This window comes from [Clostridium] scindens ATCC 35704, assembly GCF_004295125.1.
In the GTDB taxonomy this organism is placed as follows: domain Bacteria; phylum Bacillota; class Clostridia; order Lachnospirales; family Lachnospiraceae; genus Clostridium_AP; species Clostridium_AP scindens.
Map to the genome: position 1 here is coordinate 2,800,093 of NZ_CP036170.1, position 57,671 is coordinate 2,857,763.

At 49.4% G+C, this 57,671-nt stretch carries 53 protein-coding genes, 1 tRNA gene, 1 other RNA gene and 1 pseudogene (2 of these 56 only partly in view); 45 read left to right on the top strand and 11 right to left on the bottom strand.

The genetic code is table 11. From position 1 onward, the window contains the following. Positions 1-444: the final stretch of an NAD(P)H-dependent glycerol-3-phosphate dehydrogenase gene (locus HDCHBGLK_RS14380; RefSeq protein WP_004606248.1), read on the top strand. 570 nt of this gene lie to the left of the window's left edge; the window shows 444 of its 1,014 coding nt (coding positions 571-1,014); the start codon falls outside the window, past its left edge; its stop codon occupies positions 442-444. An 80-nt stretch (positions 445-524) separates the two neighbouring features. Here HDCHBGLK_RS14380 and HDCHBGLK_RS14385 read toward each other — a convergent pair whose 3' ends face one another. Continuing rightward, positions 525-1,412 carry a LysR family transcriptional regulator gene (locus HDCHBGLK_RS14385; protein WP_004606247.1) on the bottom strand — a complete coding sequence of 296 codons (888 nt, stop codon included), beginning with the start codon at positions 1,410-1,412 and terminating at the stop codon, positions 525-527. A 201-nt stretch (positions 1,413-1,613) separates the two neighbouring features. Between HDCHBGLK_RS14385 and HDCHBGLK_RS14390 the strand changes: the two genes are divergently transcribed. The 5 genes from HDCHBGLK_RS14390 to HDCHBGLK_RS14410 all read left to right on the top strand — a co-directional run bounded on the left by HDCHBGLK_RS14390 (position 1,614) and on the right by HDCHBGLK_RS14410 (position 8,214). Next, entirely contained in the window at positions 1,614-2,453 is an 840-nt protein-coding gene (locus HDCHBGLK_RS14390) for a sugar phosphate isomerase/epimerase family protein (protein WP_004606245.1), read from the top strand. Between the two features lie 65 nt (positions 2,454-2,518). Continuing rightward, positions 2,519-4,444, top strand: a complete 1,926-nt coding sequence (locus tag HDCHBGLK_RS14395) for an oxidoreductase (RefSeq protein ID WP_004606244.1) — start codon at positions 2,519-2,521, stop codon at positions 4,442-4,444. 17 nt (positions 4,445-4,461) lie between these two features. Further along, entirely contained in the window at positions 4,462-5,337 is an 876-nt protein-coding gene (locus HDCHBGLK_RS14400; protein ID WP_004606243.1) for a shikimate dehydrogenase, read from the top strand. Positions 5,338-5,389: 52 nt separating this feature from the next. After that, positions 5,390-6,667, top strand: a complete 1,278-nt coding sequence (locus HDCHBGLK_RS14405) for an MFS transporter (protein WP_004606242.1) — start codon at positions 5,390-5,392, stop codon at positions 6,665-6,667. A 98-nt stretch (positions 6,668-6,765) separates the two neighbouring features. Beyond that, positions 6,766-8,214, top strand: a complete 1,449-nt coding sequence (locus HDCHBGLK_RS14410) for a hypothetical protein (protein WP_004606241.1) — start codon at positions 6,766-6,768, stop codon at positions 8,212-8,214. A gap of 10 nt (positions 8,215-8,224) precedes the next feature. Here HDCHBGLK_RS14410 and aroD read toward each other — a convergent pair whose 3' ends face one another. After that, complete coding sequence (gene aroD / locus HDCHBGLK_RS14415) at positions 8,225-8,986, bottom strand: type I 3-dehydroquinate dehydratase (RefSeq protein WP_004606240.1); 762 nt, start codon at positions 8,984-8,986, stop codon at positions 8,225-8,227. 180 nt (positions 8,987-9,166) lie between these two features. On the opposite strand from aroD, the gene spoIVA reads away from it, so the two are divergent. The 7 genes from spoIVA (at position 9,167) to rnpB (ending at position 13,978) form a co-directional block, all read left to right on the top strand. Then, the gene (gene spoIVA, locus HDCHBGLK_RS14420) at positions 9,167-10,639 is read left to right on the top strand and encodes a stage IV sporulation protein A (RefSeq protein ID WP_004606239.1); all 1,473 of its coding nucleotides are present in this window, start codon (positions 9,167-9,169) and stop codon (positions 10,637-10,639) included. 166 nt (positions 10,640-10,805) lie between these two features. Next, positions 10,806-11,192: a CidA/LrgA family protein gene (locus HDCHBGLK_RS14425; protein ID WP_009249336.1), complete on the top strand. Its 387-nt coding sequence runs from the start codon at positions 10,806-10,808 to the stop codon at positions 11,190-11,192. After that, positions 11,185-11,862 (top strand): LrgB family protein, encoded by a 678-nt coding sequence (locus tag HDCHBGLK_RS14430; RefSeq protein ID WP_004606237.1) that lies wholly within the window; start codon positions 11,185-11,187, stop codon positions 11,860-11,862. Before HDCHBGLK_RS14425 ends, HDCHBGLK_RS14430 begins: the two co-directional genes overlap by 8 nt. A 51-nt stretch (positions 11,863-11,913) precedes the next feature. Further along, a complete protein-coding gene (locus tag HDCHBGLK_RS14435; RefSeq protein ID WP_004606236.1) occupies positions 11,914-12,384 on the top strand; it encodes a MogA/MoaB family molybdenum cofactor biosynthesis protein in 471 nt (156 codons plus the stop codon). A gap of 3 nt (positions 12,385-12,387) precedes the next feature. Further along, positions 12,388-13,086 (top strand): MBL fold metallo-hydrolase, encoded by a 699-nt coding sequence (locus tag HDCHBGLK_RS14440; RefSeq protein WP_004606235.1) that lies wholly within the window; start codon positions 12,388-12,390, stop codon positions 13,084-13,086. Positions 13,087-13,090: 4 nt separating this feature from the next. Then, entirely contained in the window at positions 13,091-13,570 is a 480-nt protein-coding gene (rnhA, locus tag HDCHBGLK_RS14445; protein ID WP_004606234.1) for a ribonuclease HI, read from the top strand. 44 nt (positions 13,571-13,614) lie between these two features. After that, positions 13,615-13,978: RNase P RNA component class A (gene rnpB, locus HDCHBGLK_RS14450), an RNA gene on the top strand. Positions 13,979-14,093: 115 nt separating this feature from the next. Here the strand turns inward: rnpB and HDCHBGLK_RS14455 are convergent. Genes HDCHBGLK_RS14455 through HDCHBGLK_RS14470 form a run of 4 tightly spaced genes read right to left on the bottom strand, consistent with a single transcriptional unit; the run spans position 14,094 to position 16,416 of the window. Next, the gene (locus HDCHBGLK_RS14455) at positions 14,094-14,534 is read right to left on the bottom strand and encodes an aspartate carbamoyltransferase regulatory subunit (RefSeq protein ID WP_004606233.1); all 441 of its coding nucleotides are present in this window, start codon (positions 14,532-14,534) and stop codon (positions 14,094-14,096) included. 14 nt (positions 14,535-14,548) lie between these two features. Continuing rightward, the gene (gene pyrB / locus HDCHBGLK_RS14460; protein ID WP_009249331.1) at positions 14,549-15,466 is read right to left on the bottom strand and encodes an aspartate carbamoyltransferase; all 918 of its coding nucleotides are present in this window, start codon (positions 15,464-15,466) and stop codon (positions 14,549-14,551) included. A 12-nt stretch (positions 15,467-15,478) separates the two neighbouring features. Further along, positions 15,479-16,015, bottom strand: coding sequence for a nitroreductase family protein (locus HDCHBGLK_RS14465; protein ID WP_009249330.1), 537 nt, complete (start codon positions 16,013-16,015; stop codon positions 15,479-15,481). Between the two features lie 59 nt (positions 16,016-16,074). Continuing rightward, positions 16,075-16,416: a putative ABC transporter permease gene (locus HDCHBGLK_RS14470; RefSeq protein ID WP_004606230.1), complete on the bottom strand. Its 342-nt coding sequence runs from the start codon at positions 16,414-16,416 to the stop codon at positions 16,075-16,077. Positions 16,417-16,543: 127 nt separating this feature from the next. Between HDCHBGLK_RS14470 and pheA the strand changes: the two genes are divergently transcribed. Further along, complete coding sequence (pheA, locus tag HDCHBGLK_RS14475) at positions 16,544-17,674, top strand: prephenate dehydratase (protein ID WP_009249329.1); 1,131 nt, start codon at positions 16,544-16,546, stop codon at positions 17,672-17,674. Positions 17,675-17,686: 12 nt separating this feature from the next. Continuing rightward, a complete protein-coding gene (locus tag HDCHBGLK_RS14480) occupies positions 17,687-18,976 on the top strand; it encodes an ATP-binding protein (RefSeq protein WP_004606227.1) in 1,290 nt (429 codons plus the stop codon). A 187-nt stretch (positions 18,977-19,163) separates the two neighbouring features. Here the strand turns inward: HDCHBGLK_RS14480 and HDCHBGLK_RS14485 are convergent, their stop codons facing one another. Continuing rightward, complete coding sequence (locus tag HDCHBGLK_RS14485; protein WP_009249328.1) at positions 19,164-19,538, bottom strand: PH domain-containing protein; 375 nt, start codon at positions 19,536-19,538, stop codon at positions 19,164-19,166. Between the two features lie 237 nt (positions 19,539-19,775). Then, positions 19,776-21,515, bottom strand: a complete 1,740-nt coding sequence (locus HDCHBGLK_RS14490) for an Rqc2 family fibronectin-binding protein (protein WP_004606224.1) — start codon at positions 21,513-21,515, stop codon at positions 19,776-19,778. 131 nt (positions 21,516-21,646) lie between these two features. Between HDCHBGLK_RS14490 and HDCHBGLK_RS14495 the strand changes: the two genes are divergently transcribed. The 18 genes from HDCHBGLK_RS14495 (at position 21,647) to HDCHBGLK_RS14580 (ending at position 38,217) form a co-directional block, all read left to right on the top strand. Further along, a complete protein-coding gene (locus tag HDCHBGLK_RS14495) occupies positions 21,647-22,528 on the top strand; it encodes a YicC/YloC family endoribonuclease (RefSeq protein WP_004606223.1) in 882 nt (293 codons plus the stop codon). 19 nt (positions 22,529-22,547) lie between these two features. Next, entirely contained in the window at positions 22,548-23,168 is a 621-nt protein-coding gene (gmk, locus tag HDCHBGLK_RS14500) for a guanylate kinase (RefSeq protein ID WP_004606222.1), read from the top strand. A 5-nt stretch (positions 23,169-23,173) separates the two neighbouring features. Next, positions 23,174-23,413, top strand: a complete 240-nt coding sequence (gene rpoZ, locus HDCHBGLK_RS14505; RefSeq protein WP_009249326.1) for a DNA-directed RNA polymerase subunit omega — start codon at positions 23,174-23,176, stop codon at positions 23,411-23,413. 107 nt (positions 23,414-23,520) lie between these two features. After that, positions 23,521-24,846: a 30S ribosomal protein S12 methylthiotransferase RimO gene (rimO, locus tag HDCHBGLK_RS14510; protein WP_009249325.1), complete on the top strand. Its 1,326-nt coding sequence runs from the start codon at positions 23,521-23,523 to the stop codon at positions 24,844-24,846. Further along, positions 24,843-25,385, top strand: coding sequence for a CDP-diacylglycerol--glycerol-3-phosphate 3-phosphatidyltransferase (pgsA, locus tag HDCHBGLK_RS14515; RefSeq protein WP_004606219.1), 543 nt, complete (start codon positions 24,843-24,845; stop codon positions 25,383-25,385). The genes rimO and pgsA overlap by 4 nt, the downstream gene beginning before the upstream one ends. 3 nt (positions 25,386-25,388) lie before the next feature. Beyond that, complete coding sequence (locus HDCHBGLK_RS14520; protein ID WP_004606218.1) at positions 25,389-26,633, top strand: competence/damage-inducible protein A; 1,245 nt, start codon at positions 25,389-25,391, stop codon at positions 26,631-26,633. A gap of 3 nt (positions 26,634-26,636) precedes the next feature. Then, positions 26,637-28,094 carry a GNAT family N-acetyltransferase gene (locus HDCHBGLK_RS14525; protein ID WP_004606217.1) on the top strand — a complete coding sequence of 486 codons (1,458 nt, stop codon included), beginning with the start codon at positions 26,637-26,639 and terminating at the stop codon, positions 28,092-28,094. A 305-nt stretch (positions 28,095-28,399) separates the two neighbouring features. Continuing rightward, entirely contained in the window at positions 28,400-29,092 is a 693-nt protein-coding gene (locus tag HDCHBGLK_RS14530) for an iron-sulfur cluster assembly scaffold protein (protein WP_004606215.1), read from the top strand. Between the two features lie 20 nt (positions 29,093-29,112). Beyond that, complete coding sequence (locus HDCHBGLK_RS14535) at positions 29,113-30,123, top strand: GGGtGRT protein (RefSeq protein WP_004606214.1); 1,011 nt, start codon at positions 29,113-29,115, stop codon at positions 30,121-30,123. A gap of 458 nt (positions 30,124-30,581) precedes the next feature. Next, entirely contained in the window at positions 30,582-31,478 is an 897-nt protein-coding gene (locus tag HDCHBGLK_RS14540; RefSeq protein ID WP_039909540.1) for a ComEC/Rec2 family competence protein, read from the top strand. Positions 31,479-31,598: 120 nt separating this feature from the next. Next, the gene (locus HDCHBGLK_RS14545) at positions 31,599-32,390 is read left to right on the top strand and encodes a transporter substrate-binding domain-containing protein (protein ID WP_004606211.1); all 792 of its coding nucleotides are present in this window, start codon (positions 31,599-31,601) and stop codon (positions 32,388-32,390) included. A gap of 14 nt (positions 32,391-32,404) precedes the next feature. After that, entirely contained in the window at positions 32,405-33,085 is a 681-nt protein-coding gene (locus HDCHBGLK_RS14550) for an amino acid ABC transporter permease (RefSeq protein WP_004606210.1), read from the top strand. Next, on the top strand, positions 33,075-33,809 hold the full coding sequence (locus HDCHBGLK_RS14555) for an amino acid ABC transporter ATP-binding protein (protein WP_004606209.1): 735 nt from the start codon (positions 33,075-33,077) through the stop codon (positions 33,807-33,809). The genes HDCHBGLK_RS14550 and HDCHBGLK_RS14555 overlap by 11 nt, the downstream gene beginning before the upstream one ends. A 156-nt stretch (positions 33,810-33,965) precedes the next feature. Continuing rightward, a complete protein-coding gene (locus tag HDCHBGLK_RS14560; RefSeq protein ID WP_004606208.1) occupies positions 33,966-34,679 on the top strand; it encodes a lantibiotic protection ABC transporter ATP-binding protein in 714 nt (237 codons plus the stop codon). Beyond that, positions 34,672-35,436 (top strand): lantibiotic immunity ABC transporter MutE/EpiE family permease subunit, encoded by a 765-nt coding sequence (locus HDCHBGLK_RS14565; protein WP_004606207.1) that lies wholly within the window; start codon positions 34,672-34,674, stop codon positions 35,434-35,436. The genes HDCHBGLK_RS14560 and HDCHBGLK_RS14565 overlap by 8 nt, the downstream gene beginning before the upstream one ends. After that, positions 35,437-36,192, top strand: coding sequence for a lantibiotic immunity ABC transporter MutG family permease subunit (locus tag HDCHBGLK_RS14570; protein WP_004606206.1), 756 nt, complete (start codon positions 35,437-35,439; stop codon positions 36,190-36,192). Further along, positions 36,185-36,844, top strand: coding sequence for a response regulator transcription factor (locus tag HDCHBGLK_RS14575; RefSeq protein WP_009249316.1), 660 nt, complete (start codon positions 36,185-36,187; stop codon positions 36,842-36,844). The genes HDCHBGLK_RS14570 and HDCHBGLK_RS14575 overlap by 8 nt, the downstream gene beginning before the upstream one ends. Continuing rightward, positions 36,835-38,217, top strand: a complete 1,383-nt coding sequence (locus tag HDCHBGLK_RS14580) for a sensor histidine kinase (protein ID WP_004606204.1) — start codon at positions 36,835-36,837, stop codon at positions 38,215-38,217. Before HDCHBGLK_RS14575 ends, HDCHBGLK_RS14580 begins: the two co-directional genes overlap by 10 nt. Positions 38,218-38,283: 66 nt before the next feature. Here the strand turns inward: HDCHBGLK_RS14580 and HDCHBGLK_RS14585 are convergent, their stop codons facing one another. Then, on the bottom strand, positions 38,284-42,540 hold the full coding sequence (locus tag HDCHBGLK_RS14585) for a 2-hydroxyacyl-CoA dehydratase (RefSeq protein ID WP_004606203.1): 4,257 nt from the start codon (positions 42,538-42,540) through the stop codon (positions 38,284-38,286). Between the two features lie 281 nt (positions 42,541-42,821). Between HDCHBGLK_RS14585 and HDCHBGLK_RS14590 the strand changes: the two genes are divergently transcribed. The 5 genes from HDCHBGLK_RS14590 to HDCHBGLK_RS14610 all read left to right on the top strand — a co-directional run bounded on the left by HDCHBGLK_RS14590 (position 42,822) and on the right by HDCHBGLK_RS14610 (position 48,318). After that, positions 42,822-43,679 (top strand): hypothetical protein, encoded by an 858-nt coding sequence (locus HDCHBGLK_RS14590; protein WP_004606201.1) that lies wholly within the window; start codon positions 42,822-42,824, stop codon positions 43,677-43,679. A gap of 25 nt (positions 43,680-43,704) precedes the next feature. Then, the gene (gene pyk, locus HDCHBGLK_RS14595; RefSeq protein WP_004606200.1) at positions 43,705-45,141 is read left to right on the top strand and encodes a pyruvate kinase; all 1,437 of its coding nucleotides are present in this window, start codon (positions 43,705-43,707) and stop codon (positions 45,139-45,141) included. 547 nt (positions 45,142-45,688) lie between these two features. After that, positions 45,689-46,375, top strand: a complete 687-nt coding sequence (locus HDCHBGLK_RS14600) for a TrmB family transcriptional regulator (protein ID WP_004606199.1) — start codon at positions 45,689-45,691, stop codon at positions 46,373-46,375. Continuing rightward, positions 46,372-47,646 carry a diaminopimelate decarboxylase gene (locus tag HDCHBGLK_RS14605; protein ID WP_004606198.1) on the top strand — a complete coding sequence of 425 codons (1,275 nt, stop codon included), beginning with the start codon at positions 46,372-46,374 and terminating at the stop codon, positions 47,644-47,646. Before HDCHBGLK_RS14600 ends, HDCHBGLK_RS14605 begins: the two co-directional genes overlap by 4 nt. Positions 47,647-47,679: 33 nt before the next feature. Further along, a complete protein-coding gene (locus HDCHBGLK_RS14610) occupies positions 47,680-48,318 on the top strand; it encodes a hypothetical protein (protein WP_004606197.1) in 639 nt (212 codons plus the stop codon). 210 nt (positions 48,319-48,528) lie between these two features. On the opposite strand, the gene HDCHBGLK_RS14615 is transcribed toward HDCHBGLK_RS14610, so the two are convergent. Continuing rightward, positions 48,529-48,611 (bottom strand) — tRNA-Leu (locus tag HDCHBGLK_RS14615). A gap of 186 nt (positions 48,612-48,797) precedes the next feature. Between HDCHBGLK_RS14615 and HDCHBGLK_RS14620 the strand changes: the two genes are divergently transcribed. From HDCHBGLK_RS14620 to HDCHBGLK_RS14645, 6 genes and pseudogenes are all read left to right on the top strand, one after another. Then, the gene (locus tag HDCHBGLK_RS14620; protein WP_039909538.1) at positions 48,798-49,907 is read left to right on the top strand and encodes an aldo/keto reductase; all 1,110 of its coding nucleotides are present in this window, start codon (positions 48,798-48,800) and stop codon (positions 49,905-49,907) included. 75 nt (positions 49,908-49,982) lie between these two features. Next, the gene (gene polA, locus HDCHBGLK_RS14625) at positions 49,983-52,598 is read left to right on the top strand and encodes a DNA polymerase I (RefSeq protein ID WP_004606195.1); all 2,616 of its coding nucleotides are present in this window, start codon (positions 49,983-49,985) and stop codon (positions 52,596-52,598) included. Positions 52,599-52,610: 12 nt separating this feature from the next. Continuing rightward, entirely contained in the window at positions 52,611-53,201 is a 591-nt protein-coding gene (gene coaE, locus HDCHBGLK_RS14630; protein WP_004606194.1) for a dephospho-CoA kinase, read from the top strand. 21 nt (positions 53,202-53,222) lie between these two features. After that, positions 53,223-54,020 carry an MBL fold metallo-hydrolase gene (locus HDCHBGLK_RS14635; RefSeq protein ID WP_004606193.1) on the top strand — a complete coding sequence of 266 codons (798 nt, stop codon included), beginning with the start codon at positions 53,223-53,225 and terminating at the stop codon, positions 54,018-54,020. A gap of 35 nt (positions 54,021-54,055) precedes the next feature. After that, positions 54,056-54,472: pseudogene (locus tag HDCHBGLK_RS14640) on the top strand (DUF711 family protein); the annotation flags it as partial. A 13-nt stretch (positions 54,473-54,485) separates the two neighbouring features. Further along, entirely contained in the window at positions 54,486-55,340 is an 855-nt protein-coding gene (locus HDCHBGLK_RS14645; protein WP_004606191.1) for a DegV family protein, read from the top strand. Positions 55,341-55,416: 76 nt separating this feature from the next. Here the strand turns inward: HDCHBGLK_RS14645 and HDCHBGLK_RS14650 are convergent, their stop codons facing one another. Next, positions 55,417-56,700 carry a nucleotidyltransferase gene (locus HDCHBGLK_RS14650; protein ID WP_004606190.1) on the bottom strand — a complete coding sequence of 428 codons (1,284 nt, stop codon included), beginning with the start codon at positions 56,698-56,700 and terminating at the stop codon, positions 55,417-55,419. Positions 56,701-56,897: 197 nt separating this feature from the next. On the opposite strand from HDCHBGLK_RS14650, the gene mgtE reads away from it, so the two are divergent. Beyond that, a protein-coding gene (gene mgtE, locus HDCHBGLK_RS14655) for a magnesium transporter (protein WP_173695774.1) crosses the window boundary here: on the top strand, positions 56,898-57,671 show its 5' portion. It continues 564 nt past the right edge of the window; only the first 774 of its 1,338 coding nucleotides appear in the window; its start codon is at positions 56,898-56,900; its stop codon lies beyond the right edge, outside the window.

Consider the following 57,671-nt stretch of genomic DNA (forward strand, 5'->3'; position numbering starts at 1 on the left):
GTCATTGCCCTTGCGGCAGGCATCGCAGACGGCCTGGGCTATGGAGATAACACGAAGGCGGCGCTTATTACCAGAGGCATTGCGGAGATTGCAAGGCTGGGTGTCAAGATGGGCGGAGCAATTGAGAGTTTTACAGGCCTGACCGGGATTGGCGATCTGATCGTAACCTGCGCCAGCGTGCACAGCCGTAACCGGAAGGCAGGCTATCTGATTGGACAGGGAATGTCTATGCAGGAAGCCATGGACGAGGTCAAGATGGTGGTAGAAGGGGTATATTCTACAAAAGCGGCAGTCAAGCTGGGCAAGGAATATGGAGTTTCCCTGCCAATCATCGACAAGGTCAATGAAGTCCTCTTCGAAGGAAAGGATCCGAGAGAAGCGGTCAATGAACTGATGCTAAGAGACAGCAAGGCCGAACATACGGCGCTGCCATGGAAAGAATAGGATAAGGCATAGTAAGGCACCCGGTACAGATTCGATGTACCGGGTGCTTTACTATGCCCAAAAGTGTATTCCAATAGGGATCAGAGATCCGCATGCTCCATTACGTATTTCTTGAATTCATTTATGACCGGCGCCTGGTAGACATTCTTGAGAGTAGCCATGTAGAAGACCCTCTCCCAGGTAGGCTTTTCAATCTGTATAATCTTCACCGGCATATAGTTAAGCACCGGCATATTGGGGACCACGGCGATGCCAAATCCTGCTCCCGCAAGCCCGGCCACGGCTTGGTCTTCTTCCACCGAATATACATATTCCGGACGGCCGCCGCATTTGTCGAACAGCTTGTCTATCACAGGCCGCAGGCCGCTGCGCCTTGAGAAGGCGATCTGAGGATATTCAAGGGTTTCCTTAAGGTCTATGCGATCCCTGGACTCAAGCGGATGTCCATTCGGTACGACCAAGACCAGTTCCTGGCGGGCGATCGGCACGAACTCAATAAGCGGCTCATGATCCAGCATGGAACAAAAGGCAACGTCGTATTTCCGGTCTTTCAGGCCCTGGATCATGTCTGTAGACATGCCTGTGGAGCCATGAAAATGGAAGTCGATATTCTTGTCCGGCTTGGAATCCAGGAATCCTTTTACGAAGCCGGGGACGATGATGCTGCTAAGCACTCTGAGCTGGACGATGTCAATACGTCCTTCGCCGCTTCCGGTCATCTGCAGTTTGTTGACGCTGGAATCCAGCATATCAAGCGCACGTTCCACATCAGTCAGAAAAGCCTGGCCACATTTGGTCAGGACAACGTTGCGTCCTTCTTTTTCAAATAACTTTACGCCCAGTTCCTTTTCCAAGGATGCGATGGCATGGCTAAGGCTTGGCTGGGTAATGGCTAATATTTCTGCGGCCTTGGTATAATGCTCCAGATGTGCCAGCGTCACAAAATATCTGAGGTGGTAAAGATTCATTATGATGATTTCTCCCTTGTTTTCTGATTTTGACTATATTCTAACATGAACTATAAACAAAATCTATGGATTCGGTCAATATTAACAATTTGTTTTTAATTTAACAATGGAATATAATCAAAGCATAGTAAAAATCACAAGCTTGAACCAGAAAAATAGAAGAATCATGTTCAATTTTAACAATGGAAGGAGAAACGTATTATGTCAAGAAAAAATCCAATCACAGTAAGTTCATGGACATTGGGAGACCAGTGCAAATTTGAGGACCGGGTCATCGCAGCGAAAGAAGCTGGTTATGAAGGAATCGGCCTGAGGGCAGAGACCTATGTGGACGCGTTGAATGAGGGGCTTCATGATGAAGACATTTTAGCAATCCTTGATAAGCACGGAATCAAGGTTACCGAGGTAGAGTACATCGTACAGTGGGCAGAGGAGAACCGTTCCTACGAGCAGAAGTACAAAGAGCAGATGTGTTTCCATATGTGCGAACTCTTTGGAGTAGGCCATATCAACTGCGGACTTATGGAAAACTATTCTGTGGAGTATACGGCTCAGAAGTTAAAAGAATTATGCCAGAGGGCCGGAAAGTACATGATCGGAGTTGAGCCAATGCCATACAGCGGTATCCCGGATCTCAAAAAAGGATTTGATGTAGTTCAGGCATCCGGATGCGACAATGCGATGCTGATCCTGGATACATGGCACTGGGTAAGAGCAGACCAGTCCTACGACATCCTGACAGAAGAGCAGGCTAAGAAAGTCATCTCCATCCAGATCAACGATGCTTACGAGAGGCCATATGCAAAGACGATCTTAAGAGACGAATCCATGCATGACCGTCTCGCGCCAGGAACCGGAGCAAAGGATACGGCAGGGTTTGTAAAGATGATCAAGGAAGCTGGAATCGATCCTAAGGTGGTAGGCGTTGAGGTCATCTCTGACGAGATCCTGTCAAGAGGCCTGAAAGAAGCTGCAGCCCATACCTATGACAATACCGTAAAAGTATTGAAGGAAGCATGGCCGGAGATTCTGGAAGACTAAGAGATACCTGATACATAAAGAGATAATTCTTGTGACAAGCAATAAATCGAGAGCGAGGAAATGATATGAAATTTGAAAATATGTTCAAGCCAATCCAGATTGGACCAATGACTGTAAAGAACCGTTTCGTAGTCCCGCCGATGGGCAATAACTTCGCAAATGCGGATGGATGCTGGAGCGATCAGTCTGTCGCATATTATGCAGAACGTGCGAAAGGCCAGTTTGGCCTGGTTACCATCGAGGCGACCGTTGTACATAAAGGAGCCAAGGGCGGCCCGAGAAAGCCTTGCCTGTACGATGAAAGCAGCATCGCAAGCCTGAAGAAGATTACGGATGCCTGTCATGCAAAAGGCGCCAAAGTTTCCATCCAGCTGCAGAATGCAGGGCCGGAAGGAAATGCAAAGAATGCAGGCGCGCCAATCCAGGCGGCAACAGCCATCCCATCTACGGTAGGAAGAGACACGCCGGAAGAAGTGCCTACCGCGCAGGTATATGAACTGGTAGAAGGCTATGCAGAGGCAGCAAGACGCGCTATGGAAGGCGGTGCGGATGCCGTAGAGATTCATATGGCACACGGCTATCTGGTAAGTTCCTTCATGTCTCCAAGAACCAACAAGCGCGTGGATGAGTTTGGCGGAAACTTCGAGAACAGGATGCGCTTCCCACGCCTGATCGTGGAAGCGGTGAAGAAGGCGGTTGGAGACAAGGTGGCGATCATCGCCCGCATCAACAGTGCCGATGAAGTCCTGGGAGGACTGGATGTACATGACAGCGCGGCCATCGCGGCATATCTGGAAGAATGCGGCGTTCAGGCGCTTCATGTATCCCGCGCGGTACATATCAAAGACGAATATATGTGGGCGCCGACAACGATCCATGGCGGATTCTCAGCAGATCTGGTATCCGAGATCAAGAAGGCAGTCAGCATTCCGGTGATCACGGTCGGAAGATTCACAGAGCCTCAGTATGCAGAACTTCTGGTTAAGGAAGGCCGTGCCGACCTGGTGGCATTCGGACGTCAGTCACTGGCAGATCCGCATATGCCGGAGAAGGCAATGGAAGAAAGGCTTGAGGATCTGACTCCATGCATCGCCTGCCTGCAGGGATGCGTGGCCAATATGTACAAAGGAGAGCCTATCTGCTGTCTGACCAACCCATTCCTGGGCCATGAGGCAGAAGGGTATCCGAAGGCAGAGAAGTCTAAGAAGGTCATGGTCATTGGCGGCGGCGTAGCCGGCATGTGCGCGGCATTCATCTGTGCGGAAAGATGCCACGACGTAACCTTATATGAGAGTACGGATAAACTGGGCGGCAACATGCGCCTGGCTGCGTACCCTCCGGGAAAAGGCGACATCTCCAACATGATCCGAAGCTACATCGTAAGATGCCAGAAGGCAGGCGTTAAGATCGTGATGAATCAGGAAGCAGACCTGGATCTTGTAAAAGCAGAAAAACCGGATGCAGTCGTAGTATCCACCGGCTCTAAGACTTTGATCCTTCCAATCGAGGGAATCGACAATCCGGCAATCATCCACGGCTCCGACCTTCTGGATGGCAAAAAAGCGGCAGGAGAAAAGGTTCTGGTAGTCGGCGGCGGAATGGTGGGATGCGAGATCGCAGCCTTCTTAGGAGAGCAGCAGCATCAGGTATCCATCATTGAATTCCGCGACAAGATGGGCGCAGACATGATCACCGAGCACCGCAAATATGTGATGAAGGATTTCGATGAGTATAAAGTAGAGCAGATTGTAAATGCAAAAGTATGCCGTTTCTATGATGACGGCGTGGAATATGAGTCTCCGGACGGAGAACGGCATGAGGTAAGAGGATTCGACTCTGTCGTATTATCCATGGGATTCAGAAACTACAATCCATTTGCAGAACAGCTGGAAGAGTTAGGACAGGAAGTATATGTCGTGGGAGATGCCACAAGAGCGCGCCGGGCACTGGACGCTACTAAGGAAGCATACGCAGCGGCAATGCAGATATAAGGAGGAAATATAAGACGATGGAAAAGAGAATATCCGGACACACAGGATTAATGGGACTATTTGGAACGCCGGTTGGACATTCAGGATCTCCTGCAATGTACAACTTCAGCTTCCAGCATGACGGGCTGGACTATGCATATCTGGCATTTGACGTGACAGAAGAGCAGATGCCAAAGGTATTTGAAACCATCCGCCTGCTGAATATGCGCGGAGGAAACTTTACGATGCCTTGCAAGAACATTGCGGCAGAGCTGGTAGACAAATTATCACCGGCAGCCGAGATCATCGGAGCCTGCAACGTATTCGTCAATGACAATGGCGTGATTACGGGCCATGTGACAGACGGCGTAGGATTCGTAAAAAATCTGGAAGTCAACGGGGTTGACGTAAAAGGTAAAAAGACGGTAGTATTAGGCGCAGGCGGGGCTGCAACGGCAATCCAGGTACAGTTGGCCTTAGATGGCGCAAAAGAAGTAGCCATCTTCAATGTCAAGGACAAATTCTTTGACAGGGCCCAGGGTACTAAAGAAAAACTTGCTGAGAAATGCCCGGAATGCATTGTTACGGTAAATGACATGGAAGACAAGGAAAAACTTGCAGAAGCAGTGAACCACTGCGATATCGTCATCAATGCGACGACGATGGGAATGAAGCCTCACGATGACGTCTCCCTCATTGACAAATCCTTATACCGCAAGGATCTGGTCGTGGCTGATACCGTATACAGCCCGGAGAAGACTAAGATGATCCTGGAGGCGGAAGAGGCAGGATGCAAGGCGATTGGCGGAAAAGGAATGCTCCAGCAGCAGGGAGCGGTGAACTACGAACTGTTCGTAGGCAAGAAGATGCCGCTTGAGGAATACAACAAATTCCAGGCAGAGCAGGCCAAATAGCAGTATTCAGCAGTATTCAAAAGAGAATGATAGAGAAAAGGAGAATGAGAGGATGAGAGCAAAGAAGTATATTCTTTCTATGGCCATGGTATACATGGCATATTTTACCCATGGCATCCAGGCGATTATTCTGTCACAGAATAAAGTAAACTTCTTCACCCAATGGGGATATACAGACGAAGTGGCAGGAGCAGCAGCGGTGTCTCTGGCCATCACGGCGACAGGTTTCGGAAAATTCCTGACCGTGTGGCTTGGCGGAGAGATATCTGATAAAATAGGACGTAAGAAAATGGCGGTTGCCGGAGGCATACTCTATATCGTGTGCTTTGCAGGCCTGCTGTTCTCTACAAACTTTACGGTAGCATGTGTATGCGCCTTCCTGGCAGGCGTGGCGACTTCCGGATTCTGGGATGCATCCTTGTATCCGGCGGTACAGGAAGCCGTTGAGCCAAGATATGCCGGTTCTGCGTTAATCGGAATCAAGGCATTCGTATCCGTATCCGGCATTATCTACCCATTGATGGCCGTACATTTTTCCAATTCCGGAAACTGGCACATTAATGTATGGATTCCGCTTGTGATGTCCGTTGTATGCGTCGTACTGGCAGTCATTGCTCCATTTGCCTATGACGATGATATGAAAGAGACGGTAAAGACCGCGGATGGCGAGACGAAGAACGCCGCCCAGGCCGAGATCGACGCGGCAAAAGCCAGCATGCTGGTTAAGCCGAATGGATTGGTAAACTTTATTACCATGTTCTATGGATTCCTGTGCATGTTCATCATGTATGGCGCGCAGCAGTATACTAAGGCCTTTGGCATGACAAACTGCGGACTGACGGAAATGCAGGCGGCAGGCATGACATCCATCTATACGGTTGGCTCCATCATTGCCGTAGTATTCTGGGCAATCATGATGGGCAAGTTGAAATGGAATCCGCTAAAGGTAGTTCTGATTGATTCGATATTTACAGCGGTTGCGCTGGCAATCGTGCTTCTTGTAAAGAACGTAGGAGTCATCTATGTAGCGATTGCCCTGCTTGGATTCTTTGCGGCCGGCGGAGCACTTCAGACAGGACTTGGCGTACGCCAGTTGATGTGTCCGGGACCAAAGGGCAGGAATACCGGAATCTACTACACATGGATGGGGCTTGCAAGCTGCTTCCTTCCATACATCGTATCCGCAATGACCAAGTCTATCGGCGAGACATCAGCCATTTACACGATGATGGGCCTGCTGCTTGCAGCATCCGTTATCGCGACGGTGATGATGTTCTATCTGATAGGACAGCATAAGAAAATATTTGGAAAGAGCGCATTGTTGAAATAATCCGTGCGTCACTCTGCCTTTGGAACCAAAGGCAGAGTTCCTTATTGACTTGGTTTGTTAAAAAATAGACGAAAGAAGATTAAGGAGGGTACTCAATCATGAGTGCAAGAAGAGCGAGAAAACCAAATGAACTCCCTTATATTCCTCTTGGGCCTTTCCAATGGAGAATACCCGGCGTACATTACCGCGTTGAATATGTGGAGTTCTTTCAAGGACTGATCCTGGGAGCGACAGCCCTTAGTTCAATCCCATACTTGACGGACTATCTGGGGCTGCCCTATGAACTGGCATGGAGTTGCGTTATTCTGGAAGTGGCCTTATACATGCTTCACGGCTGGCTGGGAGATCCCGTGGTGCCTGGCTGGATCACGCCGACGCTGCCATTTACCTTAGCGTTCATCAGCGGGTTCGAAAAAGGGCCGCAGCGCATCCAGGCGATGATCGCCGTACAATTATTGGTGGCATTCATATTCTTGTTTATGGGTGTCACGAAATTGGCAGACAAGTTTGTAAGAAGCGTTCCGACCTCGGTCAAGGGGGGAATCCTTCTCGCTGCGCCGATTACCGTTATTCAGGGACAGTTGGCAGAAGACAGCCAACTGCTGACGGCTCCGGTAGCGACGCTGGCAGGAACTCTGCTTTTGGCATTCTTAAGTTTCTCACCCTTCTGCGAGAAGAAGAGAGGAAAATATAAGATTCTGGATGTGATGGCTAAGTATGGAAACCTGTTCCCATACCTGATCGCCATGCTTCTTGGCGTGGCCTTGGGAGAACTGGCGAAGCCCGTTCTGGAGATGGGGGCAGTCATTAGAATTCCGGATTTTTCGAATATGTTCCATACGGTTAGCATATTCGCCGTAGGATTCCCGCCGTTATCCATGTTTATTAAGGCATTGCCGCTTGCACTGATCTGCTATGTCCTGGCGTTCGGAGACTTTGTAACAAGCGAGACGCTGGTAAAAGAAGCACAGGAGAGCAGGGATGATGAGTATATCGACTTTAATTCCAGCCGCTCCAACCTGATTAGCGGCCTTCGGAACCTGATCCTTGCCATATTTGCGCCATTTCCGCCATTGTCCGGCCCATTGTGGGTTGGCATGACGGTTTCGGTTGCAATGCGTTACAGGGAAGGAAAGAAAGCCATGAAGTCCTTGATCGGAGGCATGAGTTCCTTCCGTATGGCTACCTTCTTAAGCGTGATCCTGGTGCCGATCGTATCCTTCATGAAGCCGATCATGGGCGTAGGATCCGCCATCACGCTGCTGTTCCAGGCTTATGTCTGCGCAAGGATCGGCATGGAGTACTGCAAGTCCAACACAGACAAGAGCATTGCCGGGATCATGGCCGCGGTGCTGGCATTTAAGGGTTCAGGCTGGGCGCTCCTGGTGGGCTTTGCCCTTAACTTCATTCTGTCCAACATGGAATTCCAGAAGAAGAAACTGGGCGTACCTACAACGGAAGAACTGGAAGCCATTGACCGCAAGAGAGATGAGGAAATACGCCGCATGGCCATCGAAAGAACGGCAGAAGCGTGGAAAGAGGAGTAAAGCACTCCTCTTATAACGCCTGATGCACGGTGTTGAGAACCTGGTACAGTTCCTCTGCGCCAATCTGGCCGGGAGCGGATGCCTTAGAGCCGGAGCCGAAGGTCAGACAGGAGCCGAATACCTCGCAGGAGATGCGGCTGATGCTGCCAAGCCCAGACATAGACATGGTGATGATGGGCCTGTCAGCGTAACAGGAAGCCATCTCTTCCGTGGCGGCAAGCAAAGTGAGGACATCCTTGCGGCTCTTTGGCATAACGGCAATCTTTGGAATGTCAGCCTCCATATCCTGCATTTTGCGCAGCCGAAAGACGATGTCTGATTTGGCCGGTGTTTTGTCAAAGTCGTGGTTAGAGCCAATGACTTTGACGCCACAGGCATGAATGGACGCGATCATGTCCCGGACATCCTTGTCGCCTGCGAATATCTCCACATCAATAAGATCTGCATGACCCGAGGCAGCCACTGCCTTGTTGAGTGCAATGTATTTTTCCCTGGACATGCCGTGGACTCCGCCTTCCTTAACCGTACGGAAGGTGGCAAGAAGCGGCATGTCCTTTAATAGACTTCTAAGATTCGATAGCACGTCCAGCACCTTGTCCGTATCTTCCACATCTTCGTACCAGTCCATGCGCCATTCCATCAGATCCATGTGCATATCCTTATATTGCCCGGCCAGAGACAGGATCTCCTCCCGGGTCTTTCCCACATTGGGAATGCAGATGGCGGGGATCCCCGAGCCTAATTCCAGATTTCTAACTTTTACTGTATTCATAGAGTCTCTCCTTTTCGTTGCTGAATCTATTGCTTGTGCTGCTGTTATTGTAATATCAATAGGAAGGGAAAGTCAAATTACAGTTATTCAGAGAAATGATAGCCTGCGCCTATAAAAAACTTAGTCTAAAACCAGAAATTGCAGCATACATTGTTATCAGCATAACAAGGGGGTATTAGAATGAATACGTTTCAGTTGTACAAAGATATACAAGCCAGAACAAATGGAGAGATATACATAGGAGTGGTGGGACCGGTAAGGACAGGGAAGTCCACATTTATCAAACGTTTCATGGATATGCTGGTACTCCCTCATATGGAGGATGAGAACGGCAAGGCGCGGACCAAGGATGAATTGCCACAGTCTGCCTCCGGGCGTACGATCATGACCACAGAGCCCAAATTCGTGCCAAAAGAAGCGGCGCAGATCAAGCTTTCTGATGATGTGACAGTCAATGTACGTCTGATCGACTGTGTCGGCTATATGGTAGACGGCGCTTCCGGACACGTGGAAGGCAATGAAGAACGCATGGTGAAGACGCCCTGGTTCGACTATGAGATCCCATTTACAAAAGCGGCAACCATCGGAACCCGCAAGGTCATCCACGACCATGCGACCATAGGCATCGTGGTGACCACGGACGGCAGCATTACCGATATCCCGCGGGAGGGATATAAGGAGGCGGAAGAAAAGACCATCCGGGAACTGCAGAACATCGGAAAGCCTTTCGTGGTACTGGTAAATTCAAAGAAGCCTTTTAATGACGAGGCAAGGCAGGCGGCAGAGGAACTGGAAGCAAACTTTGGCGTAAAAGCCATGCCGGTAAACTGCGAACAGTTAAAAGAAGAGGATATCTATCAGATCATGGAAGCGGTGCTGTATGAATTTCCGGTATCGGAAGTGCAGTTCTTTATTCCCAAGTGGGTGGAGATGCTTCCAAGGGATCATAAAATTAAGCAGGATATGCTGGTACATATTAAAGAAGTTATGGATCGGTTCAGCGAGATCAAGGACGCGGCCGCGGGAATCCAGACGCCGGAGAGTCCTTATATTGACGAGATGAAGGTAGACCAGATCGAAATGGATACCGGATGCGTGAAGGTCCGGATCAGCGTGGCAGACCGGTTCTACTACGAGATGCTCAGCGAACTGACGGGTACCCATATTGCGGGCCAGTATGAGTTGATTGCGGCCATGCGGGATCTGTCCCGGTTAAAGGAAGAGTATGAAGGCGTGCGGGATGCATTTACAGCGGTACGCATGAAGGGCTACGGCGTAGTCAGCCCCAAGAAGGAAGAGATCGTGCTGGAAGAGCCTGCCATCATCAAGCAGGGCAACAAGTTCGGCGTAAAGATCCATTCCGAAGCTCCGTCCATCCATCTGATCCGCGCCAACATCGAGACGGAGATAGCGCCTATCGTAGGAAGCGAGCAGCAGGCAGAAGACCTGATCCGCTATATCAAGGATGCCAAGGAGAGCGAAGGCGGCATCTGGAGTACGAATATTTTCGGCAAATCCATCGAAGAACTGGTGATGGACGGCATGCAGAATAAGATGGCAATGATCAATGACGAGAGCCAGGAAAAACTGCAGGATACTATGCAGAAGATCGTCAATGACAGCAACGGCGGGCTGGTATGCATCATCATCTAGGCCCGGATGCAGGTTCATTTGACTCTGGACGTCAAGCTGTATATAGTATACTTATACAGGAGTGTCCGGGAAGTAAAGGTAAAAATGGCGTCAGGGGTAGAACCTGACGCTTTTTTTTGCTATAATAACCGGGATAGTCTTTACACAAATGAGAGAAGGAAAAGTTATGAGTGCAAAAATATTAAAGCAGCTGGGGATCATCCTAGCAATCTGCCTTGCGGCGGAATTCATCGTGTCGCTGCTGCCAATCGCATTTCCAAGCAGCGTCATGGCAATCCTGGTTCTGGCGCTTCTGCTGTTTACGAAGATACTGAAAGAAGAGCATATCCGGGAGACCGGGGACTTCCTGCTGTCGAATATGGCGCTGGTGTTCGTGCCGATTTCGATCGGCATGGTGGAAGATGTAGGGTTGCTGAAAGGCCAGCTGGCGGGATTCTTGATCGTGGTGTGCATCTCGCTGGTGATGACATTTCTGGGAACTTACGCCAGCGTGCGTATCGTGCAGATATGCATGAAGAGGCTGGCGGGAAAGGGAGGACAGGCAGATGAGTAATCTATGGTCCAATCCCTTGTTCGGCATTCTGCTGTCGGTGATGGCATTCTATATCGGAGGCGTGGCTGCTAGGAAGGCCAGGACGCCGATCGCCAACCCGCTGCTGATCGCCATGGTGATCTGCGTGCTGGTGCTCAAGATCCTGCATATATCCTATGATGACTACATGGAAGGCGCCCAGTTTGTCTCCATGTTCCTGGTGCCCGTGACAGCCATGCTGGGACTGTCCATCTACCGCCAGAGAAAAGTGCTCAAAGAGCAGTTTTTTCCCATCGTGATCGGCTGCCTGATGGGAAGCCTCCTATCTATGGGAAGCACGGTGGCATTATGCAGGCTGCTGGCCCTGCACGCAGATATAATGCATTCCCTGCTTCCAAAGTCGGTGACCACGGCGATCGCGCTGGATGTGTCATCCCAGCTTGGAGGGATAGAGTCCATTACCATGATGGCGGTCATTATCTGCGGGACCGGAGGCGCCATCCTCCATCCATTTATCATCAAGATGCTGAAGTTAAAGGATCCGGTAGCCATCGGCGTGGCATTTGGAACGGCCAGCCATGCGATCGGGACGTCCAAGGCGCTTGAGATGGGGGAAGTAGAAGGGGCCGTAAGCGGAGTGGCAATGGGAGTTGCAGGAATCTGCACCGTAATCATTGCATTATTATTGTAAAAGGGTTAATATTCTAATAGAAAACAACAGAGAAAAGTATGGAGGTACAGTATGAGGGTCGCAATTATTACAGCAAACACAGACATATACAGAGACAGGGAAGAAAATGAAAGTGGAGAAGTAATTAAGAAGATTGTAGAGGAGGCAGGACTTGAGATCGTATTCATGAGGGCATTGCCTACAGACCGGAAGGTACTGTCAACAGTGATGCAGAGGATGGCCGACAATCATCTGACAGACTTGATCCTGACCACGGGGGGCGCAGGATGCGGTCCTATGGACTGCACGCCGGAGGCAACCATGGACGTTGTTGAAAGACCTCTTTTAGGAATACCGGAGGCAATGCGGGCGCACACCATGAAACTGACCAAGCGTTCCATGCTCAACCGGGCCGTAGCGGGAATCCGCCAGGATGTGCTGATCGTGAATCTCCCGGGCAAGGCCGGGGCGGTAAAGGAAAGCCTCAGATATCTGCTTCCCGAACTGGTACATGCTGTGAACGTGATCAAGGGAGAGGCATAAGAAATGAAAATTACGTATCTGGAACACAGTGGTTTTACAATCGAGCATGAAGACGTGGTCATGATATTTGATTACTATAAGGGACGGCTTCCAGATATGCCTACAGAGAAAAAAGTGTATGTATTCGCAAGCCATGGGCATTATGATCATTTTAAGAGAAAGATATTCCAGTGGTCGGATGCATATGAGAATATCAAATATATTCTGTCCAGTGATATTACGGACCGGGGGCCGAAAGGCAGAACGATTTATCTGGAGCCCCGTAAGGAGATACAACTGGATGGGATGAAGATCCGGACTCTTCGCTCTACGGATGAGGGCGTGGCGTTTTTTGTGCGCCTGAAGGAGATGACCATATTTCACGCGGGGGATCTGAACTGGTGGCACTGGGAAGATGAAAGCGAGACCTACAATGAGATGATGCGCCGCAATTACCAGTATGAGATAGGCAAGATCGAGGGTGAAAAGATTGACGTGGCGTTCCTTCCTCTGGATCTGCGCCAGGAGGAGCAATTCTTTTGGGGGATGGATTATTTCATGCGCCATACGGATACAAGGCATGTATTCCCGATGCATATGTGGGGGAGATACGAGGCTTATGAGCGCCTGATGGAACGGCCGGAATCAGAAGGATACCGGCAGAAGGTCATGCATATCACCAGGACGCAGCAGGTGTTTGAACTGGAAGAGAGGAAGGAGTAGGAAGATGCAGGTAAAGATATATACGGACGGGGCGGCGAGGGGCAACCCGGATGGGCCTGGAGGCTACGGCACGGTTCTGGAGTATGTGGATTCCAAGGGGGAATTACATACCCGGGAACTGTCCCAAGGCTATAAGCGGACCACCAACAACCGTATGGAACTGATGGCAGTGATCGCCGGGCTGGAGGCGCTTAACCGGCCCTGCCAGGTGGAACTGTACTCCGATTCGAAATATGTGGTGGACGCATTCAACCAGCACTGGATTGACGGATGGATCAAGAAGGGCTGGAAGAGGGGAAAGAATGAGCCGGTGAAGAATATTGACCTGTGGCAGAGGCTTCTGAAGGCGAAAGCCCCCCACCAGGTTCAGTTCATCTGGGTCAAAGGCCATGACGGGCATCCCCAGAATGAGCGGTGCGATACATTGGCAACCACGGCTGCCGACGGGGATGCGCTGATCGAGGATGAAGGGACTCCCGTGTAAATAATATTTGTTTTTTGGAAAAAATTATGATATAGTAACCAAGGCAAGTAAGACAAGTAATCGCAGCTGCAAGCGCCGAAAGGCCGCAGGTGAGGAAAGTCCGGGCTTCACAGGGCAGGATGCCGGATAACGTCCGGTGGAGGCGACTCCAAGGCCAGTGCAACAGAAATATACCGCCTGCAGGGGACATTTTGTTCCCGGCAGGTAAGGGTGGAAGGGCAGTGTAAGAGACTACCGCCTTGCTGGTAACAGCAGGGGCACATGTAAACCCCATCCGAAGCAAGACCGGATAAAGACGATGTGGCGGCCCGTCACGTCTTAGGTAGGTCGCTGGAACCTTCCGGCAACGAAAGGTCTAGATAGATGATTACTCAACGACATAACCCGGCTTATCGTCTTGCTTGCCTTTAGAATAAAAAATGAAAATAGGACTTAAAAACAGGCCATGGTCTGGCAGGATGAATAACATCTGCCGGTTCATGGCCTGTAAAGTTATCTGCCTACTTGTGAAAAGATGCGGCGCCTACCGGCCATCATACTTCTCTTCGCAGTATTTGCAGCGATAGATCTCATTTTCCTTATCCGTAAGCACGAAGATGTGATCCAGCTCCTGTTCGATGGAAGTGATGCATCTCGGGTTCTTGCATCGTATCACATTGACAATCTCCTTTGGAAGATGGAGACGTTTCTTGTCAACGATCTGGGAATCCTGGATAATGTTGATGGTGATGTTATGATCAATGAATCCGAGGATGTCCAGGTCAATGAAGTCTATAGGGCATTCAATCTTCATGATATCCTTCTTGCCCATCTTGTTGCTCTTGGCATTCTTGATGATCGCGACACAGCAGTCTAATTTATCCAGATGCAGGTATTTATAGATGTCCATGCAACGGCCTGCCTGGATATGATCCAATACAAAGCCTTCATCAATCCGGCCTACATTCAAAGTGTTTTTTACCATAATTGATTTCCTCCCTATACTTCGATTCCTAATAGCGTTAAGATCAATGCCATTCGTATGTATACGCCATACTGCATCTGCTTAAAATACGCCGCTCTGGGGTCTTTGTCAACCTCGACGGAGATCTCATTGACCCTCGGAAGGGGATGCAGCACATACATGTCTTTTGGCGCAAGTTCCATCTTCTTGGCATCCAGGATGTAGAAATCCTTCATGCGGACGTAATCTTCCTCATTAAAGAAACGTTCCTTCTGAACGCGGGTCATATACAGAAGATCCAGTTTCGGAAGCGCATCCTCCAGGCGGACGACCTCCTCGTATTCCACCTGCTTCTGATCCAGCACGTCCGAGCGGATGTAGCCTGGAAGCCTTAACTCTTCCGGGGAAATGAGCACGAACTTGATTCCCGGATATCTGACCAGGGCATGGATTAACGAGTGGACGGTACGCCCAAACTTCAAGTCTCCGCACAGGCCAATGGTCATGTGATCCAGATGCCCTTTTAAAGATCGGATGGTCAGAAGATCGGTGAGAGTCTGGGTCGGGTGCTGATGCCCGCCGTCTCCTGCGTTGATCACCGGAATCGAAGAGTGGCGGCATGCCACCATAGGCGCGCCTTCCTTTGGATGGCGCATGGCACAGATGTCCGCGTAGCAGGATATGGTGCGGATCGTATCGGAAACGCTCTCGCCCTTGGCGGCAGAACTGGAGTCGGCAGAAGAAAATCCGAGGATGCTTCCGCCCAGGTTCAGCATGGCTGCCTCATGGCTGAGCCTTGTCCTGGTGCTTGGCTCGTAGAAGAGCGTTGCCAGTTTCTTCCCTTCGCACGCATGGGCGTATTTTTCAGGATTTGCCTCAATGTCCCCCGCAAGATCCATAAGTTTGTCTAATTCTTCCACGGAAAAATCCAGTGGACTCATCAAATGTCTCATATAAACCTCCTCTTATCGATATGTTAATAATTCATCAACAGATTTGCGCCCGGGCGCATCCGGATGGATGTCCGGGTAACCGATGGCGATCAGCGCGGCAAGTTCCTGATCCTTTGGAAAATCAAGAAGCTTCGTGATGCCATCCTCATCCCAGATTCCCATGATAACGGTCCCAAGCCCGGCCTCATGGGCGGCAAGGCAGAACGTCTGCGCCGCGATGCCTGCATCGAACATCTGCCAGCGGTCACCCTTTTTCGTGGTAAATGATCCATCGCGCTCAAAGCCGCAGCGGCCCTTTACGAAGGTCATAGCAATCAGCATTGGTGCCTGACGGATAATATTAGAATTAAAATCTGGGGTGTAATTGTTCATGATTGAATTAAGAATAGAAGAATCTTCAATTGCGATATAACGGACGATCTGACTGTTCTTCCAAGAAGGAGAATAGGATGCAGTAGATATAATGGATTCTAATAGAAAATGGTCTATCGGGTCCGGCTTAAACTTCCGGATGCTTCTTCTGGTTCTGATACATTCAGTGGTGTTCATCTCGTTTTCCTCCCATATTGAAAATCTTTCATACATCATATAATAAATATGAAAGATTTTCAACGTCTGCAGAGAATTTTTTCAAACAACAACCCTGCGCAGAACCAGAGAGGCGCATAGTCGAGGCGGATCAGCCCGTTAACATTCAGCCGGGCTTCGCTGTAATCCCAGGGGCAGGCTTCAAATTTCCTCAGGAAAGAGCCGGTAATATATTCTCCGATAAAAATGCAGCAAGTATATACACCTCCCCGTAACACCAGACTCTTGCCTTTTAAACGTCTGCAGATGGGAGAAAGGAAACTGGCCATGCCATAGATGGGGAACATCCAGATGGAAGTATTCCCGGTAAGTTTGTGATTTTCGTTCTGCAGGGAGTGCAGGCCGGTGAATAGAATCTCCATGCACCACCCACAGGTTCCGCAGGTTAAGAAATTGTGCTTCATGTGTCTTAGTATGGCAACGGAAGGTAGATTTTATACCAAAAATGTATTATAATACAACTTGATTTGCAAAGAAGGAGAAAAAGACATGCCAACGTTAGAGGAATTGAGAATAAGGCTAGACGATGTTGATGAACAGATGGTCAGACTCTTTGAGGAAAGAATGAGCATCTGTGAAGAGGTCGGAGAATATAAGGTAAAAAATGGAAGGAAAGTTCTGGACCGCCAGAGAGAGCGGGACAAGCTTCAGGAGGTGGCCGGTAAAGTATCCACGGACTTTAATAAGAAAGCGGTACAGGAACTCTATGACCAACTGATGTCCATGAGCAGGAAACTGCAGTATCAGCAGTTGGTCAAGGCAGGGGCCCTGGGCAGGCTTCCATTTATCGGGGTGTCCTCCCTGGATGACAAGAACGCGAGGATCGTATTCCCGGGAACGGAGGGCGCATACAGCCAGGCGGCCACTAAGAATTACTTTGGGGAGGACTGCAACAACTTTTACGTGCGGACCTTCCGGGACGCCATGGAAGCCATCGAAGAAGGAGCGGCGGACTTTGCCGTGCTTCCCATCGAGAACTCTACGGCGGGCTCTGTGGATGAGATGTATGACCTGCTGGTGGAATTTGAAAACTATATCGTAGGAGAGACAATCATCCCGATCGTCAATACGCTTGCCGGTCTTCCGGGAACAGAGTTGTCGGATATCCAGCGAGTTTACTCAAAAGGCGTGGCTCTGATGCAGGCATCCCGCTTCCTGGACGAGCACGGCGACTGGCAGCAGATCAGCGTGGCCAATACGGCGATCGCGGCAAAGAAGGTGCTGGATGAGCAGGATAAGACCCAGGCGGCCGTGTGCAGCGCATATGCGGCCAAAGTGCATGGCCTGGCGGTGCTGGCGGACAATATCAATGATGATCAGGGAAACTCCACCCGATTCATCGTAGCCACCAACCAGAAGATATTCCTGAAAGACGCGAAGAAGATTAGCATCTGCTTCGAACTGCCGCATGAGAGCGGCTCATTGTACCACCTGCTGTCTCATTTCATATATAATGACCTGAACATGACCAGGATCGAATCCAGGCCGGTAGAAGGAAAGAACTGGGAATACCGCTTCTTTATAGACTTCGAAGGAAATCTGGCGGATCCGGCGGTAAAAAACGCGATCCGCGGCCTGCGGGAAGAAAGCATTAATTTGAAGATACTGGGAAATTATTAAGAGGTGAGGCAAATGAGAACGAATGAACTGATGCTGTACAAACATATGGAAGAAGGCCAGATATTAAATGATATGACCTTCCTGATGGAGAACTACGCCAACGATTATTATAATATGGAAGACATGAAAGGCCTCCTCTTTGACTTGGTCAATGAGATTCTGGAATTGGCGGTCAGCCATGGATTCGAAGGAAACCTGTGGCACAATTACCTGACCTACCTTCTTGCCAGCCACGAGAATGCATACAGCACCTCCTGCGAGATCGTAGGGCCGGTGGAGGGAAGCATCAACGAAGTGGCCCTCCATGACTTCGCTATCTTTAAGGAACTCTTTGACTATGGTTTTCAGGCGCTGGAAGAGACCATGGGCGTGGATTGCCTGTCAATGATCCGGGACTATGCAGGTACCAGCGGACACGGCAAGATATTTAACCAGAGAATCCGGGACCGCATCTGCGACCTGAGCAGAAGCCTTGCCAAGGCCGAAACGCCGGGAAAGTTCAAGGATATCCTGACCCAGTTTTATAAAGAATTCGGCGTGGGCAAATTCGGGCTTCACAAAGCCTTCCGAATCGAGCATAGGGAAGAGGGTACCGAGATCGTGCCGATCACCAAGATTGCCCATGTGCATCTGGATGACTTGGTAGGATACGAGATTGCCAAGAAGAAGTTGATCGACAATACGAAAGCCTTTGTGGAAGGAAGAAAAGCCAACAACTGCCTGCTTTTCGGTGACGCGGGCACGGGAAAGTCATCCTCCATCAAGGCGATTCTGAACCAGTATTATGACCAGGGCCTTCGGATGATAGAAGTCTATAAGCACCAGTTCCAGGATCTGAACGATATCATTGCTCAGATTAAGAACCGCAATTATAAATTTATCATCTATATGGATGACCTGTCCTTTGAAGAATTTGAGATCGAATACAAATACTTGAAAGCCGTGATTGAAGGCGGACTGGAGCGAAAGCCGGAGAACGTGCTGATCTACGCCACCTCCAACAGGCGCCACCTGATCAGGGAGACCTTCAAGGACAAGGCAGACCGGGACGAAGAACTGCATACCAATGACACGGTGCAGGAAAAACTCTCCCTGGTCGCCAGATTCGGCGTGACCATCTATTTCGGAAAACCAGATAAGAAAGAATTCCAGGAGATCGTGCGAAAACTGGCACAGAAAAGCGGCATAGACATGCCGGAAGAAGAACTCCTTCTGGAAGCCAACAAGTGGGAATTAAGCCACGGCGGCCTGTCCGGCCGGACAGCGCAGCAGTTCGTGGATTATCTGGCCGGAATGCGGTAAGAAGGACGAATAGAGGAACAGATAAATAAGTATAGGAAAGGAGCGTGGAACAGATATCCGCGCTCCTTTCTTAAATTTGTTGTAGCAGAGGATGGGAATAGAAATTGTAGAATGTGGTAGAGAAATTGAAAGGAATTATGACTGGCCCGGCTTTTCATGCAGGGCCAGTCGAAACTTAGAAAGGATATTATAATGCAAAGGTTCCAATAATCTGGCCGATCTGTACGATATTGCTTCTACCTGTAAATTCAAACTTGACTTTGCCAAGACCGCTGAAATACATTTCCAGTTCGCTGTCCATATCAAATACGCCTGCAGTCTCTACGGAGAAAGCCGTTATTTTAGAATAGGGAAGAGAAGAAAAGTCTTTTTTCTTGCCGGTCATTCCTTGTATATTAACTGCGATTACTCGCTTGTTCGTGAATACACAGTAGTCTCTCATGGCTTTATAAGCACCGATGACCTCCTCGCCATTGATTAACAGTGGCTGGACTTCTGCAAATATTGATCCGGGGTCTATCTCTTTCATTTTTACATATTCGCTGTTCTTAAAATCAATCATTCCTGTTACCTCTCTTTCGCTTTTGTTTTTCATAAATTATTTTGTTAGAAATTTTCTGACTGGAACTAGGTATATTATATATTATTTTGTAGAATTTGCATATACTAATAAAGTGAATTATGAAGAATATTGTTGAGAAATATAATTTCAGATGAAAACGCTCCATATATAAAGTTGTATAATAGATTCACATATTTGAAACGATAGACAATGACATTATAACCAAACGCCGCGCAGTTAGTCCTGCACGGCCTTTATATTGGAAATATCGGAATCAATCATCAGGGAATAGTTGGTATAGTATACCACGAACCCCGGCTTTGCCCCATTAGGCTTTTTCACATGTTTTTTCTCTACATAATCAATCTCTACTTTGTCGCTGCCTCTGTTCTTGGAGTAGTAGGCAGCCAGCCGCCCGGCTTCTTCGAAGGTGCGATCCGGCAATTCATCTCCATTACTTTTGACGATGACATGGGAGCCCGGCGCGCCTTTAGCGTGGAACCACCAGTCATTTCCCGCGGCAAAGGAGAAGGTCAGTTCATCATTCTGCAGATTGTTCTTGCCAACATACATATGGTAGCCGTCACTGGAGAGGTAGTGCAGAGGCTTGCTGGTCAGCTTCACCTTTTTCTTGGTGAACTTTCTTCGCACATACCCGCTCTGGATCAGTTCTTCCTTGATCTGGGCCAGATCTGCCTCGCTCAGCGCGATGTCCAAGGCATTGCTGATGGATTCCAGGTACTGGATATCATCGGCTGTCTCTTGGATGAGGTCTGAGAGTGCCTCAAAGGTACGTTTCTGCTTATTATACTTGGCGAAATATTTCTGGGAATTCTCCTGGGGTGTCATAGTCGGGTCCAGGGGAATGGTAACTTCCTGGCCGGTGTAATAATTAAGGGCAGTCAGGTTCTTGGAGCCTGGAGCCAGATCGTAGCCGTAAGCGTTGATCAATTCGCCGTAGACCTTGTATTTTTCCCGGTTCTGCGTATCCTTTAACTGCTTGGCCTGAAGATCGTACTTTTTACGGTTCCGTTCCAGGGCTGTCTGTACCACATGGCGTAAGTCCGCGCTTTTTTGGCGGATGCGGGTCAGGGTATTCTTAGTCGCATAGTAGGTACTGAGCACCTGGGAGATGGAGGAAAATTCCTTCCTTGCAAGGCTGTTGTAGTGCGTCAGCGGCAGGGCGCCAAACTCCTTGGGGGCGCTCCCTTCATAGTAGATGACCGGATGGAAAGCGCCTTGGCGGACATCTTCCATATAGTAGGCAAACTGCCGGAACAGGTGGGCCATCATATCGCCGCTTAAGTCTCCGGCAGTTATGCCGGATTCCAGGCCGGCCAGATAGCAGATCTCTTCGGCCACTGCAGGGCTGATTCCCGTGAAACTGGTATAGATCGCCTTGCCAAGAGGCATGGGCTTCTCCTTAAGAGCCTGGCCAAAGGAAGACTCGTCAATGGCAAGCGGATTGTGCTTTGCCATGGTATCCGGTATAAAATATTCCCGTCCGGGCAATACCTCCCGCACGGAACTCATCTGCGCGGAGACATGCTTGATGCTGTCGATGATCCTGCCTTGATCATCGCAGAATATGATATTGCTGTGCTTGCCCATAATCTCGATTACCAGCTGCTTCTTGCACAGATCTCCCAACTCATCCAGATGCTCGATATCAAGGATGATGATGCGCTCCAGTTTGGGCTGGGAGATGCCGGTAATCCGTCCATTTCCGACATACTTTCGAAGAAGCATGCAGAAGTTGGGGGCCGTCATTGGGCTTGGCTTGTTCTCGTCTGTCAGATATATCAAAGGGAGGGATGCGCTGGCCGAGATATAGAGTCTTTTTTGTCCCTTCGGAGTCTTGATGGTGAGCAGCAGCTCGTCTGGCTCCGGCTGGGCAATCTTGGCGATACGTCCGTCTGCCAGCGCATTTTTTAGTTCCTGGACCATTGCAGCAACCGTGATTCCGTCAAATGCCATAGATATGTCCGTCCTTTCTTACTGAAATAAGAAGATTATAACATAGTTGACGGGATATGCCAAATGACTTATAATTATCAGTGGCAATTAAGAGACATATAGCAAATATATTATAAGAAGAGGTTCATATCATGATAAAAAGTATGACAGGGTTCGGACGCTGCGAAGTGATGGAAGGGGAGCGCAAGTTCACGGTTGAGATGAAGGGGGTAAATCACCGCTACCTGGATGTAAATATCCGTATGCCAAAGAAACTGAATTTTTTCGAGACAGCAATCCGCAGTTTGTTAAAGCAGAGCATCCAGAGGGGAAAGGTAGATATCTTCATCTCCTATGAGGACTTTACCGAGAACCAGATGTCCCTGAAGTATAATGAGTCTCTGGCGCAGGAATACATGGACTGCTTCGGCCGGATGAAGGAGCAGTTCTCCTTGGAAAATGACATCCGGGTATCTACGCTGTCCCGCTGTCCGGAAGTGCTGACTATGGAAGAGCAGGTCATTGACGAGGAAGAACTCTGGAATGGCCTTAAAAAGGCGCTGGAAGGCGCGATCGGCCAGTTTGTGGAGACCAGGACGCTGGAAGGAAGCAACCTCAAGAAGGACATTATAGAAAAGTTAGACGGGCTTCTGGATCTGGTGGGCTACATTGAGGAACGTACGCCGAAGATCGTGGCAGAATACAGAGAGAAGCTGGAAGCCAAGGTTCGGGAACTGCTGGAGGATACACAGATCGAGGAGAGCCGGATTGCCGCCGAGGTGGTCATATTTGCAGATAAGATCTGCACGGATGAAGAAGTGGTAAGGTTGCGCAGCCATATCATACATATGAAGGAGACCCTGCAGTCTGAAGAGGCCGGGATTGGCCGCAAGCTTGACTTCATCGCCCAGGAGATGAACCGGGAGGCCAATACGATCCTTTCCAAGGCCAACGACCTGGAAGTATCAAACGTTGGGATCGACTTGAAGACGGAGATTGAGAAAGTAAGAGAGCAGATTCAGAATATCGAGTAGTGGGAGAGAGGAAAAGACCATGACTAAAAAAGGAATTCTTATTGTCGTATCCGGTTTCTCGGGAGCCGGCAAAGGCACGATCATGAAAGAACTGCTGAAGCAGTATGACAATTATGCGCTGTCCATCTCTGCAACCACCAGAAAGCCCCGCCCGGGAGAGGAAGAGGGCAGGGAATATTTTTTCAAAACGGTGAAAGAATTTGAAAAAATGATTGCGAAAGATGAACTGATAGAGTATGCTAGATACGTGGACAATTACTATGGGACTCCGCGCGCCTATGTGGAGGAGCAGTTGGAAACTGGCAAGGACGTGATCCTGGAGATAGAGATCCAGGGCGCCCTCAAGGTTAAGGAGAAGTTTCCGGAGACGCTGCTTCTGTTCGTGACTCCGCCGACGGCGAAGGAACTGAAGCACCGCCTGGTAGGCCGTGGCACAGAGACGATGGATGTGATTGAGTTCCGCATGAACCGTGCCAAGGAAGAGGCCGAGGGCATGGATAAGTATGATTACCTGATTGTCAATGATGTACTTGCAGAATGCGTAGAAGAAGTGCATCAGATCATTCAGGGAGAGCACAGAAGAAGTTTTCGTAATCAGGCATTTATAGAGCATATGAAGGAAGAGCTGAAAGGAGAATAACAAGCATGTTACACCCATCTTACACAGATTTAATGAAGGTCGTTAACAAAGACGTAGAAGAGGGCGCTACCAAGGTAGTGAACAGCCGCTACTCTATTGTGATGGCTACCGCCAAGAGGGCGAGGGAACTGATAGACGGCGCTATGCCGCTGGTTGCGGCAAAGAGTGGCGAGAAGCCGTTGTCCATCGCAATCAACGAATTGAACCAGGCGAAGATCAAAGTAGTCGGCGAGGAAGAGGATTAATACGTAATACGTATGTGAGAATACAAGGCAGATGCCGGGGCGGTATCTGCCTTTCTTCTAAATACCTTTACTTTATAGAGAGCATGGTTTTTCAAAAGGAGGAACGAATGAATATATTGTTTATATCCCTTGGCTGTGACAAGAATCTGGTGGATTCAGAAGTTATGCTGGGACTTCTGGCTGCCAAAGGATACCGGATGGTGGATGATGAGATGCAGGCGGATATCATTATCGTCAATACCTGCTGTTTCATCCATGACGCCAAGGAAGAGAGCATCCAGACGATTCTGGAGATGGCACAGTACAAGACGGATGGAAGGCTTAAGGTGCTGGTTGTGACCGGCTGCCTTGCGCAGAGATACCAGCAGGAGATTCTGGATGAGATTCCGGAAGTGGATGCGGTGCTGGGAACCACATCCTATGACAAGATTGTAGAAGCGGTGGAGGAAGCGCTGGCTGGCAAAGGCCACGTGGAAGTGGAAGACATCGACGCGCTGCCGCTGGTGGATACGAGGCGCCTGGTGACGACGGGCGGGCATTTTGCCTATCTGAAGATTGCAGAAGGATGCGATAAGCATTGTACTTACTGCATTATTCCCAAAATCCGGGGGGATTTCCGAAGCGTTCCGATGGAGCGCCTTGTAAAAGAAGCCGGGGAGCTGGCTGAGCAGGGCGTTAAGGAACTGATTCTGGTGGCTCAGGAGACCACTTTATATGGAAAGGATCTCTATGGAGAAAAGTCCCTGCACAGGCTTCTTCGGGAACTGTGCAGGATCAGCGGTATCCGATGGATACGGCTTCTCTACTGCTATCCGGAAGAGATTGATGAGAACCTGATCCAGATCATGAAGGAAGAGAAGAAGATCTGCCATTATCTGGATCTGCCAATCCAGCATGCCAATGATGATATATTGAAGCGGATGGGAAGAAGGACGTCCAAGAATCAGTTGGAAGAGATCATCGGAAGGCTCAGAAGAGAGATTCCGGACATTGCCCTGCGTACCACGCTGATCACCGGATTTCCGGGAGAGACGAAGGAACAGCATGAAGAACTGATGGAATTCGTAGATGAGATGGAATTCGACCGTCTGGGCGTATTTACCTATTCTCCGGAAGAGGATACGCCTGCGGCAGGCATGCCGGATCAGGTGCCGGAAGAAGTGAAGGAAGAGCGTCAGGCGGAGATTATGGAACTGCAGCAGGAGATTGTATTTGACCAGGCAGAGGCTATGATCGGCCGGGAAGTGCTGGTCATGATCGAAGGGAAAGTGGCCGATGAAAATGCCTATGTCGGAAGGACTTATAAGGATGCACCCAATGTGGACGGCCTCATTTTCATAAATACAGAGGCAGAACTGATGTCGGGAGATTTTGCCAGAGTGAAGGTGACCGGCGCCTTAGAATACGATTTGATAGGAGAGTTGATGGAATGAATTTACCAAATAAGTTGACAGTATTAAGAGTGATTATGGTACCGTTTTTCGTGTTTTTCATGCTGACGGATGTAGGAGGAGCAGTCAATAAGTGGATTGCCCTGGTGATATTCTGCGTGGCCAGCCTTACGGACATGCTGGACGGGAAGATTGCCCGCGCTAGGAATCTGGTGACCAATTTCGGAAAGTTCATGGATCCGCTGGCAGACAAACTGCTGGTATGCTCTGCCATGATCTGCCTGATTCCATCCGGGAAACTGGCTGCGTGGATCGTGATCGTGATTATTGCCAGAGAGTTTATTATCAGCGGATTCCGCCTGGTGGCATCTGACGCTGGAATCGTGATCGCCGCAAGTTATTGGGGCAAGTTCAAGACGGTTTCCCAGATGTTCATGATCATCGTGCTGATTGCGGATCTGGGCGGTGTATTTGACATGATTGGAACGATACTGATCTGGGTATCCTTAATACTGACGATCGTATCTTTGTTTGACTATATTGCAAAGAACGTACAAGTATTGACACAGGGAGGCATGTAAGAGATGACTGTAGAAATGATATCCGTTGGCACAGAGATATTATTAGGAAATATCGTGAATACCAACGCTGCATATCTGGCGGAAAAATGCGCGCTGCTTGGATTATCCTGCTATTACCAGAGCGTGGTAGGAGACAATGAGGAGCGGCTGGAGGATGCAATCCGGCTGGGGCTGTCAAGGTCCGATATCCTGATCTTAAGCGGCGGCCTTGGACCTACCAAGGATGATCTGACAAAAGAGGTGACGGCCAAGGTATTTGGCAGGGAACTCTATGAGGATGCCCATACCAAGGAGCGCATCCAGCAATATTTTCGGCAGGTCCACAGCAGCCAGGTGACGCCGAACAACTGGAAGCAGGCATTGGTACCGGAAGGCGCAAAGGTAGTGGATAACCATAACGGAACGGCCCCGGGACTGATTCTGGAGGAAAATGGAAAGATCGCCATTCTCCTTCCCGGACCGCCGAATGAGATTAAGCCTATGTTCGAGCAGGATATTGCGCCGTATCTGAATAAACTGCAGCCGGAAGGCATCTATTCGAAGATGGCAAAGATCTGCTCCATCGGGGAAAGCAAGGCAGAGACCATGATCTCTGACCTGATGGATGCCCAGACGAATCCGACGATCGCGCCTTATGCCAAGACAGGAGAGGTGCATCTTCGGGTGACGGCCAAAGCAGACAGCGAGGAAAAAGCGCAGGAACTGATGGCGCCTATGATGGAGGAACTCTTCCAGCGCTTTGGCGATAAGATCTATACGACGGAGGAAGATGTGACTCTGGAGGAAGCCATTGTACGGATGTTAGAAGCAGATGGCATGACGGTGACGACGGCGGAGTCTTGCACCGGCGGACTTCTGGCCGGCAGGATCACGAATGTGCCGGGGGCCTCCAATGTCTATAAGGAAGGCTATATCACTTATTCCAATGATGCCAAGGAACGTCTGCTTCATGTGAAGAGGGAGACGCTGATGCAGCATGGGGCGGTAAGCCCTCAGACGGCATACGAGATGGCAGAAGGCGTGGCGTTCGCCGCTGGGGCGGATGCTTCCTTAAGCATAACGGGAATTGCGGGACCAGGCGGAGGAACCGAGGAAAAGCCGGTCGGCCTTGTCTATATCGGCTGCTATGTAAAAGGCCATGTAAGGGTAGAGGAATTCTATTTTACAGGCAATAGGGACAAGAACCGGGAATATGCGGTGGCAAGGGCATTGACGCTGCTCCGGGAGGAGTTGCTTGAAAGGAGGTAGAAGATGGACGTAAGAATATTAAAGCAGCATGAGATTCTTCCGGCTCTCCATCTGATATGGGAAGTCTTCGCAGAAGATGTGGCGCCTGCGTATACGCCGGAAGGCGTAGCCCATTTTCAGGAATTTATTAAGTATGACAATATCAGCGACATGTACCAGAAGGGAGAGATTACCTTCTTCGGAGCCTTTGAAGGAACTAAATTATGTGGCACCATGGCGGTGAAGTCCGTGGGCCACATCTGCCTGTTCTATGTCAGAAAGGATTGCCAGAGCAAAGGTGTAGGACGGAGGCTGTTCCAGGCCGTCTATAACTATTGCGCGCAGAAACTGGGTGTCAGCAAGATCACTGTGAATGCCGCTCCGGGAGCAGTTCCCAAGTATGCCCACATGGGTATGCAGGCGATGGGGGAAGAGCGGCAGGTAAATGGCATACGCTATGTTCCTATGGAGATGCAAGTGATACCGGGACTCGTGCAGCCGGTGAAAGAAAAATCGAAGGCGCCTGTGATCATCGTGACCGCGGTGTGCATCGCGATGGTACTGGTTCTGATCATCGCAGGAGTGGCCATTGGCAGGAAGGTAAGGCATATGCTCCGGGAGCAGAGCATATATACGCAGCCATATAATCATAATGACAGAGACCATGATTATGATGACCATCATGACTATGATTACTTCGGGGATGAGGGAGCCGGACAGAACAGCACGGATGCCGGGGATTTGACAGGGATTGACGCAATCCCCCAGAAGATCGCGGACGGTCTGTCCTATGATCTGAAAGAAGATGCATATACATATCAGGATGATAAGAAACAGACTACGATGATTGACTTTAACGTCAATTATCCGGTCATCAGCGGGCTTAAGGATGCCAAAGCGGAAGAAAAGGTTAATGAGGCGTTGAAGAACTGCGCGTTGCAGACGGTGGATAAGATCTATGACAATCCCTCTGACGAGATGAAGGAGCGAGTGTTGTCTTCTTCCCAGCCGGCGCTGGTTAGTTACGTAAAGTATAAGGTGGCCTATGCATCGGAAGACTTGTTAAGCGTAGCATTCGAGGATTACAGTTATCAGGGCGGAGCCGAGTATTCCGATCAGGACTTGCGGACCTGCAATATCAGCCTCAAAGACGGAAAGGTCTATGAAGTCAAGGACATTGTCAGGCTGGATGATGCCTTTCTGGCTGAATGGGCTGACACTATGAGGGACGAGGCGGACAATGACGCTTTTCTGTCTGAGCTGGATAAAGATGCCATGAAAAAGACGCTGGAAGGAGATTCCATGGATGGCGTGTACGAGGCGAATTTCTTCCTGGACGCAGATGGAATTGAGATTGGCTATAACCTGAATTACAAAGAAGGAGACGCCAACAATCTGGGCTACATCTGGGTGACGGCGCCGTTTGATTATGACGAGATCGCAGAATTCAGGACAGACAGCGATTTCTGGACAGGGTTATAATATGGAAATACGTATTATTGAAAGCACGGATATAGCCACGGTGCTTCACATGGCCGGGGTCTTGCAATCGGATTCACCTTTGCATTCCGAAGCGAGGATGGCGGCAGGCTTTCCCGGGGATGGATACCTTCCGAATACTCCTGGGCTGAAATTCGACCATATATGACGGGGAATGAACTGTGGAATTTGATAGAAAGTGACAATTGACGAATATTGAATAATATGAGAAAATAAAGTAAGTTTGGTGTTAAAGATATAACGAACCTTACGACAGAAAATCATGCAAATTTGAAAGGAGTTTTAAAATGATTTATTCACATGAAGTAGAAATGATGTGTCCTGTAGCTCAGGGTGCAAATCACGGGCCAGCTCCGATTCCGGAAGAGGCAAAGTGGGTACAGGCTAAGGAAGTTAAAGATATTTCAGGTTTTACGCATGGTGTCGGCTGGTGTGCTCCGCAGCAGGGCGCCTGTAAACTTTCATTAAATGTTAAAGACGGTATTATCCAGGAAGCGTTGGTAGAGACCATCGGATGCTCTGGAATGACGCACTCTGCAGCCATGGCATCAGAGATTCTTCCGGGCAAGACGATTTTAGAAGCATTGAATACAGACCTTGTCTGCGATGCCATCAATACAGCAATGAGGGAATTATTCCTCCAGATCGTATACGGAAGGACACAGAGCGCGTTCTCCGAAGACGGACTTGCGATCGGAGCAGGCCTGGAAGACCTTGGAAAGGGACTTCGCTCTCAGGTAGGAACCATGTATGGCACATTGGCAAAAGGTCCTCGTTATCTTGAAATGGCTGAGGGATATGTAACAGGAATCGCATTGGATGAGAATGATGAGATTATCGGTTACCAGTTCGTAAGCCTTGGAAAATTTACTGACTTCATCAAGGCAGGCGATACTCCGAACGATGCTTGGGAGAAAGCAAAGGGACAGTATGGACGTGTTGCAGACGCAGTGAAAATCATTGACCCGAGAAAAGAGTAGAAAATCAGGAGGACAAGCAAATGGCTTTATTTGAATCATATGAAAGAAGAATTGATAAAATCAATGAAGTATTAAATAGTTATGGCATTGCTTCTATCGAAGAGGCTCAGCAGATTACGAAGGATGCCGGACTTGACGTATACAACCAGGTAAAAGGGATTCAGCCGATCTGCTTCGAGAATGCCTGCTGGGCATACATCGTAGGCGCGGCTATCGCAATCAAGAAGGGCTGCAAGAACGCCGCAGACGCAGCGGCAGCAATCGGAGAGGGACTTCAGGCTTTCTGTATTCCGGGTTCCGTAGCAGACCAGCGTAAAGTAGGCCTTGGACACGGTAATTTAGGCAAGATGCTTCTGGAAGAAGACACAGACTGCTTCGCATTCCTTGCCGGACATGAGTCTTTCGCAGCTGCAGAAGGCGCTATCGGTATTGCGGAGAAGGCCAACAAGGTTCGTAAGAAACCTCTGAGAGTAATCCTGAACGGTCTTGGAAAAGACGCGGCAAAGATTATCTCCAGAATTAACGGATTTACATATGTGCAGACCGAATATGACTATCATACAGGAGAACTGAAGGAAGTAAAGAGAATTGCTTATTCTGACGGGCTCCGCTCTAAAGTAAACTGCTATGGAGCCAATGATGTGCGCGAAGGCGTTGCCATCATGCACAAGGAAGGCGTAGACGTATCCATCACAGGAAACTCTACCAACCCGACACGTTTCCAGCACCCGGTTGCAGGTACCTACAAGAAAGAATGCATCGAGCAGGGCAAGAAGTACTTCTCCGTAGCATCCGGCGGCGGTACAGGACGTACCCTTCACCCGGACAACATGGCTGCAGGACCGGCTTCCTACGGCATGACAGATACATTGGGACGTATGCACTCTGACGCTCAGTTTGCAGGATCCTCTTCCGTACCGGCTCACGTTGAGATGATGGGCCTGATCGGGGCAGGCAACAACCCTATGGTAGGTATGACGGTTGCAGTAGCGGTTTCTGTAGAAGAAGCGGCAAAGGCTGGAAAGTTCTAAGAAAAGCCCATTTTATAATGATTCCAGAAATTGTGAGTTGTACTGAGAAGTGTTGAAAATGAGTGTGTAGAACACAAGTAGCGCACAAGCAGCACACAAATATGTTTGAAGTTAACTTCCGGTTCAGGGGGGAACAGACTATTCTTGAAGCACTCTAAGGAGAGTTAACTAGGAGGGAAAGAACTATTACCTGATTGACACAGAATCAATTATATAGTGCTAAACTGCAGAAATTGACATAGAACAATAACGATGGGATCGGAACTGTATAAATCACGAGCGGAAAGCAAAATGCTTTCCGCTTTTGCAGTTGGTAGGCGTAAAGATGACTGTGACGTGCTTACCGTGATTTCCATTATCTTTGCCTTCATCGAGTTCCTAAGACGCTCAGACGATAAAGACGACAAGAAGGATTGATACATATTAGGGGAGACAAGACAGAAAAGGGGAGTAAAAATATGAAGAACGTTAAAAAAATCGTGGCATTCGTGATTGCAGCCGCGCTGGTTGCCACGGGATATGCAAGCTTGGACGATGTGGCTGGCATGCTGGGCGAGCCGGAGGCGAAGATTGCAGATACGACCGCCGAAGGCGAGATGAAAGTCACGTTTCTGGATGTAGGGCAGGGAGACTGCACGCTGATCCAGGCAGGCGGACAGAACATGGTGATGGATGTAGGCAATAATGACCAGGGAGAGCGGGTGGTTTCCTATCTTAAGGAGCAAGGGATCGGGAAACTGGATTACCTTCTTCTCAGCCATCCGGACGCAGACCACATCGGAGGAGGGGATAATGTCCTGGAGAACTTTGAAGTACAGACGGTGATCATGCCGGAGGTAGCCAATGATACCATGACCTACCAGGAGGTAATGGAAGAGATCAGCCGCTACGATGTGGATGTAAAGTACCCGGAAGTTGGGGATATCTTTACGCTGGGGGACGCGGAATTCACCGTCCTGTGTCCTGAACCGGAACTTGTAAGCCAGGATGACATGAACAATTCTTCCGTTGGCATCAAACTGGTTCATGGAGAGAATTCCTTCGTTATGTGCGGGGACGCCGAAGCGAAGTCGGAGCAGGAGATGGTAAAGCGTTTTGGAAGCAGTCTGGAATGCGATGTGCTAAAGTGTGGCCATCATGGAAGCAATACGGCTACAAGCGATGAATTTCTTGCAGCTGTCAATCCCACGTGGGCAGTCATCAGCTGTGGAAAAGAGAACCGGTATGGCCACCCGCATTCAGAGGTTCTGGACAAATTGGAAAATGATGATGTCCAGATTTACCGAACAGATCTAAGAGGAACCATCACGGCGGTAAGCGATGGAAGCCAGATCTCGTGGAAATGTGAGAAATAGTGGGAATATTCGAAAAATTATGCTGGTGCTTTAGCACGGAACAGTGTATAATAGGAGTATTAAATACAAAATCCATAGACATACAATTATGAGATTTATGAAGCAGAAGGAGAGAAGAGTATGAAGAAGAAGTTATTGGCAGCATTTTTATGTCTTACGATGGCATTCTCACTTGCGGCATGCGGAGACAGCGAAGATGCAGGAAAGACTGACAAAAAGAAGGACAGCAAAGATGACGGCAAGAAAGTGTACCAGGTTGCCACGGACACGACATTTGCCCCATTTGAATTTGAAAATGATGAAGGCGATATGGTAGGCATCGATCTGGATATCCTGGCCGCGATCGCCGAGGACCAGGGATTTGAATACGAACTGCAGATCGTCGGATTCCAGGCCGCAGTCAACGCTCTTGAGGCAGGACAGGCCGATGCGGTGATCGCTGGCATGTCTATTACGGATGAAAGAAAAGAGAAGTATGATTTCTCAGATGAATACTATCAGTCCGGCGTAGGAATGGCAGTAAAGAAGGATTCTGACATTGATTCTTATGAAGACTTAAAGGGCAAGACAGTAGCAGCCAAACTCGGTACGGAAGGCTGCACATTTGCGGAGTCTATCGCAGACCAGTATGGATTTACGGTGACACAGTTTGAAGATTCTTCTACTATGTACCAGGATGTTATATCCGGAAATACGGTTGCATGTTTTGAAGATTATCCGGTAATGGGATATGAGATTTCCCGCGGGCTGGAACTGAAGCTTCCTTTAGATATGGAAAAAGGCGCGCCTTATGGCTTCGCTGTTATGAAGGGCGAGAACGCGGAACTTCTTAAGATGTTCAATGCAGGACTTGCGAACCTGAAGGAAAGCGGCAAATATGATGAAATATTAGATACATACATTAAGAAGTAGATAGGAGTCTTACCATGGATATCATTCGAGTACTACAGGAATATTGGCCATCTTTTTGCAAAGCGCTGATGATCACGCTGGAGATGACGGTGTTTTCCCTGATCTTTGCGACGATCATCGGAACCATTGTGGGATTATTCAACGTTTCCAAGATCAAGCCGCTGCAATTCATTGCCAATATTTACATAGACATTGTCAGAGGAACCCCTCTGCTGGTCCAGGTATTTATCATGTACTATGGACTGACGCAGTTCCTGCAGTTCCAGTGGCCGGCGATCGGAGGATTTACATCAGCCTTCGTTGCAGGCGTGGTAACGCTCAGTTTTAATGCCGGAGCCTATATGGCGGAGATCATCCGAGGCGGTATTGAGGCAGTGGATAAGGGGCAGATGGAAGCGGCAAGGAGCCTGGGCCTTCCTTATAGGAAGGCAATGTGGAAGATTATCCTTCCGCAGGCATTCCGCACTATGCTTCCGTCCATCATCAACCAGTTTATCATTTCCTTGAAGGATACTTCTTTGATATCTGTAATCGGACCAAGAGAACTAACTCAGAACGGCAAGATCATTGCTGCCAATTCATCCACAAGGGTTATGGCAATCTGGATTGTTGTAGCGTTATTCTATCTGGTGGTATGCACGATCCTTTCCAGAGTAGCAAAACTGGTAGAGAGGAAGGTGTCATATGGAAAGTAAGATTAGCGTAAAAGGACTAAAGAAGAATTTTGGCAAGCTTCAGGTATTGAAAGGAATGGATGTGGAGATAAGAGAAGGCGAGGTCGTATGCCTCATCGGCCCTTCCGGCTCAGGAAAGAGCACATTCCTCAGATGCCTGAACAGACTGGAGGATATCACGGACGGGACTGTTGTAGTGGACGGCTACCAGATATCGGATAAAAGCATTGATATCAATAAGGTAAGAGAGAATATCGGTATGGTATTCCAGCATTTTAATCTCTTCCCGCATCTGTCCGTATTGGAGAACATCACCATGGCTCCGGTAGAATTAAAGAAGATGTCAAAGGATGAAGCCGATAAGAAGGCAAAGGAACTTCTCAAGACTGTAGGGCTTGAGGAAAAGGCGGATGTCTATCCGGCGCAGCTTTCCGGAGGACAGAAGCAGCGTGTGGCAATTGCCCGGGCACTGGCCATGAATCCGGACATCATGCTTTTTGACGAGCCGACCTCCGCGCTTGACCCCGAGATGGTAGGAGAAGTGCTGGAAGTTATGAAACGCCTGGCCGCAGAGGGCATGACCATGGTCGTGGTTACTCACGAGATGGGATTTGCCAAGGAAGTGGCGCACAGGGTTATCTTCATGGACGATGGCGTGATTGTGGAAGAAGGGAAGCCCAAAGAAGTCTTTGGCAATCCGCAGAACTCAAGAACCATTGATTTTCTGAATAAAGTTTTGATCTAGCATCGCTGTATGGCAAAGCGCATAGGGGGCTGGAGATGGAAGCATAATCTGCTTGCATATCCGGCTCTTTATTTGTATCATAGGAAACTTCGTTCCATTTCCTTATAAATTCTTTAGAAATTCCTTCTATACTGTCTTCATAAGGAGGAATCAGATATGAATCATACAATACTAGAAACCCAGACATTGACCAAAACATTCCGCAGCCAGGAGGCAGTAAAAAATATTTCTTTGTGCGTCCCTGAAAACTGCGTATACGGGCTGCTTGGCCCAAACGGGGCAGGCAAGTCCACGCTTCTTAAAATGATCACAGGTATCTTAAGGCCCACATCGGGGCAGATACGCTTCCAGGGACACCCATGGTCCAGAAGGGATCTGGCAGAAATCGGGGCGCTCATTGAGACGCCGCCCGTATACGAGAACCTGACAGCATGGGAAAATCTGAAGGTACGCGCCATCATCCTGGGCGTGCCGGATGAAAGAATCGAAGAGGTGCTGGATCAAGTGGACTTAAAAGATACCGGCAAAAAGAAGGCGGGAGAATTCTCTTTGGGAATGAAGCAGAGGCTTGGAATTGCCATTGCCCTGCTGAATCGTCCCAAACTGCTGGTTCTGGATGAACCGGTGAACGGGCTGGATCCTATCGGCATCCAGGATCTGCGCCAGATGATACGAAGATTTCCCGAACAGGGGATTACCGTTATTGTCTCCAGCCATATCCTAAGCGAGATCGAGCAGACGGCAGACTATATCGGGATTATTGCCGGCGGGACGCTGGGATATCAGGGCGGGATGCCAAAGAAGAACCATCTGGAAGAATTATTTATGAAGATTGCTATGGAGCAGGCAGGGAGGGAGAGACATGCATAGATTTTATAAGGCGGAAAAGTTAAAAAACTGTCATTCAGCCATCGGTAAACTGACGATTCTGATGCCGCTTATCAGCGTGATCCTGTCAGCCGTACTGACCAACAGATTCTTCACCATTGACAGTTACAACTGGTGGTATATGATGCTGTTTCCAGGGTTCGTAAGCCTGATATGCGGGCTTGCGGGACAGAGGGATAAGAAGATGGGGAACCGTCCCATCCTTACACTGCCGGAAGAGCCAAAGCATGTCTGGGACGGCAAGGTGCTATACGTCATACGGGAAGCCGCTGTGGCTCTGATTATCATATTTGCCGCGTCTGTCGTAATTGCCGCGATCCTTCAAAAAGGCATGCAGATGTCTTTTGCAGTGTATCCGTCCCTTGGGAGCCAGGTGGCGGCGACGGCGCTGCTGCTGGTCTCGTTTGTCTGGCAGGTGCCATTCTGCCTGATGCTTCAGCAGATTATGGGAATCTTCCCGATGCTGCTTCTAAATATGGGCACATACTCCGTCATAGCCGCCTCGGCTTCCTTGAAGTCCTATTTCTTCCTGATCCCGCAGGCCATTGCCTCCAGGCTGATGTGCAGCGTGATCGGGGTGCTTCCCAACGGGCTTCCGGCAAGACCCGGAGAGATGACATTCTCGCAGGAACTACTGGATACAAGCGCTATATTGCCTGGGATCGCCGCGTCCGTAATATGGCTAGCTGTCTTCTGGTTCGCTGGAAGGAAATTATATGAAAGGGCGGTGAGAGGTTAAATGAGAGAAGTGTTTCGTACGCTAAAGGCGGAATTCTGGAAGATGAAGCACACCTTGCTGCCGCTTCTTCATCTGCTGATTCCCGCCGCAGGGGCAGCTATCTTCCTGGGCTACTATCGTTTCGCCGCATTTAGCGATATGGGGCAGGTCAGCGGCTATATACAGGTGCTGGCCATCGCGCTGCCTGTGGTGGCAAGCGTGCTGTGCTCCATGTCGGTGGAATTAGAGGCGCAGAATCATTTTCAGACGTTCCTGAGCACGACGACCCGCAAGCACAGCCCGCTGCTGGGGAAATGGATCGTCCTTACCTTGTGGGGATTTGGCGCTATCTGCCTGGCGGTGGAGGGCTTTGCGCTGGGATACCGGTACCTGTTGGGAAAGGCATTCGTCAGCCAGGAGGCGTATATGGCCATCATTGTGGCTATGACAGTAAGCCTGGCAAACCTGTATCTGATCCATCTGTTCTTAAACTTGAAGGCATCCAAAGGTATCTCTATGTGCATAGGAATCAGCGAGTCCCTGGTGGCGGCATTGTTCCTTACGGGCCTGGGGGAAGGAATCTGGCAGTATGTCCCATGCGCTTACACTGGAAGATGGACTTCATATCTGCTATTATATTACTCAGGGAGAAAAGAGATCGCAGCCGCAGGCCTTAAGGGAGAAACTATGCTGGTCTGCCTGCTGGTATCGGCATGCATCTGGATCCTGGTATTCCTGTGGTTTGGACTCTATGAAGGAAGGCAATGCAATGACTAGGATATTGGCGATTGACGATGAAAAAGATATACTGATGCTGATCAAGAACGCGCTGGCAAAGGAGGGCTATGACGTGACGCTTCTAAGCGATCCTCTGAAGATCGGAGAAGTGAATCTGAATGCGTACCAGCTGATCCTGCTGGACGTGATGATGCCGGGGCAGGATGGATTTTCCCTGTGCCGGGACATCCGGGACCAGGTAGACTGCCCCATCCTGTTTTTGACGGCCAAGGTTCAGGAGGCGGATATTATGGAAGGCCTTGGCATCGGCGGGGATGACTACATTACCAAGCCCTTTGGAATCGGAGAACTGCGGGCAAGGGTTGCGGCCCATCTAAGAAGAGAGGGACGAGAGAAGAAGAATGCGGTCTCGGTGGGAGACGTACAGTTCCTGCTTCAGGCAAAACAAGCGGTGTATGAAGGAAAGGCGCTGGAACTGACCAAAAGCGAGTACGCGATCTGCGAGTACCTGGCATTGAACCACGGACAGGTGTTTTCCAAAGACAGAATCTATGAGCATGTTTTTGGATATGACGGGGAAGGCGACAGTTCCGCGATTACAGAACATATCAAGAACATAAGGGGTAAGTGCCAGAAGGCGGGATTCGCGCCGATAGAGACCGTATGGGGGATTGGATACCGATGGAAGTAAAAAGAAAGCCAAAGGCGATAGCAGCCATATTCATTCGATATATCAGCCTGTTCTGCGTCAATACGCTTTTGATCCTAGGCATCCTTTTCCTTGCCTTCAGTGTGCTGATCAATACAGGAGGAATCCGCAGGGCAGATGATATGCAGACCCGGCTGAACGAAAACGTTTCCGCCATCAAGCAAGCTGACAAGGTTACAAAAGAGATTCTTCCGGAAGGGTGCGGCTACGGCGTTTACGACAAGGACGGCACCTATCTTTATGGGACTTATGGGGAGATAGAAGCCAAGGAAGCGTGGACGGACTATATGGAAGATAATATCTATGCAAGGGGCAAGGGATACTATCGGTTCATTGCAAAGGAAGATGGGGAACTCTGTATCGTTAACTATTTCATTGAGGCCAGATATACGAACGCAGCATGGAACCGTTACCTGCCAAGTCCGGTGATCATGACGGTGATCCTCTTTGTCCTGCTGTTCCTTTTTCAGACAGTTATACTGGCGCGCAGTTTTGGGAAACATCTGTCACGGAGGCTTGAGGCCATGAATGAGATGACGCAGAAGATTCAGAGGAGAGATCTGGAATTCGATGAGGAACATTCCGATATCAAGGAGATCGATGAGGTGATGGATTCCCTATACAAGATGAAATGCGCGTTAAAGGAATCCCTGGAAGAGCAGTGGAATCAGGAGAAGGAGAAGCAGGAGCAGATCGCGGCTCTGGCGCATGATATCAAGACGCCCCTTACGATTATCAAGGGAAACGCGCAGCTTCTGGAGGAAGGAAGCCTTGCAGAAGAGGAGCAGGAGTATAATCAGTATATTCTGAGGAATATAGCGGAAATCGAGCATTATCTTGCCATGCTTCGAGAAATGCTGCTGTCCCCAAAAGAATCCGCCGGAGAAGAGAAGATCAGTTGTCAGGAACTGGGAGAGCGGCTGGAAGAGCAGGCAAGGATTCTTGCGGCTGCCTCCAGGCAGGAAGTCCTTTCCATAAAGGGGGAACTGGCAGGAGAGGCCAGGTGCGATTACAGCCAGATTGAACGGGCATGGAACAATCTGATCGGCAATGCCTTGGAGTATAATCCCGAAGGCAAAGAACTACGAATAGACCTCCGGATTGTCCTGGAAGAAGGGCAGGCATATCTTGCTGCAAAGGTGACGGACTGGGGCAGGGGATTTGATGCCAGAGACTTGGCCCATGCTACAGAGCAGTTCTATCAAGGTGATGAAAGCCGCCATGACAGGAGCCATCACGGTATTGGCCTTTATACGGCGGCCAGGTTTGCCGCGGCCCAAGGAGGAAGGATCCGGCTTTCCAACTCCAAAGAGACAGGCGGCGGGGAAGTAACGCTATATCTTAGATTAGAATAGAAAAAGGCCATCAGATATATACGGCATATGTCTGATGGCCTTTGTTCGCATTGGCTAGGAATCAGATTATGAATTCTGGCTTGCTTCCATATTCTTATTGGCAGTGGACAGCATCAGCTTGATCCTGTTCAGCTGATTTACTTCGCTTGCTCCTGGATCGAAGTCGATGGCCACCACGTTGGAGTTTGGATAACGCCTCCGGAGTTCTTTGATCACGCCCTTTCCTACCACATGGTTGGGCAGGCAGGCGAACGGCTGGGTACATACGATGTTTGCGGCTCCGCTGTGGATCAGTTCCAGCATCTCTCCGGTTAAGAACCAGCCCTCGCCGGTCTGGTTGCCAAGAGATACGATCTCGGAAGCCATCTTGCCAAGTTCTTCAATCTTTGCCGGCGGATAAAAATGCCGGCTCTTCTTAAACGCTTCTGTGGCAGGCTCCCGGAACCATTCCAGAGCCTTGATGCCAAGATTCCCCATGGTTGCCTTGGACTTCTTCATACCCAGGTGCGACACTTTAAAGTTCTGGTTATAGAAGCAGTAGAGCAGGAAGTCCAGAAGATCAGGCACCACGGCCTCAGCCCCCTCGCTCTCCAGCAGATCTACCAGATGATTGTTGGCGGCGGGAAGGAACTTCACCAGAATCTCGCCTACCACGCCTACCCGCGGCTTCTTCACATCCAGCAGTTCCAGATTATTGTCGAAGTCCTCGATAATCTCCCTGCATAATTGCTTGAACCGCCTCCTGGAAGGATAGCCCTGAGATAGGAACTCCTTGCAGACGCTCTTCCACTTTTCGTGCATAGCATTGGCAGAGCCAGGCACTGCCTCGTAAGGCCGCATCCGGTAGACGCATTTCATGAAGATGTCTCCGAAGATTGCCGCATAGATTCCACGCAGGGCCAGGGAAGGCGTAATCTTGAATCCAGGGTTGCCTTCCAGGCCGCTTAGGTTGATGGAGATCACCGGAATGTGCCCGAATCCGGCTTTCTTAAGCGCCCGGCGGATAAAGCCGATATAGTTGGAAGCACGGCATCCGCCTCCCGTCTGGCTGATAATGACGGCAAGCTTATCGGTGTCATATTTGCCGGACAGGATGGCCTCCATGATCTGGCCGACTACCATCAGAGATGGATAGCAGGCATCATTATTCACATATTTAAGCCCCATATCTACCGCCTGCTTATTGTCGTTGGGCAGCACCTCCACATGATAGCCGGACGCCTGGAAGGCGACTTCCAGCAGATCGAAGTGAATGGGCGACATCTGCGGGCAGAGAATGGTGTAGTCTTTTCGCATCTCCTTGGTAAACGGAACCTTGGTGATGGCGGCAGGCTGTATCTTACGCTTATCGTTTCTCTGTTCTCTTACCCGGATGGCGGCGAGAAGAGAACGGACACGGATTCTGGCAGCGCCCAGGTTATTTACCTCGTCAATTTTCAGCGATGTGTAGATCTTATCCGAGTCGTTCAGGATGGAGGCTACCTGGTCAGTGGTTACTGCATCCAGGCCGCATCCGAAGGAATTCAGCTGGATCAGATCCAGATTATCGGTGGTCTTCACATAGTTCGCCGCAGCGTAAAGACGGGAATGGTACATCCACTGATCCATGACGTTAAGCGGCCGCTCTACCGGATTCAAGTGGGAGACGGAATCTTCTGTAAGCACTGCGATGTCATAAGAGTTGATTAGTTCCGGAATCCCGTGATTTACTTCCGGGTCAATATGGTAAGGGCGTCCGGCCAGGACGATGCCCCGGTTGCCGGTCTCATTCAGATACCGGATGGTTTCCTCGCCCTTGCTGCGCATATCCTGGCGGCAGGCTGCCAGTTCTTCCCAAGCCGCATGCACGGCAGACTTGATCTCTCCTTCGGGAATAGAGAACTTGGAAGATAATTCTTCCACCAGCCGGTAGGAGATGGTCTCTTCGCTTTGGAGAGAGAGGAACGGATGGATGAAATCCACGTCCCCATTTACAATGGCGTCAATATTATTCTTGATATTCTCCGGGTAGGAGGTAACGATCGGGCAGTTGTAATGGTTGTTGGCATCCTCGAACTCGTTGCGCTCATAAGGAACGCTGGGGTAGAAGATGTGCCGGATGCCCTGATCGATCAGCCACTGCACATGGCCGTGAGCCAGTTTGGCAGGGTAGCACTCGGACTCGCTGGGGATGGATTCGATTCCCAACTCATATACCTTCTTGGTAGAAGAAGGAGAAAGAATCACGCGAAAGCCCAGGCTCGTAAAGAAGGTAAACCAGAACGGGTAGTTCTCATACATATTCAGGACCCGTGGGATTCCAATCTCGCCGAGTTTTGCTTCCTCTTTGCCGAGAGGCTGGTAATCAAAGTAACGTTTCAGCTTATATTCAAACAGGTTGGGAAGCCTGTTCTGTGCCTTCTCCTTGCCAAGTCCCCGCTCGCAGCGATTGCCGGTGATGAACTTGCGACCGCCGCTGAAATGGTTGATAGTCAGACGGCAGTTGTTGGTGCAGCCCCTGCACTTGGTCATGGTGGTGGAGTACTCTAGCGCCTCAATGTCCTCGATGGACAGCATGGTCGTGCCTTCGCAGTCTATGTATCGTTCCCTGGCTATGAGGGCAGCACCGAAAGCGCCCATGATGCCTGCGATATCCGGACGGATGGCGTGGCAATTTGCAATCTTTTCAAAACTTCGCAGCACGGCATTGTTATAGAATGTGCCTCCCTGTACGACGATATGATTTCCAAGTTCGCTGGCGTCGGATACTTTGATTACCTTGAACAGCGCGTTCTTGATGACCGAGTACGCAAGCCCGGCGGAAATATCGGATACTTCCGCTCCTTCTTTCTGGGCCTGCTTTACCTTGGAATTCATGAAAACAGTACAGCGGGTGCCTAGGTCGATCGGATTCTTGGCAAATAACGCCTCGTGGGCAAAGTCCCCCACCGTATAGTTGAGGGATTTGGCAAAGGTCTCTATAAATGAGCCGCAGCCCGATGAGCATGCCTCGTTTAACAGGACATTGTCTACGGTTTGGTTCTTAATCTTGATACATTTCATATCCTGACCGCCAATGTCCAGGATGCAGTCCACATCCGGCTCGAAAAAGGAGGCGGCATAGTAATGGGATACCGTCTCTACCTCCCCTTCATCCAGCAGGAGGGCGGCCTTGATCAGAGCCTCGCCGTATCCGGTAGAGCAGGAGTGGACGATCTCGACGCCCTCGGGCAGTTTGCTGTAAATGTCTTTGATCGCGTGGATGGTCGTGCCCAGCGGGTCTCCCTCGTTATTGTGGTAGAAGGAATACAGAAGGGTGCCGTCCTCGCCTACCAGGGCTGCCTTGGTGGTGGTGGAGCCGGCATCAATCCCAAGGAAGGCCTTGCCTGTATAGGTGTCCAGATCCTTAACCGGAACCTGATGCTTCGCGTGGCGCTCGGCAAATTCCTTATAATCCGCCTCGCTGGAGAATAAAGGCTCCATGCGGTCTACCTCGAACTCCATCTTGATCTTGCCTTCCAGACGGTTCTGCATCTCCTGGAGAGAGACGTCCAGATCTTTTTTCGAGTTCATGGCAGATCCGATCGCCGCAAACAGATGCGAGTTGACAGGCACGATGGCGTGCTCGTCATCCAGCTTGAGGGTACGTACGAAAGACTCCTTAAGTTCAGACAGGAAATGAAGCGGTCCTCCAAGAAACGCTACGTGTCCCCGGATTGGCTTGCCACAGGCAAGTCCGCTGATCGTCTGATTAACGACGGCCTGGAAGATGGAAGCGGCCAGATCCTCCTTGGAAGCCCCTTCATTGATCAGAGGCTGTATGTCTGATTTGGCAAATACTCCGCATCTTGCGGCAATCGAGTACAATGCCTTGTAGTTCTTGGCATATTCGTTGAGGCCGGAGGCGTCCGTCTGAAGAAGGGAGGCCATTTGGTCGATAAATGAGCCCGTACCGCCGGCACATACGCCGTTCATACGCTGTTCCACATTGCCGCCTTCAAAATAAATGATCTTGGCATCCTCGCCGCCCAGCTCGATGGCCACGTCGGTCTGAGGCGCGTAGTGCTGCAGGGCCGTAGATACCGCGATCACTTCCTGTACGAAGGGAACGCCAAGATGCTTGGCCAGCGTAAGACCGCCGGACCCGGTAATCACAGGAGAAGCATGGACTGCGCCCAGCTTGAAGATGGCTCTTCCAAGCAGGTCGGAAAGAGTCTCCTGAATATTCGCAAAATGCCTCTCATAATCGGAAAAAGCGATATCGTTATTCTCATCCACCAAGGCGATTTTTACCGTAGTGGAGCCGATATCAATCCCTAATGTATATAATTCTTTCTGGCTCATAATATGTAACTCCTTATTACAAATGTATATCCATCCATTGTCCGTTCATGCCCGCATTTTTAAAACTGGGGCTTCGGGAAGAGGAAGGGTATCTTCTTATTAATATGTGTTTCCTTGGTTTACAACTTGTAACATTATACGACAAAATATTTGAAATGACAATTCGCAAATGTGATAGAAATATAAAAAACCTGTTAAACTTCCATGGTAGAATTGACAAACAAACCTCAAAACGGTAGAATGACTACAGTGTGAAACGAAGAAAGCAGGGAGTAGATTTTATGAATAATTGGCTGAATAAACTGGAAAAAAAGATTGGAAGATTCGCGATTCCGAATCTCATCAACTATATTGTCATACTGTATGCTTTGGGATATGTAATTGTCATGCTGAACCCAATGATATATTTTCAATACCTTTGCCTTGATCCTGTTGCGATCATGCATGGGCAGATATGGAGGATTATAACATTTTTAGCGTTTCCTCCGTCTACCAATATATTTCTGTGCGCGTTGCTGCTGTATGTAGATTATCTGATCGGCCGACAGCTGGAGGCAGTGCTTGGAACGTTCCGATTCAATGTATTCGTGATCCAGGGCATCCTGCTTCACGCGATTGCGGCAGTCGTAGTATATGTATTGACCGGTATGCCGGTGGTTATGGATTCACAGTATATTATTATGTCCATGTTCTTTTTATTCGCGGCATTATTTCCGGAAGCACAGTTTATGCTGTATTTTGCCATCCCGATCAAAGGGAAATGGATTGCCTGGATTGACGCCATCTACTTTGGCTATGCGATTGTCAGCTACTTCCTGCCGTTCGGAAACGGAGGGAGCGCGAACGCGGCACTGGCGGCCGCAGTATCCGTGATAAATGTCCTGATCTTCTTTATGAGCGCAAGGAATACGAATCCTTATTCGCCTAAAGAGATGAAGAGGAAAAGGGAATACAAGAAGAAGATGGAGCGGGCGCAGCGTTCCACACACGTATATGAGAATGGGGCAAAACACAAATGCGCTGTCTGTGGAAGGACAGAACTGGATGATCCGAGCCTGGAGTTCCGCTACTGCTCGAAATGTAACGGCAACTATGAGTATTGCCAGGATCATCTGTTCACACATACACATGTAAAATAGAAACGAGAGAGGGAAGCAAAAGAATATGAAGAAAACGAAGATTATATGTACCATGGGACCAAATACCAACGATGCAGGACTGATGCGGGCGCTGGTCCAGAATGGAATGGATATCGCAAGATTTAATTTTTCTCACGGAGATCACGAGGAGCAGAAAGACCGAATGGATATGCTAAAGAAGATCCGGGAAGAAGAAAACAAGCCGGTGGCGATCCTTCTGGATACCAAGGGGCCGGAGATCCGTACAGGGATATTAAAAGATGGGAAGAAGATCAACTTGCAGGCCGGTAACCTCTTTACATTATCGACAGAGGATATTGTTGGCGACGAGAGCAAAGTGTCTATTACTTACGCGGGTCTGGTTGAGGACGTGCAGGTTGGAAGCACGATTCTTGTGGACGATGGTCTGATTGGCCTGAAAGTAAAGGAAAAGAAAGCCAAGGAGATCGTCTGTACCGTAATCAATGGAGGAGAACTCGGAGAGCGCAAAGGCGTCAATGTGCCCAATGTACCGGTGCGCCTGCCTGCCATTACCGATAAGGACAGAGAGGATATCCGCTTCGGCGTAGAGCAGGAGATTGACTTTATCGCGGCTTCCTTTGTCCGCAATGCAGAGTGCATCCTGGAGATCAAGGCATTCCTTCGGGAGTGCGGCGCGCCATATATTCCAATTATCGCTAAGATCGAGAATGCGGAAGGGATTAAGAACATCGATGAGATCATCCGCTGCGCGGACGGAATCATGGTGGCCCGCGGGGACCTGGGCGTAGAGATCCCGGCGGAGGAAGTGCCCTATCTGCAGAAGATGATGATCCAGAAATGTAATGACAATTATAAGCCGGTCATCACGGCAACCCAGATGCTGGATTCCATGATCCGCAATCCACGTCCTACCAGGGCGGAAGTTACCGACGTTGCCAACGCCGTATACGACGGTACGGACGCGGTGATGCTGTCCGGCGAGACAGCCCAGGGCAAATATCCGGTGGAAGCGCTTCAGATGATGGTGCATATCGTAGAGAATACCGAGGAGCATCTGGACTATGAAACACTTCTCAAAAAAGCGGAAGAACACCGGATGAAGAGCACGTCAAGCGCTTTGGGACATGCAACGGTTACCACGGCCAATAACCTTGGCGCAAAATGCATTATTACGCCATCCGTATCCGGCGCGACGGCAAGAGTGGTATCAAAGTTCAAGCCGAGGACCGAGATCATCGGCGTGACGCCAAATGAGGCGACTTTAAGAAGAATGCAGATCTATTGGGGCGTAAGACCATTAAAATCCATAGAATTCAGCACAACGGAGGATATCTGCAATGGAGCCATCGAACTGATATGTGCCAAGCAGATCGCGGAGTCCGGGGATATTATCGTGCTGACGGCAGGAATCCCTTCCCCGAACGTACAGGCTCAAAAGACCAGCGTCAGCAATATTATGCGGATTGCGGTAGTGGATTAAGGAGAATTGTGAAGTTGTGGCGCCGCCGGCGAGGGCAGGAGGATGATTCCTGCGACGCTTTGGCGCCTGCGTTTGGGTACGCCGTTCGAAGTTTGGGGTGGAAGTCATGGAAAATAAAAGAAAAGAGGCCAGTACAAAGGAAGAATGAGATGATGTTACAGTCTCCCCTGGGTACTGGTTTTTTATTATTTTATGATTCGAGTCAATAACCGGGGCAGAATTGCCAACGAATTGCCGGGAGCGTGTCAGGAGGGGGAGGGATTCTGGAGGTAAGCGGATGGGGCGGAGAATCCATGCCTGAGATGTTAGGCCGTAGGAGAGGAGCCGCGATCGGCGACTCTCCTGCAGCCTTACAGATCAGTGCATTAGTCGCAGCCCCAGTAGCGTCGCAAGAATCCCTCCCCCTCCCGACACGCATACGACAACCAAAAAAATTCAAAACATATTGACAGCCGTCTTTCTATATATTATAGTGTTCCCATAGAGAACTACTATAAGAAAAAGGCGAGGTGATCAGGTGGAAAAAACATCATTTGTAGAATATTTGATGGAATTTGGACTTACCCGGCAGGAAGCCAGCATATATCAGTGTCTGCTTGTCGAAGGCAAGGTTACAGGGTATGAGGTGGCCAAACTGACGGGCATATCAAGGTCCAATGCATATAATTCATTGGCGAATATGACGGAGAAGGGCGCGTCCTATCTGGTAGAAGAGGGAACCACGCGCAAATATGTGCCGGTGCCCTTAGAGGAATTCTGCAAGAACCGGATACGGAGGCTGGAGGAGTCTAAAAAATGGCTGGTATCCCATGAGCCTACAGAGAAGACTCATCTGGAAGGATACATAACGATAGAGGGCGCAAATCATATTCTGGACAAGATGCGCAACCTGCTGTCCCAGGTAGAGAAGAGAGTCTATATTACCTGCACACGGAACTATCTGCTTCTGCTTGTGCGGGAACTGGAAGAACTGATGGAGAGCAAGAAGAAAGTGGTGATCATTACGGATCAGCCTGCGACTTTTGAGAATGCCAAGGTTTATGTAGGGGAAAACAGGGGCATGCAGATCGGCATCATTGCGGATTCTAAGTATGTCCTTACCGGCGAGTATGGGGAAGGGAGCATGAACACCTGCCTGTATTCCGGCCAGAAGAACTTTGTTGAATTATACAAGACCGCGCTATCGAATGAGATAAAATTACTGTCAATACGAGAGGAGAATAAGAACGTATGAAGAAAGAGCCATTTGTAACCAAAGAACAGCTGGAAGAGATTGTAAAAGAGTATCCGACGCCATTCCATCTCTACGATGAGAAAGGGCTTCGAAGAAATATGAAGGCGCTGAAGGAAGCGTTTGCATGGAACAAGGGATATAAGGAATATTTTGCCGTAAAGGCGACCCCTAATCCGTTTCTGATCAATATTCTGAAGGAATATGGCTGTGGCTGCGACTGTTCCTCCTATACGGAACTGATGCTCTCAGAGGCTATTGGAGTGACGGGCGAGGACATCATGTTTTCCTCTAATGATACGCCTGCGGAAGAGTTTGCCTATGCAGAGAAGCTGGGGGCGATCATCAACCTGGATGACATCACCCATATTGATTTTCTGGAACAGACCATCGGCCATATTCCAGAAACCATCAGCTGCCGTTATAATCCCGGCGGCCTGTTCAAGATCAGCAATGACATCATGGATAATCCGGGAGACTCCAAGTATGGCATGACCACGGAGCAGTTATTTGAGTCTTTCAAAATATTGAAGGAGAAGGGCGCAAAGGAATTCGGAATCCACGCCTTCCTTGCCAGCAACACGGTTACCAATGATTATTATCCGATGCTCGCGAAGATTCTGTTTGAACTGGCAGTCAAGCTTCAGATGGAGACTGGCGTACATATCAAGTTTATCAACCTCTCCGGCGGGATCGGGATTCCCTATACGCCAGACCAGGAGCCCAACGATATCCGCATGATCGGTGACGGCGTGCGCAGGGTATATGAGGAAGTTCTTACGCCGGCTGGCATGGGAGACGTGGCAATCTATACGGAACTGGGGCGTTTCATGATGGGGCCTTATGGATGCCTTGTAACCAAAGCCATCCATGAGAAGCATACCCACAAGGAATACGTAGGCGTGGATGCATGCGCGGTGAATCTGATGCGTCCGGCTATGTATGGAGCTTATCACCATATCACCGTAATGGGCAAGGAAGATATTCCCTGCGACCATAAGTATGATATTGCGGGCTCGCTGTGCGAGAACAATGACAAATTCGCAATAGACCGAATGCTTCCGAAGATTGACAAGGGGGACCTGCTGGTTATTCATGATACAGGCGCTCATGGATTCTCCATGGGGTATAATTATAACGGCAAACTAAAATCAGCGGAACTTCTGCTTAAGGAGGATGGCACCGTGCAGCTGATCCGAAGGGCGGAAACGCCGGCAGATTATTTTGCGACGTTTGACTGCTTTGATATTGGAAAGAAATTGCTGGAAGAATAATTCCAGAATATAAAAGTAAAGGAGGAAAAAGAGATGAGGAAGAAGGGATTGCTTGCGGCTCTGGTCATCCTTGTGATGATGGTGCTGAGCGGGTGCGGAATGAGCGCGGAGGACGCTCAGTCCTATGCCAAGTCTGTCTTGGACGCCAACTATAAGGGGGAGTTCAAAGACTATGTAGAATGGACCAAGTCCTCTGAGAAAGAGGCAAAAGAACTGTATGAGGAGAACATCGACACGACCATGAAGGAGTCCGGACTCAATGACCTGGGCCTTTCTGAAGAACTGTCAGCCAATTACAGGCAGATGTTCGTCGATATGGTAAAACAGGCAAAATATGAGGTGGGAGAGGCAAAAGAGGCCGATGACGATGCCTATTCCATCGAAATAACGGTAGAGCCTTTCACCGGATTTGACGGCATACAGGATGAAGTGACCACAAAGGTTACGGAAGAAGTCAGGAATATGGAAGAGATACCTGGAGAAGAGCAGATTAATGAACTCTTCTATCAAAGGATGTACGACATTATGGCAGAGAGGGTGAAGAATCCGACTTTCGGAGAGAAGGAGAGCGTAACCGTTCACGTAAAGCCTGACTCTGACGGAGTATACTACATTCCGCAGGATGAACTGACCAAGCTGGATAATACCTTGTTCCCTGCTGACAATTTGTAATTGCTTGATAAATGCCTGCCTTTTGCTTGTGCGCCATGGGTGATGCTAAACGAACTCGAATAGAAAAACCGCAATTTCACATATTGGAATTGCGGTTTTTAAATACTCCCCTGTCTATTAGCATAACTCAAAAATCATGGACTATAAGATTCAAAAACAAAAAAGCGCTAAATCTCTTCTTAATAAAAGAGACCTAACGCTTCGTCAAAATGCGGATGGTGGGACTTGAACCCACACGAGGTCACCCCCGCAAGATTTTGAGTCTTGTGCGTCTGCCATTCCGCCACATCCGCCTGTACTACCGTTATCTCCGGCAGCAACATGATAAATTATAACCTCAAATGGAAGGGTTGTCAATCCTTTTGTCTGGAAATTTTATTCAAAATTTCAGTTGTTTATGGTATAATATAACGGATTTGCATCAAGTGCAGAAGAAAGAGATACGCGGAGAGCGTGCTGCTCCGGGATGGGAGGAAGAGATGTATTACAAGCAATATGGAAATACGGGATTAAAAGTGTCGGCGATCGGTCTTGGGACCATGCGGTATGACGAGGAGGATATCAAAGCGGGGAGGCTTGAAAAGTGCGCCGAGATTCCTCTTTATGCCTTTGAAAAAGGGATCAACTATTGGGATACGGCTCCGAACTATTGCCATGATAAGAGCGAGATTGTCACCGGGATTGCGCTATCCCAGGTAAAAAGAAGCGATGTATATGTAACATCCAAGACAAATCTGGGCACACTGGATGTAGGAGACCATCCGACAAAGGAGGATTTCCGCAGGAGGCTGGAACTTTCCCTTGAAAGGCTTAAGACTGACTATATTGACTTTTATCATATGTGGTGCATGCTCAGCCTGGAATCCTGGGAAAAACACATGGATGCCTTATACGGCTTTTTCGAAGAAGCCAAGAAGGACGGACTGATAAGAAATATCGTATTTTCTTCCCATATGCAGGGAAATGAGATAGAGAAAGTGGTAGATTCCGGTAAGTTTAAGGGAATGCTGATAGGGTACAATGCGCTGAATTATCGTTTCCGCCAGAGCGGGATCGAGGCGGCTTACAATAAAGGCATGGGAGTGGTCGTCATGAATCCGCTGGGCGGCGGAATGATTCCCGCCAATCCGGATGCCTTCCGGTATCTGACGGAAGGGACAGACCTGACGGTTCCCCAGGCAGCGCTTCGTTTTGTGGCGTCCCATAAAGAGATCACGGTGACTCTGGCAGGGTGCACCACGAAGAAACATATTGACGATGCAGTAAAAGCGGTAGAACATCTGGAAGAGAAGCCGGCAAAAGAGATCGCGAAGGAATACGAAGGCAAGGGAGTGGCGCTTAATGACCTGTGCACAGGCTGCGCCTACTGCAAGGGCTGCCCGAAGGAGATCCCCATTCCCCAATACATGGATGCCTATAACCAGAAGATACTGACAGGGAATGACAAGGCAATCCTGGCGAGGCTTGACAATCATTGGGACATTCCTAAGGAAAAGGCGGCAGAATGCATTGCCTGCGGAAAGTGCGAAGGACAGTGCACCCAGCATCTGCCAATCATCGAACGGCTGAAAGAGATTGCCGGCATGTAGAAATAAACTCCTTTTAAAAACGAAGGATATGGTGTATAGTAATATGGTAATTTTAAAATAGGTGGAGAATCTGATATGAATAGTAAGATTGTTTTGATAGATGGACATAGCATCCTGAACCGCGCGTTCTATGGACTCCCGGATCTGACCAATGCAGACGGGCTTCATACGAATGCCATTTACGGCTTTCTGACGATTATGTTCAAGATATTAGAAGAAGAAAAGCCGGACTATTTGACGGTTGCCTTTGATGTACATGCGCCTACGTTCCGCCATGAGATGTATGAGGAATACAAAGGGACGAGAAAGCCTATGGCCGATGAATTACGCCAGCAGGTGCCGGTGATCAAGGAAGTGTTAAAGGCGATGGGCATCCGGATTATCGAGCAGGCGGGGCTGGAGGCGGATGACCTGATCGGAACCTTGTCCAAGCGATGCGCGCAGAAGGGAATGGAAGTGTCTGTCATCTCCGGAGACCGGGATCTGCTGCAGCTGGCGACAGAGCAGGTGAAAATCCGCATTCCCAAGACGAAGCAGGGCCGGACGGAAGTGGAGGACTATTATGCCCAGGATGTCAAGGAACGCTATCAGGTAACTCCCACAGAGTTTATCGACCTTAAGGCGCTTATGGGCGATGCGTCCGACAATATACCAGGAGTGCCAAGCATTGGAGAGAAGACGGCGACAAAGATTATCACGGAGTATCATTCGATCGAAGAAGCTTATGCCCATGTGGATGAGGTAAAGCCGCCCAGGGCGTCGAAGGCATTAAAGGAACATTGGGATATGGCGGTCATGAGCAAGAGACTGGCTACGATCAATGTGGACGCGGATTTTCCATATGAACTGGAAGAGGCAAAACTTGGGAATATCTACACGGAAGAGGCCTATGCATACTTCCAGAAACTGCAGTTTAAGAATCTGCTGCAGCGTTTTGATGTGACCGCGCCATCCAACCAGGTAGAGGATGCGTTTCAGGAAGTTAAGGATAGAAAAGAGGCAGAAGCCATATTTGCGGCAGCAAAAGGAGCCGATGAGATAGGCGCGTGCATATTCAAGGATACCCAGAATGTGCTTCCGCTTTTCGCAGGGCAGGCCGGGATTGACGGCATTGGACTTTGTTTTTCTAAAAAGGATGTCTACTGCATTCGCGCGGGCCAGGGGATCGAACTATCCTGGCTTCTGGAACAGCTGGAGGGTGTAGCAAAAGATGCAGGGCGCTTTGCCATGTTTGACATCAAGGAGGCTCTGGAGCATATCCGCATTGCCCGCCAGGATAACTGTTTTGATGTGACGGTGGCGGCGTACCTTCTGAATCCCCTGAAAAGTAATTATACCTATGAGGATGTTGCAAGGGAACAACTGAACCTGATTATAGAAGATAAACTGGATGCCTGGATGAAGGCATGCTATGAAGCCTATACGGCGTATGCCGCATCCGGGATTCTGTGGAAGCGGCTGAAGGAATGTCTGATGGACAGACTGTTTATGGATGTCGAGATGCCGCTGGTATTTACCCTTTATGACATGGAAGTAAACGGCGTAAGGGTGGAAGCTGAGGCGCTTAAGTATTACGGCGACCAACTGGGCGCCAAGATCGTGGAACTGGAAAAGGATATTTATGAGGAAGCGGGAGAAAACTTCAACATCAATTCTCCGAAACAGTTGGGCGTGGTTCTTTTTGAAAACATGAAGATTCCGGGGGGCAAGAAGACGAAGACAGGCTACTCTACGGCGGCGGACGTACTGGAGAAACTAGCGCCGGATTACCCGATCATCGCAAAGATCCTGGAGTACAGGCAGTATACAAAGTTAAAGTCCACCTATGCTGACGGGCTTGCCAATTACATCCGGGAAGACGGACGGATCCACAGCAAGTTCAACCAGACGATCACGGCCACCGGAAGACTGAGCAGTACGGAGCCGAACTTGCAGAATATCCCGATCCGTGTGGAACTGGGAAGACTGATTCGCAAGGTATTCATCCCGGAAGACGGATTCGTCTTCGTAGACGCGGATTATTCCCAGATTGAGCTGCGCGTGCTGGCCCATTGTTCCGGGGACAGCCATCTGATCGAAGCCTACAAGGAAAAGAAGGACATCCACAGGATTACGGCATCCCAAGTGTTCCACATTCCGTTTGACGAGGTTACGGACCAGCAGCGGCGCAATGCCAAGGCGGTCAATTTTGGAATCGTATATGGCATCAGTTCGTTCGGGTTGAGCCAGGATTTGAGCATCACCAGGAAAGAGGCATCCAAGTATATTGAAGACTATTTCACCGCTTATCCGGGCATCAAGATATTCCTGGATGATACGGTGAAGCATGCAAAAGAGATGGGGTATGTGGTAACCCTGTTCGGGCGCAGGCGCCCGGTTCCGGAACTGTCTTCCAGCAATTACATGCAGCGCTCTTTCGGCGAGAGGGTTGCCATGAATGCGCCCATCCAGGGAACGGCGGCGGACATCATCAAGATTGCGATGACAGGAGTGGGCAGGCGGCTTAAGGAGCAGAAGATGAAGTCAAGGCTGGTGCTGCAAGTTCATGATGAACTTCTGGTGGAGGCGTACAAGCCGGAACTTGACCAGGTAAAGAAGATACTGAAAGAAGAGATGGAGCAGGCAGCATCTTTGGATGTGCCGCTGGAGATAGACATGCATACAGGAGAAAACTGGTACGAAGCAAAGTAGAGGTGCAGACTTATGAAGATTATTGGAATTACTGGCGGAGTAGGGGCAGGAAAGACGCAGATACTGGAGTACCTAAATAACAAATACGGAGCCACCATCTGTCAGGCGGATCAAGTGGGGAAGAAACTCCAGAAAAAGGGGACCCCATGCTTTGAGGCCATTGTGGAGCATTTCGGGACGGATATCCTGGATGAGAAGGGCGAGCTTGACAGAGAAAGGCTGGCAGAAATCGTATTTTCGAAGAAAGAAGAATTATCCATGCTTAATGGCATCATCCATCCTGCGGTGAAGGAAGAGATCCGCAGGAAGATAGCCAAAGAGGAGCGGAAGAATACGAATCTGTTCATCGTGGAGGCAGCGCTTTTGATTGAAGATAATTATGAAGAGATCTGCGATGAACTGTGGTATGTCTATGTGGAAGACGAGATCCGCAAAAAGCGGCTGATCTACGCAAGAGGCTATGATGCCCGGAAAGTGGACGATATCATTGCCGCCCAGCTGCCGAAGGATGTATTCCTGAAGCATTGCGACAGAGTCATCGACAACAACGGCGTCTTTGAGGAGACGAAGATGCAGCTGGATCAGATATTAGCAGATTTATAAGAAAGGCAGAATAGACAGATTATGAGATTATGCAGTATTGCCAGTGGAAGCAGCGGAAACTGCATCTACGTAGGAGATGACGATACTCATCTGCTGGTGGATACAGGAATCAGCAAGAAGAGAATTGAACAGGGATTACATACATTAGGAATCAAGGGAGAAGAACTGAACGGTATTCTGATCACCCATGAGCATGTGGATCATATCCAGGGGCTGGGGGTATTCAGCAGGAAGTATGGGATACCCATCTATGCCACCCGGGGGACGATTGAAGGAATCCGATGCTGCACAAGCCTGGGGAAGATGCCGGAAGGACTGCTGCATGATGTCCCGGTGGATGAGACATTTTCGCTTGGAGGCATGAGCATACGGCCTTTCGCGATCTCCCATGACGCCAAGGAGCCTTCCGGATACCGGATCGAGAATGAGACGAAATCCGTGGCGGTAGCGACAGATCTGGGGAAATACGACGAATACACGGTAGCGCATCTGAAGGATCTGAATGCGGTAGTCCTGGAGGCAAACCACGATATCCACATGCTTGAAGTGGGTCCCTATCCCTATCCTCTTAAAAGGAGAGTGGCAGGAGATAAAGGACATTTGTCAAATGAATTGTCAGGCAGGCTTCTTTGTGATATACTGCATGACAACCTTCAATATGTGGTGCTGGGCCATCTGAGTAAGGAGAACAATTACGAAGAGCTGGCCTACGAGACTGTCAAGCTGGAGGTCAGCATCGGCGACAACCCATATAAAGGAGAAGATATCCCTATGATGGTAGCAAAGAGGGATATAGTATCAGATATTATATCATTATAGCGACATGGCACAGTAGGAGGATAAGTCAATGAAGTAAAGAAGACGGCGTCATGGCTTCTTCCTATGTGGGCGGCTTAAGCGGCGCATTCATTCCGGTCAGTGAAGACAAGGGAATGATCGATGCGGTGAAGATGGGAGCCCTTACCATGGAAAAACTGGAGGCGATGACCTGCGTCTGTTCCGTAGGACTTGACATGATCGCCATACCTGGAAAGACAAAAGCAACTACAATATCCGGAATTATTGCCGATGAGATGGCAATCGGCATGGTGAATCAGAAGACGACGGCAGTCCGCCTGATTCCGGTTATTGGCAAAGACGTAGGAGAGACGGCTGAATTTGGCGGCCTCCTGGGCTATGCCCCAATCATGCCGGTGAATGAGTATGATTGCAGCGCCTTTGTAAACAGGCAGGGAAGAATCCCTGCGCCGATTCACAGTTTTAAGAATTAGAGAGGATGTTTGGATGGGAACAATAGCAGTTGTCACGGACAGCAATAGCGGTATTACCCAGAATGAAGCGAAGGAGTTGGGAATCCAGGTGATTCCGATGCCGTTTTATATCAATGGGGAACTCTATTATGAGGATATCACTTTGAGCCAGGAAGAGTTCTATGAGAGGCTGGCGGAAGATGCGGATATATCTACTTCGCAGCCGGCGCCAGCAGATGTCATGGAATTATGGGAGGAATTACTGGAGAGTTATGATGAAGTGATCCATATCCCGATGTCCAGCGGCCTGAGCAGTTCCTGCGAGACAGCAATGGCTCTTGCCCAGGAGTTTGACGGAAAGGTTCATGTAATCGACAACCAGAGGATATCGGTAACTCAGAGGCAGTCTGTTCTGGACGCGATTGAAATGGCTTCAAGGGGGCTGAGTGCCGCGCAGATTGAGGAGACCCTGATGCGCGAACGGCTGGAAGCCAGCATCTATATTACCGTGGATACGTTGAAATACCTGAAGAAAGGCGGCAGAGTAACGCCTGCCGCGGCAGCGCTTGGAACGGTGCTTAATATTAAGCCGGTGCTCCAGATCCAGGGAGAAAAACTGGACTCCTTTGCCAAAGTACGGGGCTGGAAAGCGGCGAAAAAGACGATGCTGGAAGCAATGGAAAAGGATATGAACGGACGTTTTGCGGGGAAAAAGGTACATCTGGAAGCTGCCTATACTTGCTCGGATGAAGAGGCGCAGGCATGGAAGTCTGAGATTGAGAAGAAATTCCCGGGCTATGAGATACAGTTGGACAGGCTGTCCTTGAGCGTGGCCTGCCATATCGGCAGCGGGGCAATGGCAGTTGCCTGCAGTCGGGTAATTGAATAGAGAGGCATGAAAAAGGCAGGCGCCGGAAAAGAGTAATCTTTTTCTGGCAGCTGCCTTTCTTATCCAGGGAACGCGTCTAGATTCTCACAATCTGATGCTGATATTCATTGATGAAAGGCAGCTTGAACTTGTTCGTAATGATGCTTTCGTAGAGGTTGGAGGCGAAGATGTCCTTGCTTAGCATATTTAGCCCCACCGGGGTTAAGTCTTCCGTCTGGGTCAATTTGGTGATGATCGGCACGGAGGAACTGTTCTTCAGGCAGGAGAGGATCTGCCCGGCATCCTTGCGGAATCCCAGAATGCGGGCATACTGACAGTAGCCTTCCTCCTGATAGGAGAGCATGTCTTCATTGGTGATATCAAGCAGGATATGAAACAGGCTGCGGCTGATGCGGGTGTAGGTCATATCCCGGGTCTTGAGAAGATCGCAGAACTGGTCAAACGTGATGAAATCATTGGCATGGTTCATGATCCGGTTGGCCAGGTCCTCGGTCACATCCTTGTACTTGACCAGAGTATCGCTGGTCTCGGTCAGCAGTTTGTACTTAAGAAGAAGTGAAAAGTCATTGGAGTAGATTGGATACCTGGTACGGTGCATCTCTTCCAGAAGGCGGATACAGGACGGAGGCACCTGGCCTTCCAGCCGGGTCAGCACCTCGGACATGGCGGGCTCGTCAAACATGCCTTCTTCCTCCAGATGGATGGAACTGCTGGCGTAGGCCAGCAGTTTGCGGATGGCGGACGCGGAACTGTAGCTGCCAGTCAGTTCCTCATCGTGGTAGCCGGATACCATGCGTTTGATGGTATAAGTCTTTATGCTGCTTTTTTTCTTGTAGAGCGCCTTGATGTACTCAATGCCCAGAATGTTATTGGGCTGTTCCAGTATGACATCCAGGGAATCATCCTTTAAATAGGCCTTTAAGGCCATCTGCCTTGCCCGGGGAAAGGAGATGCCCTTTCTTAATGCCTCCTGAAGGGAGAACTTGTATTCCTCCGGCTCGTCGGCAGTCACGCGGGCAATCCGTTCCAGAACTTTGTAGTCTCCGCATTCGCTGCCAAAACAGATGGAGTCTATGCAGCCCAGCTGCTCAAACAGTGAGATGGCGCCTGCGGCAAAATATTCGGCGCTTCCAGCAGCGTAGCATACAGGAAGTTCCATGACGACAGGCACGCCGGCTTCGAGGGCGACCTCTGCCCTCAGATGCTTGGGCATGATGGCCGGAGCGCCCCGCTGCACGTAGTTGCCGCTCATAACGACGACTGCGGCATCCGCCCCGGATATCTCTTTTGCTTTTTGAATATGGTACAGGTGTCCGTTGTGAAATGGGTTGTATTCAGTGATCAATCCTACTATTTTCATGAGAATCTCCTTGTATATCCTTTTGAAATTGATTATACTATAGAAAGATTGGGGATGCAATGAATGACAGGAGAGGAGGGGATGCATAGATGAGCGAAGATTGGAAGGCCGCCCGTCAAAAGGTTGAAGATTTGGTCGAAGAATCAAAGAACATGCCGGATCTTGCAGAAACGGACTATCTGGAAGAACGGGAGGAACTGACGGAAGAACGGATACTGGAGATGCTGGAAGAGCGCCAGTATAAGGAATTAAAAGAAGAACTCGAAAATAATATGTATCCCATTGACCTGGCTGATATACTGGAAAATTTTGACCAGAAGCATCTGGTTATGGTATTCAGGCTTCTGGCCAAGGAAGAAGCGGCAGAGACATTTACGTATATGAACAGCGATATGCGCGAGCTGCTGATCAATGCACTGACGGATTCCGAACTGGAAGAAGTCATGGAAGAGATGTACTTAGACGATACGGTAGACGTTCTGGAAGAGATGCCGGCCAATGTGGTGGACAGGCTTCTGATGGCCACGGATGAGGAGACAAGAGTCCAGATTAACCAGCTGCTCCAGTATCCGGAGGACAGCGCGGGAAGCGTGATGAATGTGGACTATATCGCGCTGCGAAAAGAGATGACGGTTGCAGAATCCATCCTGAAGATCCGCCAGGTCGGTATCAATAAAGAGACCATCTATACCTGCTATGTCACGGAGAAGCGCAAGCTGATCGGCCAGGTAGACGTAAAGGAACTTCTTACCACCAGCGAATCCAAGACGGTGGAAGAGATCATGGACACGAATATGCTGTATGCGCATACGACGGATGACCAGGAAGACGTGGCAAGGACCATCACCAAGTACGGCCTGATCGCGCTTCCTATCGTGGATCATGAGATGTGCATGGTGGGAATCGTAACCGTTGACGATGCCATGGTTGTCCTGCAGGAAGAGACGACGGAAGATATCAGCATCATGGCA

Bases quoted from the DNA above. Each gene is read 5' to 3' on its own strand.
- HDCHBGLK_RS14385 (WP_004606247.1), bottom strand. From the start codon at position 1,412: ATGAATCTTTACCACCTCAGATATTTTGTGACGCTGGCACATCTGGAG.
- HDCHBGLK_RS14390 (WP_004606245.1), top strand. From the start codon at position 1,614: ATGTCAAGAAAAAATCCAATCACAGTAAGTTCATGGACATTGGGAGAC.
- HDCHBGLK_RS14395 (WP_004606244.1), top strand. From the start codon at position 2,519: ATGAAATTTGAAAATATGTTCAAGCCAATCCAGATTGGACCAATGACT.
- HDCHBGLK_RS14400 (WP_004606243.1), top strand. From the start codon at position 4,462: ATGGAAAAGAGAATATCCGGACACACAGGATTAATGGGACTATTTGGA.
- HDCHBGLK_RS14405 (WP_004606242.1), top strand. From the start codon at position 5,390: ATGAGAGCAAAGAAGTATATTCTTTCTATGGCCATGGTATACATGGCA.
- HDCHBGLK_RS14410 (WP_004606241.1), top strand. From the start codon at position 6,766: ATGAGTGCAAGAAGAGCGAGAAAACCAAATGAACTCCCTTATATTCCT.
- aroD (WP_004606240.1), bottom strand. From the start codon at position 8,986: ATGAATACAGTAAAAGTTAGAAATCTGGAATTAGGCTCGGGGATCCCC.
- spoIVA (WP_004606239.1), top strand. From the start codon at position 9,167: ATGAATACGTTTCAGTTGTACAAAGATATACAAGCCAGAACAAATGGA.
- HDCHBGLK_RS14425 (WP_009249336.1), top strand. From the start codon at position 10,806: ATGAGTGCAAAAATATTAAAGCAGCTGGGGATCATCCTAGCAATCTGC.
- HDCHBGLK_RS14430 (WP_004606237.1), top strand. From the start codon at position 11,185: ATGAGTAATCTATGGTCCAATCCCTTGTTCGGCATTCTGCTGTCGGTG.
- HDCHBGLK_RS14435 (WP_004606236.1), top strand. From the start codon at position 11,914: ATGAGGGTCGCAATTATTACAGCAAACACAGACATATACAGAGACAGG.
- HDCHBGLK_RS14440 (WP_004606235.1), top strand. From the start codon at position 12,388: ATGAAAATTACGTATCTGGAACACAGTGGTTTTACAATCGAGCATGAA.
- rnhA (WP_004606234.1), top strand. From the start codon at position 13,091: ATGCAGGTAAAGATATATACGGACGGGGCGGCGAGGGGCAACCCGGAT.
- HDCHBGLK_RS14455 (WP_004606233.1), bottom strand. From the start codon at position 14,534: ATGGTAAAAAACACTTTGAATGTAGGCCGGATTGATGAAGGCTTTGTA.
- pyrB (WP_009249331.1), bottom strand. From the start codon at position 15,466: ATGAGACATTTGATGAGTCCACTGGATTTTTCCGTGGAAGAATTAGAC.
- HDCHBGLK_RS14465 (WP_009249330.1), bottom strand. From the start codon at position 16,015: ATGAACACCACTGAATGTATCAGAACCAGAAGAAGCATCCGGAAGTTT.
- HDCHBGLK_RS14470 (WP_004606230.1), bottom strand. From the start codon at position 16,416: ATGGAGATTCTATTCACCGGCCTGCACTCCCTGCAGAACGAAAATCAC.
- pheA (WP_009249329.1), top strand. From the start codon at position 16,544: ATGCCAACGTTAGAGGAATTGAGAATAAGGCTAGACGATGTTGATGAA.
- HDCHBGLK_RS14480 (WP_004606227.1), top strand. From the start codon at position 17,687: ATGAGAACGAATGAACTGATGCTGTACAAACATATGGAAGAAGGCCAG.
- HDCHBGLK_RS14485 (WP_009249328.1), bottom strand. From the start codon at position 19,538: ATGATTGATTTTAAGAACAGCGAATATGTAAAAATGAAAGAGATAGAC.
- HDCHBGLK_RS14490 (WP_004606224.1), bottom strand. From the start codon at position 21,515: ATGGCATTTGACGGAATCACGGTTGCTGCAATGGTCCAGGAACTAAAA.
- HDCHBGLK_RS14495 (WP_004606223.1), top strand. From the start codon at position 21,647: ATGATAAAAAGTATGACAGGGTTCGGACGCTGCGAAGTGATGGAAGGG.
- gmk (WP_004606222.1), top strand. From the start codon at position 22,548: ATGACTAAAAAAGGAATTCTTATTGTCGTATCCGGTTTCTCGGGAGCC.
- rpoZ (WP_009249326.1), top strand. From the start codon at position 23,174: ATGTTACACCCATCTTACACAGATTTAATGAAGGTCGTTAACAAAGAC.
- rimO (WP_009249325.1), top strand. From the start codon at position 23,521: ATGAATATATTGTTTATATCCCTTGGCTGTGACAAGAATCTGGTGGAT.
- pgsA (WP_004606219.1), top strand. From the start codon at position 24,843: ATGAATTTACCAAATAAGTTGACAGTATTAAGAGTGATTATGGTACCG.
- HDCHBGLK_RS14520 (WP_004606218.1), top strand. From the start codon at position 25,389: ATGACTGTAGAAATGATATCCGTTGGCACAGAGATATTATTAGGAAAT.
- HDCHBGLK_RS14525 (WP_004606217.1), top strand. From the start codon at position 26,637: ATGGACGTAAGAATATTAAAGCAGCATGAGATTCTTCCGGCTCTCCAT.
- HDCHBGLK_RS14530 (WP_004606215.1), top strand. From the start codon at position 28,400: ATGATTTATTCACATGAAGTAGAAATGATGTGTCCTGTAGCTCAGGGT.
- HDCHBGLK_RS14535 (WP_004606214.1), top strand. From the start codon at position 29,113: ATGGCTTTATTTGAATCATATGAAAGAAGAATTGATAAAATCAATGAA.
- HDCHBGLK_RS14540 (WP_039909540.1), top strand. From the start codon at position 30,582: ATGAAGAACGTTAAAAAAATCGTGGCATTCGTGATTGCAGCCGCGCTG.
- HDCHBGLK_RS14545 (WP_004606211.1), top strand. From the start codon at position 31,599: ATGAAGAAGAAGTTATTGGCAGCATTTTTATGTCTTACGATGGCATTC.
- HDCHBGLK_RS14550 (WP_004606210.1), top strand. From the start codon at position 32,405: ATGGATATCATTCGAGTACTACAGGAATATTGGCCATCTTTTTGCAAA.
- HDCHBGLK_RS14555 (WP_004606209.1), top strand. From the start codon at position 33,075: ATGGAAAGTAAGATTAGCGTAAAAGGACTAAAGAAGAATTTTGGCAAG.
- HDCHBGLK_RS14560 (WP_004606208.1), top strand. From the start codon at position 33,966: ATGAATCATACAATACTAGAAACCCAGACATTGACCAAAACATTCCGC.
- HDCHBGLK_RS14565 (WP_004606207.1), top strand. From the start codon at position 34,672: ATGCATAGATTTTATAAGGCGGAAAAGTTAAAAAACTGTCATTCAGCC.
- HDCHBGLK_RS14570 (WP_004606206.1), top strand. From the start codon at position 35,437: ATGAGAGAAGTGTTTCGTACGCTAAAGGCGGAATTCTGGAAGATGAAG.
- HDCHBGLK_RS14575 (WP_009249316.1), top strand. From the start codon at position 36,185: ATGACTAGGATATTGGCGATTGACGATGAAAAAGATATACTGATGCTG.
- HDCHBGLK_RS14580 (WP_004606204.1), top strand. From the start codon at position 36,835: ATGGAAGTAAAAAGAAAGCCAAAGGCGATAGCAGCCATATTCATTCGA.
- HDCHBGLK_RS14585 (WP_004606203.1), bottom strand. From the start codon at position 42,540: ATGAGCCAGAAAGAATTATATACATTAGGGATTGATATCGGCTCCACT.
- HDCHBGLK_RS14590 (WP_004606201.1), top strand. From the start codon at position 42,822: ATGAATAATTGGCTGAATAAACTGGAAAAAAAGATTGGAAGATTCGCG.
- pyk (WP_004606200.1), top strand. From the start codon at position 43,705: ATGAAGAAAACGAAGATTATATGTACCATGGGACCAAATACCAACGAT.
- HDCHBGLK_RS14600 (WP_004606199.1), top strand. From the start codon at position 45,689: ATGGAATTTGGACTTACCCGGCAGGAAGCCAGCATATATCAGTGTCTG.
- HDCHBGLK_RS14605 (WP_004606198.1), top strand. From the start codon at position 46,372: ATGAAGAAAGAGCCATTTGTAACCAAAGAACAGCTGGAAGAGATTGTA.
- HDCHBGLK_RS14610 (WP_004606197.1), top strand. From the start codon at position 47,680: ATGAGGAAGAAGGGATTGCTTGCGGCTCTGGTCATCCTTGTGATGATG.
- HDCHBGLK_RS14620 (WP_039909538.1), top strand. From the start codon at position 48,798: ATGTATTACAAGCAATATGGAAATACGGGATTAAAAGTGTCGGCGATC.
- polA (WP_004606195.1), top strand. From the start codon at position 49,983: ATGAATAGTAAGATTGTTTTGATAGATGGACATAGCATCCTGAACCGC.
- coaE (WP_004606194.1), top strand. From the start codon at position 52,611: ATGAAGATTATTGGAATTACTGGCGGAGTAGGGGCAGGAAAGACGCAG.
- HDCHBGLK_RS14635 (WP_004606193.1), top strand. From the start codon at position 53,223: ATGAGATTATGCAGTATTGCCAGTGGAAGCAGCGGAAACTGCATCTAC.
- HDCHBGLK_RS14645 (WP_004606191.1), top strand. From the start codon at position 54,486: ATGGGAACAATAGCAGTTGTCACGGACAGCAATAGCGGTATTACCCAG.
- HDCHBGLK_RS14650 (WP_004606190.1), bottom strand. From the start codon at position 56,700: ATGAAAATAGTAGGATTGATCACTGAATACAACCCATTTCACAACGGA.